The sequence below is a fragment of the Nonomuraea composti genome, assembly GCF_012034275.1.
Taxonomy (GTDB): Bacteria; Actinomycetota; Actinomycetes; order Streptosporangiales; family Streptosporangiaceae; genus Nonomuraea; species Nonomuraea composti.
In genome coordinates this window covers 1-40,875 of the sequence record NZ_JAATEP010000077.1, presented here as the reverse complement: position 1 = coordinate 40,875, position 40,875 = coordinate 1, and the positions used below count along the sequence as shown (strand labels likewise).

Sequence of the window (40,875 nt, the reverse complement as noted above, 5' to 3'; positions counted from 1 at the left end):
CCCCTTCGCCGCCCCGCGCGCCCCCGGCGGGGGGGCCGCCGGGGGGGGGGGGGGGGGGGGGTGCGGGGGCAGGTGGTAGGGGCCCCGCCACGGGCCCGGCAGGTTCCGGGCGAACGCCTCGTCCAGGTCGTCGGCCGCCTCGCCGTACGGGTTGCGGGTCTGGTGCAGGAAGCGCGGCTCGGCGTACTCGTGCAGCGCCCGCGGGTCCGCGCTCTCCAGCGCGGCCGAGAGCTGGACCTTGACGATCGGCAGGCCCCGGTCACGCAGCGCCTTGAGCGCGGTGGCCGGCTGCTCCCACGCGCACGCCAGGTGCGCCAGGTCCAGGCAGATGCCGAGCCGCCCCGTGTCGGCGCGGGCCAGGTGGGTGATCGCCTGCTCGGTCGTCTCCACGACGCAGCCCGGCTCCGGCTCGAACGCCACCCGCACCACCCGCCCCGTCGACGACTGGACGGCGGCCAGCCCGGCGGCGAGCTGGTCGAGGCGGCGGGCCGCCTGGTCGGCCATGGCCGGGGTCCAAGGCGCGCGCCAGGCCAGCGGCAGGGTGGAGACCGACCCTCTGGCCGCGTCGTCGGGCAACAGGTCCGCCAGGATGCGGGCCAGGTCGAAGGTGTACGACAGCCGCTCCCTGGTGGTCCAGTCGGGGCGGTACACCGTCCTCTTGACGACCGGATCATGAAAGGAGCGGTACGGGAACCCGTTCAGCGTCACGACCTCCAGGCCCCGCGCCGCCAGCTCCCGGCGCAGCCGCGTGCGCAGGGCCTGGTCGGCGGCCAGCGCCTCGGCCACCGGCGCCGCCAGCCACAGTCCCAGCCCCAGCACGTCCGTCCCGAGCCGGTCCCTGACCGGGACCGCGTACTCGTCGAACTGGGCGATGACGCCGGCGAGGTCCTCGGCCGGGTGCACGTTGGTGCAGTAGCCGAGGTGCAGCGTGTCGCCCGAGCGGTGGCGCAGCCGCATCACTCGCCGCCGCGCTTGATGGAGCTGCCCGCGAACGTCGGCTCGGCCGCCCCGGTGACGCCCGTCAGGTCGAGCCGGCCCGACTGGCTGTAGAACTCCACCGGGTTGCGCCACATGACCCGGTCCACGTCGTCCTCGTCGAACCCGGCCGCCAGCATCGCCTCCGCCGTCTCCACGGTGAGCAGCGGGTCGGAGACGCCCCAGTCGGCGGCCGAGTTGACCAGCACGCGCTCCGTGCCGTACCGGCGCAGCAGCTCCACCATCCGCGGCGGCGACATCTTCGTCTCCGGGTAGATCGAGAACCCCATCCAGCAGCCGGAGCCGTGCACCAGGTCGATGGTGACCTCGTTGAGGTGGTCGACGGCGACCCGGCCCGGCTCGATGCCGGACGCCTTGACCAGGTCGAGCGTGCGGCGCGTGCCGGCCGCCTTGTCGCGGTGCGGGGTGTGCACCAGCGCGGGCAGCTCGTGCTCGACGGCCAGGGCGAGCTGGCGTTCGAAGGCGTCGTCCTCCTCCGGCGTCATCGAGTCGTAGCCGATCTCGCCGACCGCGACCACCCGGTCCTTGTCCAGGTAGCGGGGCAGCAGGTCGAGGACGGGGCGGCAGCGCGGGTCGTTCGCCTCCTTGGGGTTCAGCGCGATCGTGGCGTGGTGCACCACGCCGAACTGGGCCGCCCGGTACGGCTCCCAGCCGAGGATCGAGTCGAAGTAGTCGGTGAACGAGCCGGGGTTCGTGCGCGGCTGGCCCAGCCAGAAGGACGGCTCCACCACGGCGGCGATCCCGGCGGCGGCCATGCGGGCGTAGTCGTCGGTGGTGCGGGAGGTCATGTGGATGTGCGGGTCGAAGATGCGCATCAGGTCTCCTCGGTGGTGCGACGGCCGTCCTGGTCCTCGTCTGGACGGCCGGAGGGATCGCTGGTGAGGCGGGCGAGCAGGGCGGCGGCGTCGGGCGGCACGGGGCGGCCGGCCGCCTGCCGTTCCTCGGCGAACGCCGCCAGCATGGCGGCCAGCTCGGCGTCGGCCCGCTCGTCCAGCCGGTCCACCGCCGACAGCGGCACCCCCATGAACACGCACTTGAGCACCGCCTGCCGCCACAGCGCCTGGTCGAGATGGACGGCGTACGGGCCGAGGGCGGCGGCCAGCAGGCGGGCGTCGTTCGTGCGGATGGCGTCCGTCAGGAGGGGCACCGCGTCCGCGCCGATCGGAAGCAGCGGCAGGGCCTTCAACACCGCGCGTTTCTCGTCGGCGTCGCCGTGATGGTAGAGGTCGAGCGCCTCGGTCGCGGCGCGGCCGGGCGGGAGCGCCGCCAGCAGCAACGCCCTGGCCGCCTCGTCGGCCGTCCAGCCGGGCACGCCCGGCAGCGGGCCCCGGCCGGTGCGCCGGCCGGCGGCGGCGAACGAGCGGGCGAACGTGCCCGGCGCCGCCGTCGTCTCGTCCAGCGCCTTTTCCAGCACCCCGTCCAGCCAGGCGCCGTTCGGGGTGGCGCGCAGCGCGGCGTGCAGCCGCTCGGGTGGCATCACGAGCTGCCTCCTTCGACATCCGGTACGTCGTGTGCGCCGCCCCGATCGCCCTGTACCTGTACGGCCTGTGTGGTGTCCCGCCCGCCCTGCACGGACTCGCGCTCGGCCCGGCGGAGGAAGGCGAGGGAGCGGGCCGCGACGTCGGGGGCGGCGTGCGAGTGGCGGGGCAGCTCGACGGCCACCAGCCCGCGATAGCCGGAATCGGCCAGCGCCCGCAGCACCGGCGGGAAGTCGATCTCCCCCTCGCCGAACTCCAGGTGCTCGTGCGTGCCCCGGCGCATGTCGTCGATCTGTACGTTGACCAGGTACGGGCCCACGGCCGTCACGCAGTCGGGCACCGGGTCCGGCTCGTTGCAGCGGCAATGGCCGATGTCCAGCGTCAGGCCGAACCCGTCCGGCGCGCCGAGCGCCCGCCGCAGCGCGTGCCAGCCGGCGATCGTGTCGACCAGCATCCCCGGCTCCGGCTCGAACCCCAGCGGCACCCCTCGCGCCGCCTCCAGCACCCGCGCGCACCCCTCCACCAGCCGGTCCCACGCCAGGCCCGGCGGCACGTGCCCGGGCCGGACCCCCGACCAGAACGACACCGCCTCCGCCCCCAGATCGGCGCCGATCGCCGCGGCCCTGCTCAGGAAGTCGACGCGGTGGTCACGGTCGTCGTCCAGGAGCGTGGGGGCGTGCTTGCGGCGGGGGTCGAGCAGGTAGCGGGCGCCGGTCTCGATCACCACCCCCAGGCCGAGCGTGCGCAACCGGTCGGCGACCTTCGCCACGCGCGACGCGAGCCCGTCGGCGTACGGGTCGAGGTGGTGGTGGTCGAGGGTGAGGGCCACGCCGGTGTAGCCGAGGTCGGCGATGATGTCGAGGGCGTCGGGGAGGCGGTGGTTGGCGAAGCCGTTGGTGCCGTAACCGAATCTGATCATGTCGGGGACAACTTTCTGGCCAGCCGGCGAGCCGGCGGGACCATCGCGGCGAGCGCCAGCCCGGCACGGGGCGCACCGGCCCGGGCCACCAGGGCGCCTTGGAGAGCGGGCAGGCTCACGATCCCGGCCGCCACGGCCTCCCGCACCCGCTCCGCCGACGGCTCCGCGACGGCGCGGGCCTGGGGGGCGCCGAACTGGGAGGCGTACCAGGCGGCGAGCACGGCCCGCGCCGCCACCGCCCCGTCCCTGCGTGGACCGGGCGAGGCCGGGCCGGGCGTCTGGCAGGCGGTGGCCGTCGCCAGCGCCACGGTGCCCGCCAGCGTGGCGGCGGGGCGGCGCCGCGCCGTCCCGGAGGTCTCGCCCTGGGACAGGTGGGTGAGGAGGTACGTGTGGACGGCGATCGTAAGGGCGGCGGGCAGCGCGGCCGCCACCGCGTCCGCGGGGCTCGTGTGAACCGGGGACGCGGGGATCAGGCGCCCGAGCAGCGCCGGCCCGCGAGATGACGCGCGGCTCCGCGGCGGTGCGGATCGCTGCGACGGTGCGAGGCCCCGTAGCAGCGCGAGTCCCTGCGACAGCGTGGGGCGCTGCGGCGGGGTGGAGCGGCGCTGCGGTGGCGGTTTCGCGGTCGCTCCCAGCAGCACGTCCAGGCCGCGGCACGCCGCCATGACGAGGGGGCCGGCGCGGGTGTTCTTGGCGGCCAGGTCGTACGCCCAGATCGCTCCGGCCAGCGGCACCGCGACCGCCAGGGCCCGGCGTCCGCCGGCGAGGGCGGCGGTGGTGAGGCCGGCGGCGGTGAGGCCGACGGCCACGCCCAGGGCCGTCCCGGGGCTCACCCTGCCGGACGGGATGGGGCGCTCGGGGCGTTCGGTGGCGTCGAGGTGGCGGTCGGCCCAGTCGTTGGCGGCCATGCCGGCCCAGTACAGGCAGACGGAGGAGCAGGCCAGGCCGACCGTGCGGGGGCCGAGCACCTGCCCGGCGGCGGCGCCCGCGGCCACGTCGCCGGGCACCGACAGCGCGGCCGGCGCCCGCACGAGCTCCAGCAGGTCCCGCAGCGCGGTCATCGACGTGCCTCCCTCGGCCGGGACCGACCGGCGGCGTGAACCCACCCGCCGACCGAGACGTCCCCACCCCGCCCCCACATCACGCCCCAGGTGCGGGACCGGGCCAGGCCCGAGGCGCCTGAGGCGCGAAGCCGCCTCCCGCTCTGGGCGGCCAACCCTGTCGCGCCCGAGACGCCCCAGGCGCGGCGAGGCCGGGTCACGTCCGAGGTGCACCACGCGGGCAGTCGGGGTGCGTCCGGGGCGGCCCCGGCGCGCGGCCGTTTCGCGCCCCAAGGGGGTCTGGCGAGTGCGGGCCCGGTTGGGGGGCGTAAGGGGCGGGGCCCGAGGGGTGGGGTCACGGGGTGGGCTCCGGGGTGAGGGAGGACACGAGGTCGCAGAGGGTGCGCCACTGGTCGGCCAGGCCGTGCGGTACCTCCCCCAGCGGGTCCTTGAAGAAGAAGGCCAGGCCCGGCAGGGGGCCCACGCGGCCGGCGTGGTGGGCGGCGGCGGTGAGCCGGGCGAGGTCGAGGACGAGGGGGGCGGCGAGGGCGGAGTCGCAGCCGTGCCAGGTGAACTCCATCCGCATGCCGGTCCCGAGGAAGCCTTCGAAGGTGACCAGGTCCCATGCGGTCTTGAAGTCGCCCAGGTCTTCGAGGTAGTCGATGCGGGTCTCCCCTTGGGGGAGGTAGCCGAGGGTTTCGGGGAGGACGCGTTGTTTGCTGGCGGATTTGGCGGCGTTGGCGCCGGGCCGGGCGAGGTTGGCGCCGTCGCCGCCGCCGAGGAGGTTGATGCCGGACCAGGTGCGGACCTTGAGGTTGCGCTGGGCGAACATGGGCGCGAGCACGGACTTGACCAGGGTCTCGCCCGTCTTGCCGTCGTGCCCGGCGTACGGGAGGCCGCGCTCGCGGGCGAGGGCGTCGAGGGCGGGCAGGCGGGCGCCGGTGGAGGGGGTGAAGTCGACGTACGGGCAGCTGGCGGTCAGGGCGGCGTAGGCGGCGAGCGAGCTGGGCGGCAGCACGGGGTCGGTGGCGGAGAGGGGGTCGGCCAGGGCGGCGCGCAGGTCGTCGAGGGAGGCGTGGGCGGGGTGCGGGGCGGGGGCGGGTTCGGTGGTCGAGACGTTGATGACGACGACGCGGTCGAGGTCGTTCCGGCGGCGGAAGCGGTCGAGGTCGTCGGCGATGGCCTGAGCGGTGCCGGCCTGGGTGGGGGCGGCGGGCAGGGGGCGTACGCGCTGCTCGACGGCCGCCAGGTCGTCCTTGACGGCCTGGGCGAGCGCGGCGGGCACCACGCCGGAGCCGGCCAGTTCGGCGGCTTTCTTCTCCAGGGGGACGGAGGTGACGTCGTGGCCGCCGAAGACGAGGTCGGCGATGCCGGGGCGGACGCGCTCGCGCAGGACGGGCGACTCCAGGACGCATCCGGTGGGTGCGATCAGGCCCGCCCTGACGGCCAGGGCGCCGATCATGCTCGTGACGGCGACGGATCCGCGTGCACCGATCAGCCAGGTTCCCGTTCTCATGAGGTCTCCTTCGCGGCGGGACGATCGCCGTCCCGGGGGTGGTTCAGCGTCGAAGGCCGAGGAGGGCGGGATGGCCCGCCGGCCGGTGTACCGCGTGATCGGCCTCTGTCACGCGTCCTCCACAATGGTCGGGGCGGCTCCCCGTTCGGAAGCCGCACACGTCATGATCGGACTTTGTGACAAGGATCCGCTCGAAAGCCCCGCCATTCAAGCGGCAACGGGGGGTGTTCTGGCGCTAAAGGTCGGATGTGCGTGCCGGGTCAGCCTTTGAGGCCGCCGCTGAGCAGGTCGAGGCGCCGGAAGCGCCGCAGGAAGAGCAGCAGCGCGACGGCAAGCCGGTGATCATGGAGGAGTTCGGTCTCACCAGCGACTGCACCAGCGAGGCCAACGCCGCCCACTACTACCGTCAGGTCCTGCACAACACCCTGCTCGCGGGCGCGAGCGGCCGGCTGGCCTGGAACACCACCGGCTACGGCGGCCTGTGACAGGAGGAGCCGGACCGCCACCACCCGTTCGAGATGCACTTCGGGCTGGTGGACGCGGCGGGCGGCCCAAGGCGCGGGCCCTGGAGGTGCGCGGCTTCGCCGCCCTGATCGAGCGGGTGGACCTGGCGCGCTGCTCCCGGCCCGACACGCGGGCCGCGCTGGTCGTCTCGTCGTACCTGGAGAGCGGCTACCCGTGCACGCACCCCCAGGCCGCCACGGTCGTCTTCGACGGGTGCCGGCAGGCGTACGTGGCGGCCCGGGAGGCGGACCCGGCCGTGGGCGTGGCCAGGGAGAAGGACGGCATCCCGGACGACTGCCTGCTGTACCTGCTGCCGTCGGCCAAGCAGCTCACCGCGCCCGGCTGGCGGGCGCTGCTGGAGCGGGCCCGCGGGCGCCTCTACCGGGCGCTGGCCCGCGCCTCGGGCGTGGACGGGCCCGTCTCGTTCGACACGCCGCCGGTCAGCGCCGCGCTCATGCGGCACGAGGACGGCCGCGTGTTCGTGTGGTGCGTCAGCCAGGCGGGCACCGAGGTCAAGGCCGCGCCGGCCGTGCGCTCCGGCACGCTGCGCGACGAGCACGGCGCCCCCGTCAGCGTCGTCGAGCTGCCGCCGTATGGCGTGCGGGTGCTGGAGCCGGCATGAGGATCACCGACGTCGAGGTGCCGGTCAGCCGGCTGCAGGACGGCACCATGTTCGACTGGTGAGCGTTCAGGCGCGGGTGCGGGCCATGAGCAGGGCGACGTCGTCCTCGGCCGGGCCGTCGCCCACGATCGCGCCGACCACGGCGGCGCACAGGCCCTCCAGCGTCGGCATCCACACCGCGCCCGACAGCGCCGAGCCCAGCCTGGCCATGCCCGCGTCCAGGTCGGCCTGCCGGGTCTCGATCAGGCCGTCGGTGTAGAGGGCCAGCAGGGTGCCCGCGTCGAGATCGATGCTGTGCGACTCGAACGCGCCCATCCCCAGGCCGATCGGGGTGCCGCTGGGCAGCGCCGGGAACGTCACCTCGCCCGACGGCGCCACCACCGCCGGGGGCGGATGCCCGGCGGCCGCCATGGTGCAGCGCCTGGTCGCCGCGTCGTAGACGGCGTACAGGCAGGTGGCGCCCGCGGCGTCGAGGTCGCCGCACGACTCGTCGGCCACCAGCCGGTCGAGGTGCGCCAGCAGCTCGTCAGGGGGCAGCTCCAGGTACGTGAGGGTACGCACGGCGGTGCGCAGGCGGCCCATCGTGGCGGCGGCGTTGATGCCGTGCCCCGTCACGTCGCCCACCACCAGGGCGATCCTGGGGCCGGGCAGGCGGATGACGTCGTACCAGTCGCCGCCGACGCCCTCGTGCACCGCCGACGGCAGGTACCGGGAGGCCACCTCGACGGCGCTGCCGCCGCACAGCTCGCGCGGCAGCAGCTCGCGCTGCAACGCCAGCGCCGTGGTGCGCTCGCGCGTGTAGCGGCGCGCGTTGTCCAGGCTCAGCGCCGCCCGCGCGACCAGCTCCTCCGCCAGGACCAGATCGTCTCTGGTGAACGGCGCGGGGTTGGCGTTGCGGACGAACACGGCCACGCCCAGGATGTCGCCGCGCGCCTCCAGCGGGACGATGATCAGCGTGTGCATGCCGGTGCCGTGGATGATCCGCGCCCGGTCCGGGTCCTGATCCAGCCACGAGCCCGGCGAGGTGTCCAGCACCGCCTCGAAGTGCGGCCGCCGCGAGGCCAGGACCTTCGTGAACGGCGAGTCCGGCGGCACGAACACCGCCGCCCCCAGCGGCCACAACGACTCCGGCACCCCGTCGTGGACCGACGCCACGCCCGCCCGGCGGAACACCGGGATGCTCGCCTCCGTGGCCGGCAGCCGCTGCAACGGCTCGGCGTCCGGCAGCGTCTCCTCCGACAGGTCCACCGTCACGTAGTCCGCCAGCACCGGCACCGCCAGGTCGGCCAGCTCCTGCGCGGTCTTCCTGATGTCGAGCGTGCTGCCGATCCGCACGCTCGCCTCGCGCAGCAGGGCCAGGCGGTCCCGCGCCCTGCTGTGGCTGATGTCCAGGGCCAGCGAGCACACGCCCAGCGGGCGGCCACTCACGCCCTCCAGGCGGAACAGCGACGTCGACAGCGTCAGCGCCTCGCTCCCGTCGGGCGCCGCCCAGCGCGCCTCGCGGTCGATCATGGGGGTGCCGTCGGCGATCACCCTCCGCATCGCCTCCTGCGCCGCCTCCGTGTCCACGCCCGGGACGGGGTCGGTCAGGGAGCGGCCAAGGTGGTAGTGCGGGAAGACCCGCTCCAGGCGCTCGGCCGCCCCGTTCAGCCACACGCAGCGCAGGTCGGTGTCCCAGATGGCCATCGCGACGGGGAAGCGGGCGATGAGCGACTCCAGCAGGGAGCCGGTGCCGCCGGACAGGTCGTCGGCGGCGGGGATGGCCGAGACCAGCCAGGACTCGCCGGCGTTCTCGGTGGCCAGGGGGGCGACCTCGACCCGCACGACGATCCGGGCCCCGTCCCGCCTGCGCACCTCCACCAGCCCGGCCCGCGCATCCGGCCCACCCGCCGGTATCCCGCTACCCCCCTCCCGCCCGGCCGCGCCGCCCTCGGGCGCGCTGTGCTGGGGCACGCTGCTCGCGGGCGCCGCGTCCTCCGGCGCGCTCTCCCCAGACGCGCCACTCGCGGGCGCGCTGTGCTGGGGCGTGCCGGGCTCGGGTGTCTGTGGTGGTCTGTCGCGGGGCGGGGTGGGGTGGGTGGTGGGCTCGGGTTGGAGGAGCAGGGTGGCGGGGCGGCCGAGGACGTCGGCGCCGGGGTAGCCGGTGAGCTCCTCGGCGGCCCGCGTCCAGCCGATCAGGACCCCCGCGCCGTCGATCACGGCGACCGCCGGGACCACTCCGCGCGGCCCCTTGCCGGGTGCGCTCATGTCATCACCCATCCGTGCTCGGGAAACGAGCCTCACCCCTCCCCAAAATAACCACGCCGCCCTACCGGCAATCCCCCCTTGACCAAGCCTTGTCCGGACATAAACGCATATGCGGCGTCAGCCTTGCCCGCGCGGGGCAGCCCGCACCGCATGGCCCACCACGAACCCGCACCCCACCACGAACCCAGGCCCCACCACGACTCGAAGCACGGCCGCCGCCTCCCCGCCGTGCTCGAAGACCCGCTGCTGAACAAGGACACCGCGTTCACCGAGGAGGAGCGGGAGAGCCTGGGCCTGGACGGCCTGATCCCACCGGTGGTGGAGAGCCTGCACGAGCAGGCGGCCCGCGCGTACGAGCAGTACCGCCGCCAGCCGTCCGACCTGGCCAAGAACATCTTCCTGGCGGGCCTCCAGGACCGTAACGAGGTGCTGTTCTACCGGGTGCTGGGCGACCACCTGCGGGAGCTGCTGCCGATCGTGTACGACCCCACGATCGCCCAGGTGATCGAGAACTACAGCCGCGAGTACCGCCGCCCCCGTGGCGTCTACCTGTCGATCGATGACGTGGACGGCATCGAGCGCGCGTTCCGCAACTTCGGCCTCGGCGAGGGGGACGTGGACCTGATCGTGGCGTCCGACGCGGAGCAGATCCTCGGCATCGGCGACTGGGGCCTGGGCGGCGGGGCGGGCATCGCGGCGGGCAAGCTGACCGTCTACACGGCGGCGGCCGGCATCGACCCGGCCCGGGTCGTCCCGGTGGCGCTGGACGTCGGCACCGACAACGAGGCGCTGCTCAACGACCCCTTCTACGTGGGCGAGCGGCACGCGCGGGTGCGCGGCGCGCGTTACGACGCCTTCATCGAGGCGTACGTCTCGGCGGCCACCCGCCTGTTCCCGCACGCGCTGCTGCACTGGGAGGACTTCGGCCCGTCGAACGCCCGCCGCATCCTGGAGCGCTACACGGACCGTATCCCGACGTTCAACGACGACATGCAGGGCACGGGCGCGATCGTGCTGGCGGCCCTGCTGGGCGCGGTCCGGGTGACCGGGGAGCGGATGCGGGAGCAGCGGGTCGTCGTGTTCGGCGCGGGCACGGCCGGGATCGGCATCGCCGACCAGCTCAGGGACGCGATGAAGCGCGACGGCCTGGACGAGGAGGAGGCCGTCCGCCGCGTCTGGGCGGTGGACAAGCAGGGCCTGCTGACGTCCGACGTGGACGGCCTGCGCGACTTCCAGCGCCCCTACGCCCGCCCCTCCGCCGAGGTCGAGGGCTGGGACAGGGACGAGGGCGGCGGCATCGGCCTGGCCGAGGTGGTCGCCCGCGTCCAGCCGACGGTGCTGTTGGGGACGTCCACGGTGCGCGGCGCGTTCACCGAGGACGTCGTGCGCTCCATGAAGGCGGAACGGCCGATCGTCTTCCCCCTGTCGAACCCGACCGAGCGCATGGAGGCCCGCCCGGAGGACCTGCTCGCCTGGACCGGCGGCCGCGCCTTGGTGGCCACCGGCGTGCCGTTCGAGCCGATCTCGTGCGGCGGCGTCCGGCACGTCATCGGGCAGGCCAACAACGCGCTGCTGTACCCGGGGGTGGGCCTGGGCGTGGTGGTGTCGCGGGCGCGCCGGGTCAGCGACGGCATGCTGCAGGCCGCCGCCGAGGCGGTCGCGGGCATGGTGGACGTCTCCGCGCCGGGCGCGTCGCTGCTGCCGGAGGTGGACAACCTGCGCGTGGTCTCCGCCACGGTCGCCGTCGCGGTCGCCAGGCGGGCGGCGGAGGAGGGGCTGGCCCGCGCCGAGCTGGGCAATCCCGTCCAGCGGGTGCAGGACGCGATGTGGCAGCCGCGCTACCGGCCGGCCTCCGGCGGGAGCCGTAAGAGGCGCTGACGTTTGCCGATCTCCAGCGTGGAAAGCTGGAACAGGGCCCGCGGACTCCTCCCGGCCCTCGGCGGGCAGAATGGTCATGGTGTTCGAGTTCGAACTACGGTGTCCGATCACGGCCGACCTCGGCCTGATCCGCGACCTGGTGCGCCTGCACGGCCGCCACAGCGGCCTGTCCGAGCGGCGGCTCGAGGACCTGGTGCTGGCCGTGAACGAGGCCGTCACCAACGTCCTGGACCACGGCGGCAAGGCCGGCGTCGTCACGGCGCGAGCCGAGCGCGGCCAGGTCGTCGTGGACATCCTCGACTTCGCCGGCCTGCTGACGCACGACCACCTCGCCTCGGCCGGCCTCGACCACACCGCCTCGCACGGCTACGGCCTGTGGGTGATCCAGAACCTCTGCGACGAGGTCGTCCTCGAACGGACCGAGCACGGCTCGCTGCTGAGCCTGCGCGTGCGCGAGCGCCACCCGGCCGCAAGCGGCGACCGGCACCCCGCCGAAAGCCACGACCAGCGCGACGGCTGGCACGACGACGGCTGGCGCGACGACGACCAGCGGCAACCGGCCTCCCGCTGACGGCCGGTCATTCACCGCCCGCGCTAGATCGCCCGCTCGGCCCCGTGGTCCGGAGCTAGGTTCGACGTATGCGGAACGCAGGAACGGGCCCCGGCCCGATCACCCCCGACGGATCCCCTGTGGACTTCTACTCCCTGCTCCGGCCCGGCGGCGAGCCCGACCTCGTCGCCGGCGTGACCCCGCCCGGCGGCTCCGTCCTGGAGCTGGGCGCGGGCGTCGGCCGGGTCACGCACCCTCTCGTCGACCTCGGCTTCGAGGTGGTGGCCGTGGACGAGTCCCCCGAGATGCTGGCGCTGGTGCGCGGTGCGCGCACGGTGGTGGCGCGCGTGGAGGAGCTGCGGCTCGGCGAGCGCTTCGACACGGTCATGCTGGCCTCCCAGCTCGTGAACACGGCCGACGACGCCGCCCGGCAGGCGCTGCTGGGGGCGTGCGCGCGGCATGTCAAGCCGGGCGGCGCGGTGCTGATCCAGTGGATGCCCGCCGAGGCGCACGACCGCTGGCACGTGGGCATGGGCCGCACCGACGGCGACATCTCGATCACGATGGCGGCGGTCGAGGAGGTGTCGCCGGGCGTCTTCCACGCCACGATGCGGTACGCGCACGGCGACGACCGCGTGTGGACGCAGTCGTTCTCCTCCAAGCGGCTCACCGACGACGACCTCGCGGCCGCGCTGGAGGCGGAGGGGCTGCGGCTGGACCGCTTCCTCACCGAGGACCGCACGTGGGTGGTGGCCGTCCCGTCGTGATCTTCCAGCCGGGCGCCTTTACGATGTAGATCGAATCTGCCCGGAAATACTGGAAAATACTGGGACTGCTGGTACAGTCGCGCCATGAGTGACCGGCTGGACGATCTCGAACGGCGGATCGACGAGCTGCGGGCCGGCGTGCGCAAGGCGATGCGGGTCAGGGACGGCGCGACGGCCCGCGTCCTGCGCGCCGAGCTGCGCAGCGCCGAGCGCGCGTGGGACGCCCTGGTCAGCGGCCGGCCGCCCCAGGCCAAGGAGGAGCCGCAACCGCAGAAGGCCGGCCTGGTCACCGTGCGCGAGCAGGTCCACCAGGGGCTGCGGCTGCTGGGGGCGGCCGCCCAGCCCCGGCTGATCGTGGCCGTCAGCGACGCGTTCTTCGGCGGCACGATCCGCAGCAGCCAGCTCACCAGCCTGCGCAGGGACGAGGAACGCTCGTTCCGCTCCTCGCCCTTCGGCCGCCCGTACTACCTGTGCGCGGCGCTCACCGACCGGCTCTCCCCCGCCCGCGGCCTGCTCACGCTGAGCACGTGGCCGCTGGAGCGGCGCGTGGTCGGCCCGCTGAGCCCGCGCGTCGACTTCCTCACCTGCGCCATCGCCACCGCCACCGCCATCGAGGAGCGCGACTCCGGCGACGAGCGGGCCCTGCGCTTATTGGTGCGGATGGCCAGGAACATCCCCGGCGCCACCGACGGCACGCTGGGCCCGCCCGACCCCGGCCGGGTGGCCGAGGCGGCCCGCGCGGAGCTGCTCGTGCACGCGGATCGCGACACGCGGGATCGCGCCGAGCTGGCAGAACGCGCCACTGCACAGCTCGGTGACGCCGCGCGGCTGTTCGGCGCCGCTACGCTGAGCACGATCAAGAAGGAGAACGCCAAGTGAGCGGCTTGAAGCGGGAAGGCGACCACGTCCACCGGCTGGACGCGTTGCGGGGCACGACGCCGCAGCAGCCGCACGACGCGCGCGCCATCGCGGCCCTGGCCGCGAACCCGGGCTGCACGCGCCGTGCCCTGATGGACGGCGCCGGCATCGACAAGGACGCCGCCGCCCGGCACCTCGGCTTCCCGGCGCCGTTCGGCCAGTCGCCGTTCGCGATCACGCGCGGCAACATGTTCGAGGCGCTGGTCAAGGCCGACGGCTGCGCGGAGCTGCTGCGCATGCTGCGCGAGGTGCTCGGCCTGCCCGTCGCCGAGGTGTCCTACCACGACGTGGAGAACGTCGGCGCGCACCTGCGGCACGCCCACACCAAGGCGCTGTTCGACCGGGCGGCGCGCGAGGGCCACGACGCGGGCACCCTGTACGACCATCCGCTGCTGAGCCTGCGCATCGCCGGGCACACCGCGTACCTGGAGCCCGACGTCGTGGCCTTCCAGCTCGGCGGGCGCTTCCACATCGTGGAGATCAAGTCGTTCGCGGTGATCGACGGGCAGGCCGACCCGGCCGCGGTGGCGGCGGCGGCCCGGCAGGCGGCGGTCTACGTGCTGGCGCTGCGCAACCTGCTGGAGGAGCTGGGCCACGACCCGCTGAAGGTCTCGCACGACGTGGTGCTGGTCTGCCCTGAGAACTTCGCCAACCGGCCGGTCGCGACCCTGGTCGACGTGCGCAAGCAGCTCGCGGTGCTGCGCCGCCAGCTCGCCCGGATGACCACGCTCGACCGGCTGCTCGAAGGGCTGCCCGACGACCTCAGCTTCGACCTGCTGCCCGACGAGGACGGCCGGCCCACCAGGCCGGTGGCCGAGCTGGCCGACGCGCTGCACAGGACCACCGCCCGGTACGCGCCCGACTGCCTGTCCACGTGCGACCTGTGCTTCTTCTGCCGCGACGAGGCCCGCCAGGAGGGCGCCTCCGACCTGCTGGGCCGCCAGGTGCGCGACGAGCTGGGCGGGGTCGCGTCGGTGGCCGAGGCGCTGGGCCTGGCCGACGGGACCCGCGACCCGGCCGAGGGCCAGGAGGAGATCGCCCGGCTGCTCCGCAACGCCGAACGCCTGCGCAGGGAGTGCCTGAATTGACCCCGCCCGCCCCGAAGAAGCCCGCGGTGATCCCACCGGCCGCCCGCCCGTCGCGGAGAAGCCCGCGATGATCCCGCCGACCGTCCGCCTGCCGCGGAGAAGCCCGACATGAGCCTGCTGACCTCGCTCGCCCGGCTGCGCGCCCTCGACGAGGGCATCGCGCAGCCCATCGCGACCGTCCGGCACTGCCACCTGTCGGCGCGCCCGATGGTGTTCATCCCGCTGAAGCTGTCGGGCGAGGCCGCCGCGCCGCTGGCCGCGATGCTCGGCACCGACCGCGCCGATCCGACGCTGCTCGTGGTGACCCAGCCGCGCAACCGCGACCTGCGCTTCGCCTGGGCCGCGCAGGTGGCGGAGGTGCTGCTGCCCTACATCGAGGGCTTCATGAACGACACCGAGACGGTGGAGCGCAAGAACGCCGACCCGTACGAGCGGGCGATCGACGCGCCGCAGCTCATCGTCCCGAACCAGGGCGGCGTGGCCTTCGCGCGGCTGCTCGGCCGCTCGACCCGCTTCCGCCGCACCGACGGCCCCTACCCGGTGCCGGAGTCGGTGCCGCTGCTGGGCCGGTGGCTGACGTATCTCGGGGAGCGGGCGGCGTACCCGGGCTCGTCGCTGATGCTGGCCGCCACGGAGGAGCTGGGCCGCCACTGGGCCAGCGGGCAGAGCTCGCTGGAGGACGCGAACCTGGCCGCGCTGCTCGCGTGGATCACCACGGGGCCCACGGACGAGGCGGAGGATCCGCTGATCTGGCCGCCGGCGGGCCCGGCCACGGACCCGGGGTTCGACGCGGAGGTGCTGGCGCCCGCGATGGAGAGCGGGTCGGCCGAGCGGGTCACCGAGGCGCTGCGTACCCAGCTCGAACCCACCTGGCGGCTCATGTGGCAGGCGATCGACCTGCTGGCGGCGCTGCCGGAGGGCGCGAGCGTGGCGCAGCGGTGGGAGCAGGACCGCGGCTCGTTCAGCGGCATGGCGGTGCACATCGCCGAGGGCGCGCCGCCGCAGGCGCGGCGCGACGGCGCGGTGGCCGCGGCGGCGCGGCTGGCCCGCATGGAGCGCGCCCAGGCCGCCTACGACGTGCAGCGCGCCTACGACGACCCGCTGGTGATGGCCGAGTACCGGCTGACCGGCGAGGCGTTCGCGGGCGAGGTGATCGAGACGGTGCCCGACAACACCGAGGGCGAGGGCCGCTCACGCAAGCTCCGCCCGCTGGTGGTGATCAAGACCGACGATCCGGTACGCCTGCCGCCGGGCACCACGCTCGGCACCCCGCAGCGCCGCAGCCAGGGCGCCGAACTGGTCGAGGCCGCCGAGGGCCTGGTCACCCTCAAGATCACGAAGGGGATGGGCCGGGGCAAGACCGCCGCGCCCGGCGCCGTGCCGGAGGTCGGCGAGCGGGTCTGCTACACCTCCCTGACCGACGACTTCCAGGGCTCGCCCGCGCTGCCCGAGCCGGAGGCCACGCCGTGGACGCACGGCGGCCCGCCGCAGGAGTACGTGCCCGACGACGAGGACGCCCAGGAGGAGTGGTCGTGACCACGGAGCAGCTCGCGCCGGAGCAGGTGATCAGGAACGTGCTGGCCGACCTGCCCCGCCACCGCGGCGTGGTGGTCGACTCCCCGCCGGGAGCGGGCAAGTCCACGCTGGTCGTACGCGCGGCGGCGCACATCGCGGCCACCGGCGAGCCGCTGATGATCGTGGCGCAGACCAACGAGCAGGTCGACGACCTGGTGGCCCGGATCAGCGACAAGCACCCGCACCTGACCGTGGGCCGCCTGTCGGCCGGCGGGTACGTGCCGCCGCTGCGCATGCTGGAGCTGCCCGGCGTCCGCGTCGGCACCCGCATCCAGGACCTCGGCGACCCCGACATCGTCATCGCCACGGCCGACAAATGGGCGTGGATCGGCGACCGGGTGTGGCCGTGGGCGATCGTGGACGAGGCGTACCAGATGCGCTCGGACAAGCTGCTGCGCATCGCGGGCCTGTTCGAGCGGGCGCTGTTCGTGGGCGATCCGGGCCAGCTCGACCCGTTCTCGATCGTGGACGGCGACCGCTGGTCGGGCCTGTCGTGGGACCCGTTGCAGAGCGCGGTGTCGGTGCTGCTGCGGCACAACCCGGACCTGCCCGTGCACCGGCTGCCGGTGTCGTGGCGGCTGCCCGCGTCGGCGGCGCCGGTGGTCTCGCAGGCGTTCTACCCGTTCACCGGGTTCCGCTCGGGCACCGATCACGGCGACCGGTGGCTGGAGCTGTCGACCGGCGGCATGGGCACCGTGCACGACCGGGCGCTGGAGGAGGCGGCCCGGTCGGGGTGGGCGCTGCTGGAGCTGCCGAACCGGCACACCGTGCGCACCGACGGCGAGGCCGTGCAGGCGGTGGCGCTGCTGGCCGAGCGGCTGCTGCAGCGCGGCGCGGTGGCCGGGTCGGAGCAGGGCGAGCGGCCGGTGACGGCGGACCGGATCGCGGTCGGGGCGGCGCACCGGGACCAGGTGGCCGCCATCCGCGCCGCCGGGCTGCCCCCGGAGATCACCGTGGACACCGCCAACCGGCTGCAGGGCCGCGAGTACGACGTGACGATCGTGCTGCACCCGCTGTCGGGCCGCCGCGACGCCACGGCCTTCCACCTGGAGTCGGGGCGGCTGTGCGTGCTGGCCTCGCGGCACCGGCACGCCTGCGTGGTGGTGGCCAGGGCGGGCATCGCCGAGCTGCTGGACGCGCACCCGTCGGCGGAGCCGGTGCAGCTCGGCGTGCCGGTGAAGTTCCCCGACGGGTGGGAGGCCAACCAGTCGGTGCTGGAGCACCTGTCCAGGCACCGCGTCTGATCTCCGACGGCCGCGTTCAGGGGGCGGCGCTGTTCAGGGGAGGCGGCGCTGCCAGACGTCGATGGCCATGACCTGGCGCATCCCCGCCGACTCGTACAGCCCCAGCGCCGGCGTGGTGTTGTTGGAGTCGACGTGCAGGATCGTGCCCTTGCGCCCGCGCGCGGCGTCGGCGGCGAACGCGTGCCGCAGCAGGAACCGCCCGAGCCCGCGCCCCCGGCAGGCGGGCAGCACGGCCAGCGTGGCCACGTAGCCGCAGCCCTCGTCCGGCAGGAACTGGTCGGTGCCGATGATCACGGCGGCGGGCTCCCCGTCGAGGCGGGCCAGGGTGAGCTGGCTCCAGTCGGTCGTGCTGGCCGCCTGCCTGCGCTCGTACCACTGCTCGTAGGTGACCTGGACGAACCCGAAGTGCTCGGCGAACCCCTCCTGGTGCACGCGGTGCGCCTCCCGCCGCACCTCCTCGCTCTCCCCCGAGTGCAGCGTGACGCCGGCGGGCGGCTCGGGCGCCTCCACCGGGCCGTCGTGGTCGATGCGCATGCGGTGGAAGCTCGTGCCGGGCGCGAAGCCCAGGGCCTCGACCCTGGCCCGCTTGGCCTCGTCCGTACGGTAGACGCCGGTGTGCAGCGTGACGGCGGGGTGGCCGCGCTCCTTGCCCAGCTCGGCGGCGCGGGCGAGCACGGCGGGCCACAGCTCGCCGGCCAGGCCGCTCACGCCGGGGCGGACGACGACCTCCACGTCCACGAGGTCGCTGTCGCCGTTGCGGCAGGCCCAGGCCCAGCCGTCGAGCCGGCCATCGGCGTCGTGGGCGAGCCAGCCGTCTCTGTCGCGGTCGAAGCCCGGCTCCACGAGCTCGTCGGCGATGTCCTCCAGCGTGGAGTCGGGGGCGCCGATGACGGCCGTGTCGGACGCCGCGACGAGCTCGTGGATGGCCGCGGCGTCGTCCACGCGCGGCCGGCGGATGGTGTGCATGACCAGGATTGTGGTGGAGGCGCCCGGTCCGGCGCCTCCCCTTTTTCCGCCGCCGGCCGGGGTGACGGCCCTCTCCCGCTTTCAGCCGGCGGCCGGGATGACGGCCTTGTCCCCCGCCGCCCCCGCCTGTCCGGCCGGTCCGGCGCCGCGCAGCGGGATCTCCTTGACGAACGCCGCCAGCACCGGCACGACGATCGCGAAGGCGATGGCCCACCAGAACACGCCGGAGATGGAGACCGCCAGCGACTCCAGCAGCCCGGTGCGGGCCTGAGCGGGGAGCTGGGCGACGGCCGCGGGGTCCATCCTGGCGCCGTTCCTGGCCAGGCCGTCGGCGGCGCGCGCTCCGAAGCGGGCGGTCAGCTCCGACAGCAGGTGGTTGTTGAAGATCGCGCCGAACAGCGAGACGCCGAACGAGCCGCCGATCGAGCGGAAGAACGTGCTGGCGCTGCTGGCGACGCCCAGGTCCTTCTGCTCGACGCTGTTCTGGGCGATGAGCATCGTGGTCTGCATGAGGAAGCCCATGCCGAGGCCGAGCACGGCGATGTAGACGCCGGTCTCCCACGAGGGCGTGCCCACGTGCATGGTCGACAGCAGCCACATGCCGGCGACCATGCCGACGCCGCCGATCACCGGGTAGATCTTGTACTTGCCGGTGCTGGTGATGGCGCGGCCCACGAAGATGGACACGACCATGGCGGCGCCCATCATGGGCAGCATCAGCAGGCCGGAGTTGGTGGCGGTGGCGCCCTGCACGAGCTGCTGGAACAGCGGCAGGAAGTTGATCGCGCCGAACATGGCGAAGCCGAGCAGGAAGCCGATGACCGAGATCAGCGTGAAGTTGCGGTTGCGGAACAGCTGCAGCGGCATGATCGGCTCGGCGGTGCGCCGCTCGGCCACGATGAACGCCGCCAGGGTCACCGCCGCCAGCGCGGCCAGGCCGAGGATCTGCCACGAGCCCCAGGCGTAGTCGTTGCCGCCCCAGGTCGTGATGAGCACCATCGCGGTGATGCTGACCGACAGCAGGGCCGCGCCCGCCCAGTCGATGCGCACGTTCCCCCGGTCGACCGGCGGCAGGTGGAGCTGCGTGACGATGAGCACCAGCGCGACCGCGCCGACCGGCAGGTTCACGTAGAAGGCCCAGCGCCAGTCGAGGTGGTCGGTGATGAAGCCGCCGACCAGCGGCCCGGCGATCATGGCCAGGGACATGACACCGGCGGTGATGCCCTGGTACTGGCCGCGCTCGCGGGGCGGCACGAGGTCGCCGATGATGGCCATGACGTTGACCATGAGCCCGCCGGCGCCCAGGCCCTGCACCGCGCGGAAGGCGATCAGCTCGGCCATGCCCCCGTCGGGGCCGCCGAACATCGCCGAGCCGGCCATGCCGCACAACGCGGAGCCGGCCATGAAGATGACGATCGAGACGATGAAGATGGTCTTGCGCCCGTAGAGGTCGCCGATCTTGCCCCAGATCGGGGTGGAGACGGTGGTGCCCAGCACGTACGCCGTCACGACCCACGACAGGTAGGTCAGCCCTCCTAACTCCCCTACGATGCGCGGCATGGCCGTGCCCACGATCATGTTGTCCAGCATGGCCAGGACCATCGCGAGCATCAGGCCGGGCAGCACGACCATGACCTCACGGCGGCGTCCGACAGCCTCCGCCACCCTTGACCCCCCAGAATTGTTGAACATTTGCTTACTTGCCGTCCGGCAAGCGTAAGATAAGGTAGATACTTACTTGCCGGCCGTCAAGTAGAAAAGGTGCGAAGTGCGGGAAGACACGCGAACCCGAATCCAGGAGATCGCGCTGAGGCTGTTCACCGAGCAGGGCTACGAGGCGACCTCCCTGCGGGAGATCGCCGAGGAGCTCGGCGTGACGAAGGCCGCTCTTTACTACCACTTCAAGACCAAGGACGACATCGTGGCGAGCCTGGTCGAGCAGCGCCTGACCGAGCTGGACGAGCTGCTGGCGTGGGTCAGGAGCCGGCCCAGGTCCCCCGAGACGCGCCGCGAGCTGGTCGAGCGCTACGCCGACAACATCCGCGCGACCCGGCACCTCGGCATCGCCCGGTTCCTGGAGCGCAACCAGACGGCGCTGCGCGACCACCCCACCCTGATCAAGATCCGTGAGCGCATGATGCAGCTCACCTCGGAGATCAGCGAGCCCGGCGCCCCGCCCGCCGAGCGCATCAGCCACTCCCTCGCGCTCTTCGCGCTGCACGCCGGCAAGTGGCTGATGAAGGAGGGCGAGCTGTCGGAGGAGGAGATCCACAAGGCGTGCCTGGAGGTCGCCTACCGGTTGCTGGAGCGATGACCGTTTTCGGCCGCGTCCCGTCCGAATTCGACGATTGGGACACGAATTCGAGGGCAGAAGGCTCGCACGCATCCAGACGGGAGGAGGCGCAGTGGAGGCTACGATGGCACTCCGACTGCCCAGGGATGCGGCGAGCGTCCCGCTGATCAGGCAGATGCTGGACGGCACGCTGCGGTCGCTCGGCGTCGAGCCGCAGGTCCGAGATGACATCGAGCTCATGCTCACCGAGGCGTGCTCCAATGTGATCAAGCACGCGTCGCCGAGCGACGACTACACGGTCAGCGCGTCCGTCCACGATCACCTCTGCGTGATCAAGGTGGTCGACAACGGTGACGGGTTCGACCCGCGCGCGGTGGCGGAGCCCGAGCCGGGCGCCGAGTCCGGGCGCGGGCTGCAGATCATGCGGGCGCTCGCCGACGACATCCGCTTCACCAACCGGCAGGAGCACGGGGCGGTGGTCTGCCTGGAGAAGCGCCTGCGCTATGCGCCGGGCGCGGCCGGGCAGCATCTCATGGCCACCTGAGGCCCTTGGCGGAGCTCCTGCCCCATCTCCTGGCCGCACCGGGACCCACAAGGTCCCGGTGCGGCCGTTTCATGCGACCGCACCCCGGTGCGGCCGTTGTTATGCGGTCACACCCCGGTGCGGCGTTCCACGGGGCGCCGGTGCAGGCGCGGGCCGTGCAAGGCGCCACTCCCCCGCGTCGGCTGCCCGCCGCGCGCGGCGGCGCCGAGCGGGAAACGGCGGCGCAGCCGGGGCGTGCCACCGCTCAGCCGCGCCCGCCGCCGCTCCGGCACCGTCTCCCCGCTGAGCTTCAGCTCCAGCCGGGGCGCCCGGTGCAGCAGCCGCCTCCAGACCCGCTCCCAGCGGGTCAGCGAGGCGACCATCGCCAGGAACGTGAGCATCGCGACGGCCGAGATGAGCAGCACCGCAAGGACGACGAGGATGAGGACGACGACCAGGGAGCCGATCGTGCCGAGCACTGTCATCATTCGGCGGAAAATGCCCGCCTACCAGCGCTTCATGCCAAAAATTGGGGATAGATCGACCTTACTTCGACCTATTGGTCTGGGCCGCCGTTGAGCTGGTCGAGCCGGCCCGGCAGCAGGTCGAGCCGGCGCAGTATGACGCCCTCGCGCAGCGCCCACGGGCACACCTCGAGCCGGTCCACCTCGAACAGGTCCATCGCCGCGTCGGCGACCAGCGCCCCCGCCGCGAGCTGCGCCGCCCGCCCCTCGGACACGCCGGACAGCTGGGCCCGCTCGGCCGACCTCATGCCGGTGAGCTTGGCGGCCCAGTCGGCCATGTCCTGGCGCGACAGCGAGCGCGAGACGTAGGGGCCCTCGCTGGAGGGCGCCGCCCCGGCGATCCTGGCGAGCTGCTTGAACGTCTTCGACGTGGCCACGGCCCGGTCGGGCTCGCCGTACCTGGCGACGTCGCCGACCGTGCGGGCGATCTCGGCGCGTACATGCTTGCGCAGCTTGCGGACCTCGTCGGCGGAGGGCGGGTCGCCGGTGAGCCAGTCGCGCGTCAGCCGCCCGGCGCCCAGCGGCAGCGAGACGGCCACGTCGGGCTCCTCATCCACGCCCGCGGCGATCTCCAGCGAGCCGCCGCCGATGTCGAAGGCCAGCAGCCGCCCCGACGACCAGCCGAACCACCGCCGCACGGCCAGGAACGTCAGCCTGGCCTCGTCGCGCCCGGACAGGACCGCGATGTGCACGCCGCAACGCTTGTCGATCTCGGCGAGGACCTGCTCGCCGTTGGCGGCCTCGCGCACGGCGGAGGTGGCGAAGGCCAGCAGGTCCTCCACCCCCTTGTCCTCGGCGAGGTGCACGGCCTCCTCGACGAAGCTGCCGAGCCGCTCGATGCCCTCCTTGCCGAGCTTGTGGTCCTTGCCGAGGTGCTCAGTGAGACGCAGGTCGACCTTGTGGGAGTAGGCAGGCATGGGCCGGGCGCCGCGGTGGGCGTCGACGACCAGTAAATGGACGGTGTTCGAGCCGATGTCCAGCACGCCGAGTCGCATGACAGAAAGCTACCGGTCTGCGGCTTTTACGGTGAAACCGAGGTGACAGGGGTCGAGCGCGGCGGACATGGCGGCCTCCAACGTGAGGTGCGGGGTGACTGAGTGCTCACGCAGGAGGGCGCACGACGCCCCGTGCCGCAGCGGGCCCGGCGCGGACATGGCCACGGCCAGCGCCCCGGCGGGGGTGACCCGGGCCGGCCGCGTGATCGTGGGCATGTTTCAGGGACTACCCTTCCTTGGTGTCGTGACACTTTGGGGGGACTGTTGAGCGCTTGTTGTGGCCCGAGCCGCGACACCGCCGGGCCGGCCGGGCACGCCGCCGTCATGAGTTCGGGGATCAGCCCGGTGATCAGTCCTGTGCGGCGGGCCGCGCCGGGCGGGCCGCCGCGCGGGATGGTGCGCATCCCCGGCGGCACGTTCCTCATGGGCGGCGACGACCCCGACGGGCGCCCCGAGGACGGCGAGGGGCCGGTGCGCGAGGTGCGGGTCGACCCGTTCTGGATCGATCCCACGTGCGTGACGAACGCGCAGTTCGCCACGTTCGTCAAGGAGACCGGCTACGTCACCGAGGCCGAGCGGATCGGCTGGTCGTTCGTGTTCCGCCAGTTCGCCACCGCCGGGGTGATGGAGGCCACGGTGCCGGGCGCGCCCTGGTGGGCGGGCGTGGAGGGCGCCACGTGGCGCACCCCTGAGGGCCCCGGCTCGACGATCGGCGACCGCCAGAACCATCCGGTCGTGCACGTGTCGTGGCACGACGCCACCGCGTACGCGGAATGGGCGGGCAAGCGGCTGCCCACCGAGGCGGAGTGGGAGATGGCGGCCCGGGGCGGGCTGGAGCGCAAGCGGTACCCGTGGGGCGACGAGCTGGCGCCCAAGGGGCGGCAGCGGTGCAACATCTGGCAGGGTCACTTCCCGACGGCGCCGAGCAAGGGGACGATGCCGGTCAAGTCGTTCCAGCCGAACGGCTACGGCCTCTACAACGTCTCCGGCAACGTGTGGGAGTGGACCGCCGACTGGTGGGGCGTGGAGTGGGAGCCGTTCGCCGACAACCCGGCCGGTCCGAGTGAGGGCACGGCCAAGGTGATCCGCGGCGGGTCGTACATGTGCCACGACTCCTACTGCAACCGCTACCGGGTGGCGGCGCGCACCGCCAACACACCCGACTCCTCGACCGGGCACACCGGGTTCCGCTGTGCGGCCCTAGTCTGATCGCATGTCACGAACCCTGCGACTGTTGATCACCGGCGGCGGCACCGGTGGTCACACCTATCCGGCTCTGACGACCCTGTCGGCCGTCCAGCGACGTCAGGTGCCGCACGACGTGCTGTGGGTGGGCACCGCCAACGGCCTGGAGGCGCGGATCACGGCCGAGCACGGCATCCCGTTCAAGGCGATCACCACGGGCAAGCTGCGCCGCCGTCCCAATCTCAAGGAGCTGGGCACCAACATCGCCGACGTGTTCCGCATCCCCGTCGGGGTGCTGCAGGCGATCGGGCACGCGGCCCGCTACCTGCCCGACGTGGTGCTGTCGACCGGGGGTTACGTGGCGGTACCGATCGGCGTGGCCGCCAAGATCATCCGTCGGCCGCTGGTGATGCACGAGCAGACGACCGTCGTGGGGCTGGCCAACCGCATCCTGGCCAGGCTGGCCACCACGATCGCGCTGTCGCACGAGTCGTCCCTGCAGTACCTCCCGGCCTCCGCCCGCGCCAAGGCCGTGGTGACGGGCAACCCGATCAGGCCCGAGCTGCTGCAGGGCAACCGGGCGGCGGCCTACGACCTGTTCGGGCTGACGTTCGAGGTGCCGCTGATCTACGTGACCGGCGGCGCGCAGGGCAGCAAGCAGATCAACACGCTGATCGCCGAGGTGCTGCCCCGGCTGCTGCCGCACGCGCAGATCGTGCACCAGTGCGGGCCCGCCTGGATCGACCAGATGCGGGCCGTGACGCTGCCGCCGGAGCTGGCCGACCGCTACCACCCGGTGCCGTACGTCGGCGGGGAGCTGGCCGACCTGTTCGCCGCCGCCGACGTGGTGATCTCGCGCAGCGGCGCCGGCACCGTCTCGGAGCTGACCGCCATCGGCAAGCCGTCGGTGCTGATCCCGCTCATCCCGACCGGCGGTGACGAGCAGCGCAAGAACGCCGGCTACCTGGCCTCGGCGGGCGCCGCGCGGGCGCTGCTGGAGCCGAACCCCACGGCCGAGATGCTGCTGGCCGAGCTGATGCCGCTGCTGGCCGACCCGGGGCTGCGGCAGGCGATGGGGCAGGCGGCGGCCAAGCTGGGCCGCCTCGACGCCGCCGACGCCCTGTGCGACCTGCTGCTGCGCGCCGCCCACTACGCCTGACCTTCGCCGAGCGCCCCTCGATCCCCCATGGTCGCGAAGACGACCATGGGGGGGCGCTCACGGCTCCAGGTGGCGGAATGCCTCCTGGGCCGAGCTCACGCTGCGCCGCAGCGCCTGCTCCAGGCGGTCGGCGTCGGCGGCCAGCCGCTCCAGCTCCGGTACGGCGAACCCGTCGGCCCCCGTCTCCGCCACCAGCTCCTCGTACTGGTGCAGCCGGCCGCGCAGCTCCTCGATCTGGTGCTGGGCGATGTAGGCCCGTTCGGCGTCGGCGACGTTGGCCGCGTACCGTTCGAGCGCCTCGACCCGCGCCAGCACGGCCTCCTCGCTGCTGTCGAGCGCCCGCGCCAGCGGCCGGGCGACGGCCTCCACCTCGGGGGTGAGCCCCTGCGAGACGGTCTCCCGGTGCTTGGCGCGCAGCCCCGACAGCTTGGCGAGCAGGCGGGCGATCTCCCACTCCTGGGCGGGCAGCATCACCCCGTTGCGTACGTCGTCGAGCAGCCCCTCGGCGTTGACCCTGGAGCCGGTCACGGCGGCGATGGCGCGCTGGGCGCGGGCGAGGATCCTGGCCGAGGACTCGTCGAGGTCCTCGGTGAGCACGTAGCGGCCCTCGTACCAGCGCAACTGCTCGTAGACCTCGCGCTCGTAGGCGTCCTCGTCGGCCTCGGGGACGTCGTTGCGGACGAACAGCACGATCATCAGCGGGATGCCGAACAGCACCATCATGAGCAGCCCGAGCCCGCGGACCGGCGCGCCGAAACCCATCAGCAGGCCCATGAAGGCCACCCCGCCGAACGCCGCGATCATGCGGTGGTGGGCGCTGGCGACGGATCGTCGCGGCTGAGGTGCCCAGCCCTGGCGCATCTTGAGCAGGACCTGACGGCTGTCCCTGAGCAGCTGGGCGTCGTCGGGTGGTACTTCGGGGTCTACTACCACATCCGCCACGAATCCGGATCCTAAGGGAAGTCAGCTACTTAGGTGGCGAAAAGCCTCGTGCGCTGAGCTGACGCTGTCGCGCAGCGCCTGCTCCAGGCGGTCGGCGTCGTCGGACAGACGGCTCAGCTCCGGCACCGCCGAGCCGTCCGCCCCAGACTCGGCGAGCAGCTCCTCGTAGGCGGGCAGCTTGGCGCTGAGGCGTTCGATCTGGTTGCGGGCGCGGTAGGCACGCTCGGCGTCGGCCACGTGGCCCGCGTACCGTTCGAGGGCTTCCACGCGGGCCAGCACGGCCCGCTGGCTGCTGTCCAGCGCGTGCGCCAGCGGCTCCGCGACGGCGGCCACCTCCGGGGTGACGCCCTCGGACACGACGTCCTGGTGCTCGGCGCGCAGCTCCGACAGCTTGGCCAGCAGGCGCGCGATCTCCCACTCCTGGGCGGGCAGCATCACCCCGTTGCGTACGTCGTCGAGCAGCCCCTCGGCGTTCACGCTGGAGTCCACGACCTGCTCGATGGCGGCCTGGGCACGGCCCATGAGCACCCGGGCGGGCTCGTCCAGCCGCTCGCGCAGCACGTAACGCCCCTCGTGGCGGCGGGCCGCCTCGTACACCTCGCGCTCCAGGGCGTGCCGCCGCTCCACCTCGGCGTCGGGCCTGGGCCGCAGCAGGACGCTCACGATCAGCAGCGCCGCCCCCGTCATGATCACCACGAACGGGGTGTAGCGCTCGGCGACGAACAGCGCCAGCCCGTACACCGACGCGATCAGGGCCGTCGCCGTGGCCGCGCCCCGCACGACGAGCCCCGCCATGGGCAGGCGCCGCCGGTGCTCGGGCACCCAGCCCGCCTGGATCCGCAGGAGCAGCTTGCGATGCTCGCGCAGGAGGGCCGCGGCGTCGTCGGGCACCGCCGGATCGACTATCACCTTCGCGGGACGTCCGGGCACCTTACCGATCCTCTTGTCGCGTTTCTGGCGTGATGTCAGCTCTCCAGGTACCGGAACGCCTCGTGGGCGGACTCGACGCTGCGGCGTAAGGTGCGCTCCAGGACGTCGGCGTCCTCGGCCAGCCGCTCGATCTCGGCCGTCCCGAGCCGGTCGGCGCCCGCCTCGGCCAGCAGCTCCTCGTAGCGGGGCAGGCGGGCGCGCAGCTCCTCGATCTGGCCGCGGGCGTGGTAGGCGCGCTCGGCCTCGGCGACGTGACCGGCGTACCGTTCCAGCGCCTCGACGCGGGCGACCACCGCGGCCTCGCTGTTGACCAGGGCCCGCTCCAGCGGCTCGATCACCGCGGCCACCTCGGGCGCGATGCCCCTGGCCAGCAGCTCCCTGTGCTCCAGGCGCAGCGCCGACAGCTTGGCCAGCAGGCGGGCGATCTCCCACTCCTGCGCGGGCAGCATCACGGCGTTGCGGGCGTCGTCGAGCAGGCCCTCGGCGTTGACGTGGGAGCGCAGCACCGACCCGATCGCGCGCTGCGCCCTGGCCAGGACGAGCCGGGCGTCGTGGTCGAAGTCCTCGGGCAGGAGGTAGCGGCCGTCGTACCAGCGGGCCTGCTCGTACACGCCGCGCTCGTGCGGGCGCTCCTCCTCGGGGGTCTCGCTCATGGACGCGATCTTCACCAGGACGATGAAGACGTACGAGCCGAGCAGGACGAACCCGGCGGCCGGAGCGGGCGAGGCCAGCAGCACCGCCATCAGCGCGATCACCACGGGGGTGGTGGCCAGCAGCAGCGCGCTGGAGGGGCTGCGGCGGCGCGCCGGGGACAGGGACGTGGGCGGCACCCACCCGGCTCTCACCCTGGACAGTAAGGGGGCATTCGCGCGTAACAGACCGGCCACCTCGCGTGGCACTTGCGGATCTACTACCACACCCACGTTCTGTCCTGGCACCCTGGCGCCCCCAACGCTCGTGATGTGTGGATATTACGTAACATTCCGCCTGGGTGTCAGCCTCCGAAAGGTCAGGACAGGGAACCACCAGTTGCGCTCCCCCATCACCTCCATGGCGGCCGGCACCAGGACCAGCCGCACCACAGTGGCGTCCACCAGCACCGCGACCGCCAGCCCGACCCCCATGACCCGCAACGCGCGGTCGTCGAAGGCGCCGAACGCGGCGAACACGCAGAACATGATCGTGGCCGCGGCGGTGATGACCCGCGCCGTCCTCGCCAGCCCCGCGGCGACCGCCCGCGAGTTGTCGCGATCCTTCAGGTACTCCTCCCTGACGCGGGACAGCAGGAACACCTCGTAGTCCATCGACAGCCCGAACGTGACCGTGAACAGCATCATCGGCACCCACGCGTCGATCGGACCCCCGCTGCCGCCGCCCAGGACGTCGAGCTGGAAGACGGCCACGACCACGCCGTAGGCGGCGCCGATGGACAGCAGGTTCACCACGATCGCCTTCAGCGGCAGCACCACGCTCCTGAAGACGGGCACGAGCAGCGCGAACGCGGCCAGCAGCACCACGCCCACCACCCAGGGGAGCCGGTCGGCCGTGTGGCGGGCGTAGTCGAGTGCGGCGGCGGTGGAGCCGGTGACCAGCACCGGCTCGGGCAGGGTGGCGCGGAGGCGGCGGACGAGGTCGTCCGTGCGCTCGTCCTGGGGGCCGGTACGGGGGATCACGATCGCGGTCCGGTCACCGGCGGGCCGCGCCTGGGCGACGCCCGGCGTGCGGGCCGCCTGCGCGACCGCCCTGCGCAACTCCTCGCCGTCTTCCTCGCCGTCTTCCTCGCCGTCTTCCTCACGGTCTCCGCTCACGGGAGCCGCCACCAGGATCAGCGGCCCCGCCATCCCTGGGCCGAACCCCTGGGCGAGCAGGTCGTGGGCGCGGCGGGTGGTGTCGGTGACCGGCCGGTTGCCCGCGTCGGACCAGCCGACCCGCAGCTGCGTCGCGGGCAGGGCCAGCGCCGCCAGCGCGACCAGCGCCGCCACCCCCGCCGTCCAGGGCCTGCGCTGCACGACCCGGCTCCACCGATACGACAGCGGCACCCCCTCGGCCCGCCTCGGCACCGCGAACCGGTCGATCCTCCTGCCGATCATCCCCAGCAGCGCCGGCAGCAGCGTGAGGGCGGCCAGCATCACCGCCAGCACCCCGCACCCGGCCGCCAGCGCCACCCCGCCGCCCAGCGACGGGCCGAGCAGGAGGATCCCGGAGCCGGTGGCGATCACGATCAGCCCGGCGAACAGCACGGACCGCCCGGCGGTGCGCATCGCCTCAGCGACCGCGTCCGCCACGCTCCGCGACGTCTCCAGCGCGGTGCGGAAGCGGGTGACGATCAGCAGGGCGTAGTCGACGCCCACGCCGAACCCCAGCATGATCGTCAGGTACATCCCGAACCCGGGGCCGCTGACGACATGCCCGAGCAGCGACAACGACGCCACCCCGCACGTCACGCCGACCACCCCGACGACCAGCGGCACCACCGCCGCGACCAACGACCGGAACGCCACCAGCAGCACCACCGCGGCGGCCACCAGCCCGACCAGCTCCGTGACCCCGCCGGGGGTGAAGTCGGCGAAGTCGTCGCCCGCCAGCTCGACCGTCACGCCTTGCGGCGGGCGAAACTCGTCGCGCAGCGCCCTGAGCCGCGTCGCCGCCTCCTGGTCGCGGTGGTCGACGGGGATGGAGGCGATCGTGCCGTCCGGGGAGACGCGCCGGGCGCCGAGGTCCACGTGGACGCCGGGGACGGCGTTCATCCTGGCGATCAGCCCGGCGACGGGATCCCGCGCGGGATCGCCGGTGAGTGCGCGGGCGAGGCCGGGCGGGGCCGACACGACCAGCGCGCCCGTCGATTCCGGGGTTGCGTCGCCCAGGAGCTCGGCGGCCCGCCGGCTCTCCGAGCCCGGCAACGAGAAGTCGTCGTCGGTGGGGCCCGGCCAGGTGGCGGCGGCCGCGACGAGCGCGGCGGTCAGCGCCAGCCAGAGGGCCACGACGAGCTTGCGGTGGCGGATGCAGAAGCGGATCATGCGGCGACGCTAGGGACGCGGGACGCGCGCGGTCGTCGTCCCGGCGCGGGCACGTGGCTACACCGATCGCGGTAGCGCCCGTAACCCGGCAGCCCCTGATCTTGGTGGAGGCCCCATGATGGCGTCATGCGCGAGCAGGAAGACCCGGGCCGCTCGGAAGCGCCCGCCACCGACGAGCGGCCGCCCCTCGCCACGGGCACCGCCTCCTCCAGCGAGAGCGACGCGGGCGGGGTACGGATGTACGCGCGGGCCTCCGGACATGGCCGGATCCACCAGGCGGGGCGCGACCTGATCCAGTACCGGACGGTGCTCCCGGAGGCGGCGTTGCGGCCGGTCGCCGAGGTGGCCGCACCGCCGTCGCTGGTGAAGGTGCCGGGGAACAGGCAGGTGTTCGTCGGGCGCGGGCCCGAGCTGGCCAAGCTGGAGGCGGCGCTGGGCACGGCCGGGCCGGTGGTCGTGGCCGCCGTGCACGGGCTGGGCGGGGTCGGCAAGTCCACGCTGGCCGCCCGCTACGCGTGGGCGCAGACCGGGCAGCGGAATCCGGTGTGGTGGATCACCGCCGACAGCCCCGAGTCGGTGCGGGCCGGGCTGGCGGAGCTCGCCGTCGCCCTGCAGCCCGAGCTGGCCTCCGCGCTGCCCCCGGAGAGCCTGGCCGAGCGGGCGCTGGGCTGGCTGGCCTCCCACGACGGCTGGCTGCTGGTGCTGGACGACGTCACGGACGTCGAGGACGCGACGCTGGTGCTGGACCGCGCGCCGTCCGGCCGGGTGCTGCTGACCAGCCGGCTCGGCGAGGGATGGCACCGGCTGGACGCCCGCGTGCTTCCCCTGGACGTGCTCAGCGAGCGGGACGCCATCGAACTGGTCGCCCGCATCATGGGCCACCGGCCCGCGGCTCCGGGACGGCCCGACCTCGACGGGGTGCGGGAGCTGGTGGCCGAGCTGGGGTGCCTGCCGCTGGCCGTCGAGCAGGCGGCGGCGTACATGCGGCAGGCCAGGCTCACCCCGCGCGCCTACCTGGAGGCGTTGCGCGAGCGCCCGGCCGTGCTGTACGACCAGGCCGCCCGCGGCTCCGACGCCGAGCGCAGCGTCGCCCGCATCTGGCGGCTCACCCTCGACCGGCTGGCCGATGTCCCCATGGCCGGCCGGGTGCTGCGCGTCCTGGCCTGGTACGGCGCCGAGCCGATCCCGCGTACCCTGCTGGACCGCCTGGACGCTCCGGACGTCCGGCATGCGCTGGGCGAGCTGGCCGCGTACGACATGATCGCTTTGGACGGCGCGGCGGTCACCGTGCACCGGCTCGTGCAAGCGGTCGCCCGCACGCCCGGCCAGGACGACCCGCACCGCCGGCCCGCCGACATCGAGGAGGCCCGCGAACTCGCCACCGGTCTCCTCGTGGACGCCCTTCCCGAGCCACGCGCACTCGGCGCCTCGCCGGCCTGGCGGGCGCTGCTGCCGCACATCACCGCCCTGACCGAGCGCGTCTCCCCCGAGACCGACACCGTGGCGACCGCCCGGCTGCTCAACCGCACCGGCGTCCTGCTACTGGACGAGGGCGCCTCGCAACGCGCGCTCGGCTGCTTCGAACGCGCGTACGCGGCGTACCGGGCGAGGCTGGGCCCCGACCACCAGGACACGCTGCAGGCCCGCGCCAACGTGGCCGGCGCCTACCTGAAGATGGGGCGGCTGGACCAGGCCATCCCCCTGCTCGAAGCGACGCTCGCCGATCAGGAGCGGGCCCTGGTGTTCGGGCCGGACAATCCGGGCGCGCTGAACACGCGCAACATCCTCGCCATGGCCTACCAGGACGCCGGGAACCTGGCCAAGGCGATCCCCCTGCTGGAGGAGACCCTCTCCGGCCGCGAGCGGGTGCTCGGCCGCGACGATCCCGCGACGCTGATCTCCCGCCTCAACCTGGCCGCCGCCCACCGGGAAGCCGGAGACCTGGGGACGGCCATCCCGCTCCTCGAATCCACCCTCGCCGACTGCGAGCGCGTGCTGCGTTTCGCTCACTCGGACACGTTGGCCGTCCGTCACGTCCTGGCGACCGCGTACCAGGACGCCGGGCTCCCGCGCCGGGCCATCGAGATGTTCGAGGACACGATCGCCATCCAGAAGGTGGTGCTGGGCGATGACCATCCGGCCGTGCTCATCTCGCGTGACAACCTCGCCGGCGCCTACCTGAAGGCCGGGGAGCCGGACCGGGCCGTGTCCCTGTTCGAAGCGGTCGTCGCCGACTTCGAACGGGTGCTGGATCCCGACCATCCCGACCTGTTCATCGCCCGCAACAACCTCGCCGACGCCTACCTGAGGACCGGCAGGCCGCGGGAGGCCCTGCCCTTGCTCGAAGCGACGCTCGCCGACCGCATGCGCGTGCTGAGCCCGGACCATGCCGACCTCCTGGCATCGTTCAACAATCTCGCCCGCGCCTACGCCGCCGTCGGTGATCTGGACCGGGCGATTCCCCTGCTCGAAAGGACTCTGGCCGGGTGCGAGCGGGTGCTGGGGGCGGATCATCCGCGCACTCGGGAGGTACGGGACGCGCTGGCGTCACTCAGGAGAGCCGCCGGGGAGCGGTCATGATCATCCGTGGCCGCGATCACCTTTGACCATGATCACCCGCGGCCGGGATCGCCCGTTACCGCGATCAGCCGTGACCTGGATCGCCCTGCCCTTGACTGTGATCACCCTTCACCGTGCTCTCCCGGGCGGACCAGGCCGCTCTCGTAGGCGATGACGACGAGCTGGGCGCGGTCGTGCGCCGACAGCTTGGCCATCATCCGGTTCACGTGCGTCTTGACCGTGAGCGGGCTCATGAACAGCTCCTCCGCGATCCGCGCGTTCGTCAGCCCCTTGGCGACCCTGGCCAGCACCTCACGCTCCCGGCCCGTCAGGCCGCTCAGCCGCCCCTCGTCCAGGACCGCCGGGCGCGCGGTGAACTCCTCGATGAGCCGCCGCGTCACCTGCGGCGACAGCAGCGCGTCACCCCGGGCGGCAACGCGGACGGCGTGCCGGATCTCGGCTGGTTCCGCGTCCTTGACGAGGAAACCGGAGGCGCCGGAGCGCAGCGCCTCGTACACGTACTCGTCCAGGTCGAACGTGGTGACCACGACGACCCGCACGCCGGTGCCGGCCAGGGCGCGGGTGGCTTGGAGCCCGTCGAGCTCCGGCATGCGGATGTCCATCAGCACGACGTCGGGGCGCAGCTCGCGCGCCAGCCGCACCGCCTGCGCTCCGTCGGCGGCCTCACCGATGACGGTGAGGTCGTCCTCGGTGTCGAGGAGCGCCCGCAGGCCGGCCCGGACGAGAGGCTGGTCGTCGGCGAGCAGGACCGTGATCACGCGGGCAACCGGGCGGTGACGCGGAAACCGCCTCCGGGCGCCTCCCCGGTGCTGAGCCGGCCCCCCACGGCCGCGACGCGCTCCGCCATGCCGGTGAGCCCGTGCCCGTGCGGCGCCCGCCCACCCCGCCCGTCATCGTCCACCCGCACCGTCACCGCTCCCACCTCGTACGTCAGCGTCACGCTCGCCCTGGTGGCGCCGGCATGCCGCATGGTGTTGGTCAGCGCCTCCTGAACGACACGGTAGACGGTCAGGTCGGCAGCGGCCGGCAGGCTGCGGCGCTCACCTTCGACATCCAGGGTCACCGGCAGCGCGGCGTTCTCGATCAGGCGGGGCAGCTGCGCGGAGCCGGGCTGCGGAACGAAGTCGTCCTCGACAAGACGGGAATGCCACACGGATCGGGCCTGCCGAACGCGACCATCCTCAGCCCCACCGGGACAGCCGGTACCACCGGCGCCACCGGCGCCTCCCATGCGGCCATCACCGCCCACGCCGCTTACGCCACCCGCGCCACCTTCATCACCCATGTCACCCGCGCCGCCCGAGCGGCCGGTGCCGCCCGTGCCGGCGGCGCCGCTCGTCCCGGTGGCACCCGTGCCGTTCGAGCCGTTCAAGCCGTTCGTGCGCAGGACACCGAGGATGGCCTTCATCTCCGACAGGGCCTGCCTGCTCGACGAGCGGATCACCCCGAGCGCGGCGGCAGCTTCTGGCGGCCCGCCGGCGCGTTCGACGGCCTCGGCGGCGACGGCGGCGTGCAGGGCGATCACGGACACCGTGTGCGAGGTGACGTCATGCAGTTCCCTGGCCACCCGCAGCCGCTCCTCCTGGGCCCGCCGCCGCGCCTCCTCCTCGCGGGTCCGCTCGGCGTCGGCGGCCCGCCGCTCGACCTCGGCCGTGTACGCCCGCCGCGCCCGCGACGCCTCCCCACCCTGCGCGACGGCCAGGACGATCAGCGTCCAGAGGATCACGGCGGTCACGACGTCGGCCTCGGCACGCACGACGGCGACCACTCCGGGCACCGCGACGAGGAACGCCGCCCCCACCCACCCCATGACCCGGCGACGCCCGTCGGCGATGGTGACGAACAGGGCGATCAGGGCAGGCGCCGGCCACAGCGCGAGCGCGTACCCAAGGGTGAAGACGGCGGCGGCCGCTCCCGCACACACCGCCAGCGCCACCTCGGGCCGCCGCCGCCACCAGGCGAGCCCGAGCACCGTGGCGGCCAGCAGCACGTGCCCGAGCACGTCGAGCGGCCGGGCGCCCGGCTGGTTGCCGAGCGCCATGGCGGTGGAGGAGTAGACGACCACTGCCATGCCGCACATCAGGGCGATGGTCCGCATGGCCGCACGCTAGTGCACGCCCCACCGGACGGGCGATACCGCCGACGCGGTATCCGGACTACGCCTCGCGCCGTACCCCCTGATGGCGCCCCGAAGCCGGCGCGCGCCGTGGCCAGTACGTCAGCCGAGGCACGCCCCCGCCGTACCTACTGACAGCACCCACAAGGCGGCGCACGCCACGACCGACACGGCAACCGGAGCACACCCCCGCGCCGTATCCACTCATGGCACCCAGAACCCAGCGCGCACCACGACCGACGCGGCAACCGAAGCGCACCTCACGCCGCATCACATGACCGGCACGGCAACCGGAGCACGCCTAACGCCGTCCCCCATGACATCCGTCATACAGCCCCGGCTGACGTACGGCACTACACCCGGCACCACCCGTTCCCGCAGGCTACTGGCATGACGAAAAGCGTATGGGAGATGAGGGCCGTCACGAAGACCTACGGCCCGGTCACCGCGCTCGCCGACGTCGATCTCGACGTCGGCGAGGGCGAGACGGTGGCGGTGCTCGGCCCGAACGGGGCGGGCAAGAGCACGTTGTTGTCCATCGCGCTCGGCCTGCGCACGCCCGGCTCGGGCACCGCGAGGGTGCTCGGCCGCCCGCCGCTGGAGGCGTTACGGGCGGGCCGGGTCGGGGTGCTGCTGCAGGAGTCCGGGCTGCTGGAGGACGTCCGGGTGGGCGAGCTGGTGGCTGCGGTCGCCGGCATGTACCCGAGGCCGCTGCCGCCGGAGCGGGCGATGCGGGCGGCGGGTGTCGAAGACCTGGCGAGGCGGCGCGTCGGGGCGCTGTCGGGCGGGCAGCGGCAGCGGGTGCGGTTCGCGCTGTGCGTGGTCGGCGACCCTGACGTGCTGGTGCTCGACGAGCCGACGGTCGGCCTCGACGTGGAGGGCCGCCGCGCCCTGTGGCAGGAGGTACGCGCGCGGACGGCGCAGGGCCGCACCGCCGTCTTCGCCACCCATTACCTGGCCGAGGCCGACGACTACGCCGACCGGGTGGTGCTGCTCGCGAGCGGCAGGGTCGTCGCCGACGGCTCCGTGGCCACGGTGAAGTCGCTGGTGGGTGGCAGCGAGGTGCGGTGCACGCTGTACGACGCGGACCTCGACGACCTGGAGATCCTGCCGGGGGTGCTGCAGGTGAGCGTCGAGGGCCGCTCGGTCACGCTGCGCACGAAGGATTCCGACGCGACGCTGCGCGGGTTGTTCGCGATGTTCGACGACGTCAGAGACGTACGGGTGGAGAGCACAGATCTGGAGAGCGCGTTCGTGAGCCTGACGGGAGAGGGGCGGGGCTGATGGGGTCGTACCTGAGACTGGAGCTGGCGCGGGGTTTCCGCAACCCGGTGGGGCTGATCATGACCACGTTCTTCCCGCTGGGGCTCTACCTGCTGTTCACGCTCGTGCTCGACGTGGCGCCGAAGGGAATCGGCGACGTCGGGGCGTACACGATGGTGTCGATGGCCACCTACGGCGCGATGGGTTCCGCGTTGTTCATCGGGGGCGCCATCGCGCTGGAGCGCTCCAAGGGGTGGCTGGCGCAGCTCGCGGTCACGCCGCTGCCCGCGCACGGTTACGTGGCGGCCAAGCTGGTCAGCGGCGCGGTCACGGTGCTGCCGAGCATCGTCGTGGTGCTGGCCGGCGGGGCGTTACTGACCGGGGTGCGGCTGCCGCTCGGCACCTGGCCGCTGCTGGTGGTGCTGATCTGGGCGGGCGCGCTGCCGTTCGCGGCGCTCGGCACGGCCTTCGGCTACTCGATCAAAGGGCAGGTGGCGAGCCTGGCCATGATGATCGTCTACTTCGTCCTGACGGTGTTGGGCGGGCTGTGGCTGCCGGTGGAGTCCATGCCTGAGGGCATGCGCGTGGTGGCCGAGTACAGCCCGGCGTACGCGGCCGGCTCGCTCGGCTGGCGGGCGCTCGACGGCCTGGCGCCGTCGGGCTCGTCGTCGGGCTCGTCGCTGGCCGTGCTGGCGGCCTGGACGGTGCTCTTCGCCGCGCTGGCCCTGTGGCGTTACCGTCGGGCAGTATGACGGTCGGAGAGCCATGACGGTGGCAGAGCTGGATGTCGGCAGGGGCCGCACGGCCGCCAGGGTGGGCTCGGCCGCCTGGCTGCTGCTGATCACCTGGCCGCTCTGGTCGTTCCTGGCCTCCGGGCCGGGAGCGCCGGCGGTGGTGGCGGCGCTGGGGCTGGTGGCGGTGTTCGCGGCCTGCTGGCTGCCGATCATGTGGCGCATGCTGAGCCCCCTGCCCAACACGCCACTGCCATGGGCGCTGGCCGGCCTGACCGCGTCGGGGCTGGCGCTGCTGCCGCTGTTCGGGGCGCCGTGGGCGTACACGTCGTTCGTGTTCGCGATCAGCGCGTTCGCCGCGTCACTACGGGTCCGCGCCTTCGCCGTGGCGGTGGTCGCGACGGTCGCCGTGGAGGTCCTCGCGCTGCTGTGGGCCGGCGCGCCGATGTCGCAGGTGTGGTGGGTGCCACTGATCATCGTGGTGCAGACGGCGGCCGTGTCGGCGATGAAGAGCATGGGCCTGCTCATCGCCCGCCTGAACGCGGCCCGCCTCGAGGTGGCACGCCTCGCCGTGGAGAACGAACGCCTGCGCTTCGCCCGAGACCTGCACGACACCCTCGGCCACACCCTGACCTCGATCACGATCAGAAGCCAACTCGCCGCCCGCCTCGCCACGACCGACACCGAACGCGCCGCCCGCGAAATGACGGAGGTGGAGCAGACCGCCCGACGAGCCCTGGACGAGGTACGCCACGCCATCGCCGGCTACCGAGCACCATCCCTGTCGGAAGAACTGGAAACCGCCACCCGCAACCTGGGCGTGGCCGGAATCGAGGTCACCGTCTCCCCCGCCGACGGCCCCATCCCGCCGGCCGCCGAGGCCCAACTAGCCTGGGCGGTAAGAGAAGCCGCCACGAACGTCCTCCGCCACAGCCGCGCCCGCCACTGCCACATCCACCTACGCGTGAACGACTCTTCGGCAGCAGTGGAAGTCCTCGACGACGGCCACCCCACCACCCACCCCCAAGGCGACCACCGCCCCACCGCCCCCGACACCGGCGGCCACCGACCCGCCGAGCACCGCCCGGCCGAGCATCACCCCACCGACCGCCAGCCCGCTGCGGACCATGATTCCGATGGCCACCTCCCCCACGACCGTCCCGCCCATGGCCGTCGGGGGAAGGGCAACGGGCTGACGGGGCTCGCTGAGCGGATCGGGGCGGCGGGTGGGCGGCTGGAGGTGGGCACGCTGCCCGGGGGCGGCTACCGCCTGTACGCGCAGGTTCCCCTGGAGGCGGCATGATCAAGGTGCTCATCGCCGACGACCAGGATCTCGTCAGGGGCGGCCTGGCGGCGCTGCTCGGGCTGGAGGACGACATCGAGGTGGTGGCCGAGGTGGGCCGCGGCGACGAGGTGCCGGCGGCGACGGCCGAGCACGACCCCGACGTGGTCCTGCTCGACATCGAGATGCCCGGTTTGTCGGGCCTGGAGGTGGCCGAGCGGCTGCGCGACCGGCGGGTGATCATCGTGACCACGTTCGGCCGGCCCGGCTACCTGAACAGGGCGCTGGAGGCGGGCGTGGCCGGGTTCGTGGTCAAGGACGCCCCGGCCGCCGAGCTGGCCGCGGCGGTGCGGCGGGTGATGGCCGGGGAGCAGGTCATCGACCCGAAGCTGGCCGTATCCGCCCTGACCACCGGCCCCAGCCCGCTCACCCAACGGGAGGCCGAGGTACTCCGCATGGCGTCCGGCGAGCCGACCGTGGCAGCGATCGCCCGGCGGTTGTTCCTGACCGAGGGAACGGTACGCAACTACCTGTCGTCGGCCATCGGCAAAACGGGCGCCCGCAACCGCGCGGAGGCCGTCCGGGTGGCGGAAGAACGAGGCTGGCTCTGAACCCGCAGGAACGTGGCCGGCTCCGGACGTGGAGGGACGCGGCCGGTTCTGAGCGCGGAGGGGCGCTGCTGGATGGACCTGGAGGGATGCGGGTGGCCTGGGCGCGGAGAGGCGCTGCTCCATCGACCCGGGGGGCGGGTGGCGCCGGGCACGGGGGGCGTTGCTGTGGGCAGGGGCGGGCGGAGGGGGTGGCCTCTGGGCACGGGTGGCGCTGCTCGGGTCAGGGGGTGGAGGGAGGTGGGTGGCTCTGGGGTACCGCAACGCTAGCCTGCCGAAGGTGTGGTTATGTCGGCGTTATGGCGGGAGGGCCACACTTGTCGGCATTTGAGGATCTTGGGGGGCGCGGTGCGGGTTCTGGTCGCTGAGGATGAGCGCATGCTTGCCGACTCGATCGCAGAAGGGCTGCGGGGAGAGGCGTTGGCGGTGGATGTCGCCTATGACGGTGAGGCGGCGTTGGAGCGGCTCGGGGTGCATGACTACGACGTGCTGATCCTCGACCGGGACCTGCCGGGCACCCACGGTGATGAGGTGTGCCGGGCCGTGGTGGAGCAGGGGTGGCTGGTGCGGGTGCTGATGTTGACGGCGGCGTCGGATGTGCGGGCGCGGGTGGCGGGGTTGTCGCTGGGGGCCGACGATTATCTGCCGAAGCCGTTCGCGTTCGAGGAGCTGGTGGCGCGCGTGCACGCGCTGGGGCGGCGGGCGCGCAAGGCGGATCCGCCGATGCTGGAGCGGGCGGGGGTGCGGCTGGACTGGGCGCACCGGCAGGTGTTCCGCGACGGGCGGTACGTGCCGCTGGCCCGCAAGGAGTTCGGCGTGCTGGCCGAGCTGCTGCGGGCGCAGGGTGCGGTGGTGTCGGCGGAGACGCTGCTGGAGAAGGTGTGGGACGAGCACATCGACCCGTTCACGAACACGGTGCGCACGACGATGATGAAGCTGCGTAAGAAGCTCGGCGAGCCCCAGGTCATCGAGACCGTTCCGGGATCGGGGTATCGGATCCCATGAGCGTTCGTATGCGTTTCGCCCTGGTCTGTGCCGGGGTGGTGCTGATGCTGGGTGGCCTCGCGCTGACGGGGGTCTATCTCGCGGCGCGGCAGAGCCTCGAATATCGCGCCGGCGTGTTCACGCCCGCCAAGTTCGCGGTCGACAGCTGGCGGGAGTTCTACCGCTATCAGGACATGTACGAGATCGCGCGCAGTCGCTCGATGCAGGTGCACGCCGTCTACCAGCGCGACACACCGGAGACGGTGCGTAACGTCGGCGCGGTCGCGCTGCTGGCGGCCACGGCGCTGGCGTTCGGGATCGGGTGGCAGAGCGCGGGCTGGATGTTGCGGCCGCTCAGGAGGGTCACCGAGACGGCGCGGCGGGTGGCGCAGAGCGGCGACCTGACCGAGCGCATCGCCTACGACGGCCCCCGGGAGGAGATCAAGGAGCTGGCCGACACCTACGACATCATGCTGGGGCGGCTGGCGCGCGCGTTCGACGGGCAGCGCAAGTTCGTCGCCAACGCCTCCCACGAGCTGCGCACCCCGCTGACGATCAACCGCACGCTGGTGGACGTGGCCGTGCGGCGGCCCGACGCGACCGACGACGTCAAGCGGCTCGGCGAGTCGCTGCTGCTCGTCAACGCGCGGCACGAACGGCTCATCGACGGCCTGCTCGCGCTGGCGGAAGGCGAGCAGGCGGTGCTCGACCGGCGGCCCTTCGACCTGTCGGACGTGGCCGAACACGTGCTCGACCAGGCGGCGGCCGAGGCGGCGGAGCGCGAGGTGACGATCCACCGGCTGCTGGACTCCGCGCCCACGGCGGGCGAGGCGGTGCTGGTGGAGCGGCTGGTCCAGAACCTGGTCGAGAACGCCATCCGGCACAACCAGCCCAAGGGCGAGGTGTGGGTGACGACGCGCGGGCGGGCCGACCGGGTGGAGCTGGTCGTGGCCAACACGGGGCTGCCGGTGCCGCCGTACGAGATCGAGACGATCTTCGAACCGTTCCGGCGGCTGCACGGCGACCGGTTACGGTCTGATCGGGGCAGCGGGCTCGGCCTGTCGATCGTCCGGGTGATCGCGGAGGCCCACGGCGGCACGGTGCTGGCCAGGCCACGTGACGAGGGCGGCCTGACGATCACGGTGGAGCTGCCCGCCGCCGACGAGCCCGGGTCCTGAGGTGGTCGGGGCGGGGCGTCCCAGCGGAGCGGCCCGCCGCAGACGAGGCCGAGCCTCAGACGGTGCATCCTGGCAGAGCGGCGCGCCGCCCACGAGTCCGAGCACTGAGGCGGCGTATCCCGGTGGAGCTGACCACCACCGGCGAGGCAGGGCGTCTCAGCGGAGCTGACCGCCGCCGACGAAGAGGCGATCGGAGGCAGGCGGCTCGGTGAAGCTGGCCAACGAAGAGGCGATCCGAGGCAGGCGGCTCGGTGAAG

Annotated in this window: 38 protein-coding genes; 20 read left to right on the top strand and 18 right to left on the bottom strand. The window is 73.4% G+C overall.

Features of this window, described 5'->3' with window-relative positions; all coding sequences use genetic code 11:
• From eboE to HCN51_RS52560, 6 genes are all read right to left on the bottom strand, one after another.
• A partial coding sequence (eboE, locus tag HCN51_RS52585; RefSeq protein ID WP_168021034.1) for a metabolite traffic protein EboE occupies positions 1-957 on the bottom strand: 957 nt, incomplete at its 3' end.
• Positions 957-1,811: a TatD family hydrolase gene (locus HCN51_RS52580; RefSeq protein WP_080040321.1), complete on the bottom strand. Its 855-nt coding sequence runs from the start codon at positions 1,809-1,811 to the stop codon at positions 957-959. The genes HCN51_RS52580 and eboE, both read right to left, overlap by 1 nt.
• A complete protein-coding gene (locus HCN51_RS52575) occupies positions 1,811-2,473 on the bottom strand; it encodes an EboA domain-containing protein (protein ID WP_168021051.1) in 663 nt (220 codons plus the stop codon). Before HCN51_RS52575 ends, HCN51_RS52580 begins: the two co-directional genes overlap by 1 nt.
• Positions 2,473-3,393: a sugar phosphate isomerase/epimerase family protein gene (locus tag HCN51_RS52570; RefSeq protein WP_168021024.1), complete on the bottom strand. Its 921-nt coding sequence runs from the start codon at positions 3,391-3,393 to the stop codon at positions 2,473-2,475. The genes HCN51_RS52575 and HCN51_RS52570 overlap by 1 nt, the downstream gene beginning before the upstream one ends.
• The gene (locus HCN51_RS52565; protein ID WP_168021022.1) at positions 3,390-4,454 is read right to left on the bottom strand and encodes an SCO3242 family prenyltransferase; all 1,065 of its coding nucleotides are present in this window, start codon (positions 4,452-4,454) and stop codon (positions 3,390-3,392) included. The genes HCN51_RS52570 and HCN51_RS52565 overlap by 4 nt, the downstream gene beginning before the upstream one ends.
• A 334-nt stretch (positions 4,455-4,788) precedes the next feature.
• Positions 4,789-5,949, bottom strand: a complete 1,161-nt coding sequence (locus HCN51_RS52560; protein ID WP_168021020.1) for an inositol-3-phosphate synthase — start codon at positions 5,947-5,949, stop codon at positions 4,789-4,791.
• 248 nt (positions 5,950-6,197) lie between these two features.
• Here HCN51_RS52560 and HCN51_RS52555 point away from each other — a divergent pair, with 248 nt between their 5' ends.
• Together HCN51_RS52555 and HCN51_RS52550 are read left to right on the top strand one after the other, a co-directional pair.
• A complete protein-coding gene (locus HCN51_RS52555) occupies positions 6,198-6,434 on the top strand; it encodes a hypothetical protein (RefSeq protein WP_168021018.1) in 237 nt (78 codons plus the stop codon).
• Between the two features lie 86 nt (positions 6,435-6,520).
• A complete protein-coding gene (locus tag HCN51_RS52550; protein ID WP_168021016.1) occupies positions 6,521-7,075 on the top strand; it encodes a hypothetical protein in 555 nt (184 codons plus the stop codon).
• 66 nt (positions 7,076-7,141) lie between these two features.
• On the opposite strand, the gene HCN51_RS52545 is transcribed toward HCN51_RS52550, so the two are convergent.
• Complete coding sequence (locus tag HCN51_RS52545) at positions 7,142-9,322, bottom strand: SpoIIE family protein phosphatase (RefSeq protein ID WP_206068942.1); 2,181 nt, start codon at positions 9,320-9,322, stop codon at positions 7,142-7,144.
• 150 nt (positions 9,323-9,472) lie between these two features.
• On the opposite strand from HCN51_RS52545, the gene HCN51_RS52540 reads away from it, so the two are divergent.
• The 7 genes from HCN51_RS52540 to HCN51_RS52510 all read left to right on the top strand — a co-directional run bounded on the left by HCN51_RS52540 (position 9,473) and on the right by HCN51_RS52510 (position 17,342).
• Complete coding sequence (locus tag HCN51_RS52540; RefSeq protein WP_168021014.1) at positions 9,473-11,200, top strand: NAD-dependent malic enzyme; 1,728 nt, start codon at positions 9,473-9,475, stop codon at positions 11,198-11,200.
• A 76-nt stretch (positions 11,201-11,276) separates the two neighbouring features.
• Positions 11,277-11,771, top strand: coding sequence for an ATP-binding protein (locus HCN51_RS52535; protein ID WP_168021012.1), 495 nt, complete (start codon positions 11,277-11,279; stop codon positions 11,769-11,771).
• A gap of 68 nt (positions 11,772-11,839) precedes the next feature.
• The gene (locus tag HCN51_RS52530) at positions 11,840-12,517 is read left to right on the top strand and encodes a class I SAM-dependent methyltransferase (protein ID WP_168020990.1); all 678 of its coding nucleotides are present in this window, start codon (positions 11,840-11,842) and stop codon (positions 12,515-12,517) included.
• 84 nt (positions 12,518-12,601) lie between these two features.
• Positions 12,602-13,396, top strand: a complete 795-nt coding sequence (locus HCN51_RS52525) for a hypothetical protein (protein WP_168020988.1) — start codon at positions 12,602-12,604, stop codon at positions 13,394-13,396.
• Positions 13,393-14,523 carry a hypothetical protein gene (locus tag HCN51_RS52520; protein WP_168020986.1) on the top strand — a complete coding sequence of 377 codons (1,131 nt, stop codon included), beginning with the start codon at positions 13,393-13,395 and terminating at the stop codon, positions 14,521-14,523. The genes HCN51_RS52525 and HCN51_RS52520 overlap by 4 nt, the downstream gene beginning before the upstream one ends.
• Positions 14,524-14,631: 108 nt before the next feature.
• Positions 14,632-16,059 (top strand): hypothetical protein, encoded by a 1,428-nt coding sequence (locus HCN51_RS52515; RefSeq protein ID WP_168020977.1) that lies wholly within the window; start codon positions 14,632-14,634, stop codon positions 16,057-16,059.
• Positions 16,056-17,342, top strand: a complete 1,287-nt coding sequence (locus HCN51_RS52510; RefSeq protein ID WP_346434133.1) for an AAA family ATPase — start codon at positions 16,056-16,058, stop codon at positions 17,340-17,342. Before HCN51_RS52515 ends, HCN51_RS52510 begins: the two co-directional genes overlap by 4 nt.
• A 33-nt stretch (positions 17,343-17,375) precedes the next feature.
• Here the strand turns inward: HCN51_RS52510 and HCN51_RS52505 are convergent, their stop codons facing one another.
• Positions 17,376-18,308, bottom strand: a complete 933-nt coding sequence (locus HCN51_RS52505) for a GNAT family N-acetyltransferase (RefSeq protein WP_168020945.1) — start codon at positions 18,306-18,308, stop codon at positions 17,376-17,378.
• Positions 18,309-18,389: 81 nt separating this feature from the next.
• Positions 18,390-19,973 (bottom strand): MDR family MFS transporter, encoded by a 1,584-nt coding sequence (locus HCN51_RS52500; RefSeq protein WP_346434132.1) that lies wholly within the window; start codon positions 19,971-19,973, stop codon positions 18,390-18,392.
• A 103-nt stretch (positions 19,974-20,076) separates the two neighbouring features.
• On the opposite strand from HCN51_RS52500, the gene HCN51_RS52495 reads away from it, so the two are divergent.
• Together HCN51_RS52495 and HCN51_RS52490 are read left to right on the top strand one after the other, a co-directional pair.
• Positions 20,077-20,622 (top strand): TetR family transcriptional regulator, encoded by a 546-nt coding sequence (locus HCN51_RS52495; protein WP_168020933.1) that lies wholly within the window; start codon positions 20,077-20,079, stop codon positions 20,620-20,622.
• 103 nt (positions 20,623-20,725) lie between these two features.
• The gene (locus HCN51_RS52490; RefSeq protein WP_206068941.1) at positions 20,726-21,145 is read left to right on the top strand and encodes an ATP-binding protein; all 420 of its coding nucleotides are present in this window, start codon (positions 20,726-20,728) and stop codon (positions 21,143-21,145) included.
• 107 nt (positions 21,146-21,252) lie between these two features.
• Here the strand turns inward: HCN51_RS52490 and HCN51_RS52485 are convergent, their stop codons facing one another.
• The 3 genes from HCN51_RS52485 to HCN51_RS52475 all read right to left on the bottom strand — a co-directional run bounded on the left by HCN51_RS52485 (position 21,253) and on the right by HCN51_RS52475 (position 22,859).
• Positions 21,253-21,612 (bottom strand): hypothetical protein, encoded by a 360-nt coding sequence (locus HCN51_RS52485; RefSeq protein ID WP_168020931.1) that lies wholly within the window; start codon positions 21,610-21,612, stop codon positions 21,253-21,255.
• 68 nt (positions 21,613-21,680) lie between these two features.
• A complete protein-coding gene (locus HCN51_RS52480) occupies positions 21,681-22,643 on the bottom strand; it encodes a Ppx/GppA family phosphatase (RefSeq protein WP_168020929.1) in 963 nt (320 codons plus the stop codon).
• Positions 22,644-22,652: 9 nt separating this feature from the next.
• Positions 22,653-22,859 carry a hypothetical protein gene (locus HCN51_RS52475; protein ID WP_080040344.1) on the bottom strand — a complete coding sequence of 69 codons (207 nt, stop codon included), beginning with the start codon at positions 22,857-22,859 and terminating at the stop codon, positions 22,653-22,655.
• Between the two features lie 45 nt (positions 22,860-22,904).
• Here HCN51_RS52475 and HCN51_RS52470 point away from each other — a divergent pair, with 45 nt between their 5' ends.
• Together HCN51_RS52470 and HCN51_RS52465 are read left to right on the top strand one after the other, a co-directional pair.
• A complete protein-coding gene (locus tag HCN51_RS52470; protein ID WP_487353035.1) occupies positions 22,905-23,852 on the top strand; it encodes a formylglycine-generating enzyme family protein in 948 nt (315 codons plus the stop codon).
• 4 nt (positions 23,853-23,856) lie between these two features.
• Complete coding sequence (locus HCN51_RS52465) at positions 23,857-24,987, top strand: UDP-N-acetylglucosamine--N-acetylmuramyl-(pentapeptide) pyrophosphoryl-undecaprenol N-acetylglucosamine transferase (protein WP_168020925.1); 1,131 nt, start codon at positions 23,857-23,859, stop codon at positions 24,985-24,987.
• A 57-nt stretch (positions 24,988-25,044) separates the two neighbouring features.
• Here the strand turns inward: HCN51_RS52465 and HCN51_RS52460 are convergent, their stop codons facing one another.
• From HCN51_RS52460 to HCN51_RS52445, 4 genes are all read right to left on the bottom strand, one after another.
• Positions 25,045-25,929: a hypothetical protein gene (locus HCN51_RS52460; RefSeq protein ID WP_346434130.1), complete on the bottom strand. Its 885-nt coding sequence runs from the start codon at positions 25,927-25,929 to the stop codon at positions 25,045-25,047.
• A gap of 21 nt (positions 25,930-25,950) precedes the next feature.
• Positions 25,951-26,859, bottom strand: coding sequence for a hypothetical protein (locus tag HCN51_RS52455; RefSeq protein WP_346434129.1), 909 nt, complete (start codon positions 26,857-26,859; stop codon positions 25,951-25,953).
• Positions 26,860-26,894: 35 nt separating this feature from the next.
• Positions 26,895-27,704 (bottom strand): coiled-coil domain-containing protein, encoded by an 810-nt coding sequence (locus HCN51_RS52450; protein WP_346434128.1) that lies wholly within the window; start codon positions 27,702-27,704, stop codon positions 26,895-26,897.
• 126 nt (positions 27,705-27,830) lie between these two features.
• A complete protein-coding gene (locus HCN51_RS52445) occupies positions 27,831-29,876 on the bottom strand; it encodes an MMPL family transporter (protein ID WP_168020923.1) in 2,046 nt (681 codons plus the stop codon).
• A 126-nt stretch (positions 29,877-30,002) separates the two neighbouring features.
• On the opposite strand from HCN51_RS52445, the gene HCN51_RS52440 reads away from it, so the two are divergent.
• Positions 30,003-32,456 carry a tetratricopeptide repeat protein gene (locus tag HCN51_RS52440; RefSeq protein ID WP_168020921.1) on the top strand — a complete coding sequence of 818 codons (2,454 nt, stop codon included), beginning with the start codon at positions 30,003-30,005 and terminating at the stop codon, positions 32,454-32,456.
• 101 nt (positions 32,457-32,557) lie between these two features.
• On the opposite strand, the gene HCN51_RS52435 is transcribed toward HCN51_RS52440, so the two are convergent.
• Both HCN51_RS52435 and HCN51_RS61940 read right to left on the bottom strand, forming a co-directional pair.
• Entirely contained in the window at positions 32,558-33,214 is a 657-nt protein-coding gene (locus HCN51_RS52435; RefSeq protein ID WP_168020918.1) for a response regulator, read from the bottom strand.
• On the bottom strand, positions 33,211-34,554 hold the full coding sequence (locus HCN51_RS61940) for a sensor histidine kinase (protein WP_168020916.1): 1,344 nt from the start codon (positions 34,552-34,554) through the stop codon (positions 33,211-33,213). Before HCN51_RS61940 ends, HCN51_RS52435 begins: the two co-directional genes overlap by 4 nt.
• A gap of 408 nt (positions 34,555-34,962) precedes the next feature.
• On the opposite strand from HCN51_RS61940, the gene HCN51_RS52425 reads away from it, so the two are divergent.
• The 6 genes from HCN51_RS52425 (at position 34,963) to HCN51_RS52400 (ending at position 40,618) form a co-directional block, all read left to right on the top strand.
• Positions 34,963-35,856 carry an ABC transporter ATP-binding protein gene (locus HCN51_RS52425; RefSeq protein ID WP_168020914.1) on the top strand — a complete coding sequence of 298 codons (894 nt, stop codon included), beginning with the start codon at positions 34,963-34,965 and terminating at the stop codon, positions 35,854-35,856.
• Positions 35,856-36,587: an ABC transporter permease gene (locus HCN51_RS52420; RefSeq protein ID WP_168020912.1), complete on the top strand. Its 732-nt coding sequence runs from the start codon at positions 35,856-35,858 to the stop codon at positions 36,585-36,587. Before HCN51_RS52425 ends, HCN51_RS52420 begins: the two co-directional genes overlap by 1 nt.
• A gap of 13 nt (positions 36,588-36,600) precedes the next feature.
• A complete protein-coding gene (locus HCN51_RS52415; protein ID WP_168020910.1) occupies positions 36,601-37,869 on the top strand; it encodes a sensor histidine kinase in 1,269 nt (422 codons plus the stop codon).
• Entirely contained in the window at positions 37,866-38,459 is a 594-nt protein-coding gene (locus HCN51_RS52410) for a response regulator transcription factor (RefSeq protein ID WP_168020908.1), read from the top strand. Before HCN51_RS52415 ends, HCN51_RS52410 begins: the two co-directional genes overlap by 4 nt.
• 345 nt (positions 38,460-38,804) lie before the next feature.
• A complete protein-coding gene (locus HCN51_RS52405; RefSeq protein ID WP_080040356.1) occupies positions 38,805-39,461 on the top strand; it encodes a response regulator transcription factor in 657 nt (218 codons plus the stop codon).
• Between the two features lie 8 nt (positions 39,462-39,469).
• Complete coding sequence (locus tag HCN51_RS52400) at positions 39,470-40,618, top strand: sensor histidine kinase (protein WP_206068939.1); 1,149 nt, start codon at positions 39,470-39,472, stop codon at positions 40,616-40,618.
• Positions 40,619-40,875 lie beyond the last annotated feature (257 nt).

Coding starts and splice junctions, on each gene's coding strand:
- HCN51_RS52425 (WP_168020914.1), top strand. CDS start 34,963: ATGACGAAAAGCGTATGGGAGATGAGGGCCGTCACGAAGACCTACGGC.
- HCN51_RS52420 (WP_168020912.1), top strand. CDS start 35,856: ATGGGGTCGTACCTGAGACTGGAGCTGGCGCGGGGTTTCCGCAACCCG.
- HCN51_RS52475 (WP_080040344.1), bottom strand. CDS start 22,859: ATGCCCACGATCACGCGGCCGGCCCGGGTCACCCCCGCCGGGGCGCTG.
- HCN51_RS52440 (WP_168020921.1), top strand. CDS start 30,003: ATGCGCGAGCAGGAAGACCCGGGCCGCTCGGAAGCGCCCGCCACCGAC.
- HCN51_RS52400 (WP_206068939.1), top strand. CDS start 39,470: ATGCGTTTCGCCCTGGTCTGTGCCGGGGTGGTGCTGATGCTGGGTGGC.
- HCN51_RS61940 (WP_168020916.1), bottom strand. CDS start 34,554: ATGCGGACCATCGCCCTGATGTGCGGCATGGCAGTGGTCGTCTACTCC.
- HCN51_RS52410 (WP_168020908.1), top strand. CDS start 37,866: ATGATCAAGGTGCTCATCGCCGACGACCAGGATCTCGTCAGGGGCGGC.
- HCN51_RS52530 (WP_168020990.1), top strand. CDS start 11,840: ATGCGGAACGCAGGAACGGGCCCCGGCCCGATCACCCCCGACGGATCC.
- HCN51_RS52415 (WP_168020910.1), top strand. CDS start 36,601: ATGACGGTGGCAGAGCTGGATGTCGGCAGGGGCCGCACGGCCGCCAGG.
- HCN51_RS52525 (WP_168020988.1), top strand. CDS start 12,602: ATGAGTGACCGGCTGGACGATCTCGAACGGCGGATCGACGAGCTGCGG.
- HCN51_RS52515 (WP_168020977.1), top strand. CDS start 14,632: ATGAGCCTGCTGACCTCGCTCGCCCGGCTGCGCGCCCTCGACGAGGGC.
- HCN51_RS52570 (WP_168021024.1), bottom strand. CDS start 3,393: ATGATCAGATTCGGTTACGGCACCAACGGCTTCGCCAACCACCGCCTC.
- HCN51_RS52535 (WP_168021012.1), top strand. CDS start 11,277: ATGGTGTTCGAGTTCGAACTACGGTGTCCGATCACGGCCGACCTCGGC.
- HCN51_RS52485 (WP_168020931.1), bottom strand. CDS start 21,612: ATGATGACAGTGCTCGGCACGATCGGCTCCCTGGTCGTCGTCCTCATC.
- HCN51_RS52490 (WP_206068941.1), top strand. CDS start 20,726: ATGGCACTCCGACTGCCCAGGGATGCGGCGAGCGTCCCGCTGATCAGG.
- HCN51_RS52465 (WP_168020925.1), top strand. CDS start 23,857: ATGTCACGAACCCTGCGACTGTTGATCACCGGCGGCGGCACCGGTGGT.
- HCN51_RS52565 (WP_168021022.1), bottom strand. CDS start 4,454: ATGACCGCGCTGCGGGACCTGCTGGAGCTCGTGCGGGCGCCGGCCGCG.
- HCN51_RS52505 (WP_168020945.1), bottom strand. CDS start 18,308: ATGCACACCATCCGCCGGCCGCGCGTGGACGACGCCGCGGCCATCCAC.
- HCN51_RS52540 (WP_168021014.1), top strand. CDS start 9,473: ATGGCCCACCACGAACCCGCACCCCACCACGAACCCAGGCCCCACCAC.
- HCN51_RS52580 (WP_080040321.1), bottom strand. CDS start 1,811: ATGCGCATCTTCGACCCGCACATCCACATGACCTCCCGCACCACCGAC.
- HCN51_RS52560 (WP_168021020.1), bottom strand. CDS start 5,949: ATGAGAACGGGAACCTGGCTGATCGGTGCACGCGGATCCGTCGCCGTC.
- HCN51_RS52480 (WP_168020929.1), bottom strand. CDS start 22,643: ATGCGACTCGGCGTGCTGGACATCGGCTCGAACACCGTCCATTTACTG.
- HCN51_RS52575 (WP_168021051.1), bottom strand. CDS start 2,473: ATGCCACCCGAGCGGCTGCACGCCGCGCTGCGCGCCACCCCGAACGGC.
- HCN51_RS52445 (WP_168020923.1), bottom strand. CDS start 29,876: ATGATCCGCTTCTGCATCCGCCACCGCAAGCTCGTCGTGGCCCTCTGG.
- HCN51_RS52545 (WP_206068942.1), bottom strand. CDS start 9,322: ATGAGCGCACCCGGCAAGGGGCCGCGCGGAGTGGTCCCGGCGGTCGCC.